Here is a 43,571-nt window from a genome sequence, read left to right as displayed (position 1 = left end):
CGGAGAGGAACTCGCCGGCCGGCGGCGGCGGCTTGTCTCGCGCGCCTACGCAGACGACGCCTCCGCTGGCCACATCCTGGCACGTGTAGTCAAAGCCCCAGCACACGACCGATCCGTCGACTCGCACACCGCACGTGTGGTACTGGCCGGCGCTGACGGAGATGAATGCCTCGGACTGCTGCGTCGACGCTGCGGCGCGAGCAGATCCTGTCAGAGAGGCTGCGGGTGCCTCCTCAGCAGTTTCCACTAGCGGTGTACCGTCGGTCGGCGCAGTCTCAGTCCCAGGATTTTCTGCCGAGACTTGACCCGTTTCGCCGTTGGATGCACTTTCCGCGGGCGCCTCGGACCCACAGGCGACAATCATCACCAGGATGATCGGCAGCGCCAGCAGGGTTAGAAGGCTGTGCCTCCTGAGCCCGATCACGTGCGCCTCCGGTTTCGACCCCTAGGAAACAGCTGAGCGACTGGCGTGCCTGACCGCCAAGGCGCCCCGGCGGGACCGGGACCACCGACAGGGGCACGGCGCCGCACTCTAGCATTCTGTGACTTTCATTACATTGAACCCGCGAATGTATGCCTCCCCGTTCATGCTTCGACAGGCTCAGCACGAATGGGGAGACCGGCGCGGCGTATGCGGGCGCTCCGATTTGGCGTTGGTCGCTCCAGACTGAAGGTTTCCGGCTTTGGCGAATGACCGTTGTTTTAGGGGCGCCCTGGAGATTCAGCAGGGCCAACACGTGAATTGCCGACGGGCAGCCACTAGGACTGCCCCTACGCAAATCGTCCCCTGGATTCCGGCTTCTCGCCTGCGCGGGGACATGCTTCGCGGGAATGACGGGCCAACATGACCCACCGTGAGCGTGCCAGCGCGCCAAGCGACCGGTACGCTACCGGGCAATTCCAGCGTGTCGAGTCCCGTAAGGAGCCCTGCTTGTGAGCAATCGACTCAAGGTGATGGTCACCGGCGCCACCGGCGTGATCGGGCGCACGCTGATGGAGGACCTGGACGGCGTCTTCACGCTCACCGGCACCTCGCGCCAGCCGCAGGTCGATCCGCGGTTTCGGGTGCTCGACTTCGACGACATCGACGCGGTGGCCGAGGCGTTCGCCGGGCAGGACGCGGTGGTGCACATGCACGCCAAGTCGAACCACGACACGGACGAGCTTGGGCCGTATCTGGAGCCCAACGTGGTCGGCGTCTACAACGCCTACGAAGCGGCGCGGCGGGCCGGGGTGAAGCGCTTCGTGTTCGCCAGCTCAAACCACGCGACGGGCTGGTACGAGCTTGTCGGCGAGCGCTGCGACGCGGAGTCCACGCCGCGTCCGGACGGCATGTATGGCGTCGCCAAGGTCTGGGGCGAGGCGGTGGGCCGCTACTATGCTGATCGGTTCGGGCTCGAGGTCGTCTGCCTGCGCATCGGCAGCTATAAGTACCGCCTGAAGCCACCGGAATGGGACTCCGGCGCGCGTATCCTCTCCACCTGGCTGAGCGACCGCGACCTGGTCAACCTGGTGCGCCGATCGGTCGAGGCGCCCGGCATTCGCTGGGGCATCTACTATGGGATTTCGGCCAACGCGCGCGCCTACTGGGACATCACCAATGCCGTCACCGAGCTGGGCTACCGCCCGCGGGACAACGCGGAGGACTATGCGGACGAGGTGCTGGCCAAGGGCGGCGAGTACGACCTCTGGGGCTACACGACCGAGGGCATGGTCTAGCGTGCGCCTGATGACCGCTCGGCGCCCGCCACCTTCACCCTATCCCTCTCCCATCGAGGGAGAGGGGACCGGACCTCATCGACACGACTGGTCTAGGGCGGACGAACGGCGGATGAATCGATGACCACAAACGCGCCGGCAATGCTGCCGACACGGCCCTTTGGCCGGCATTCGGACCGAGTGTCGATCATCGCGCTGGGCGGCGGTCACATTTCGCGGCCCGGAGTGACCGACCAGCAAGCCGAGCGCATGATCCGCACGGCGCTCGACAACGGCGTCACGTTCTTCGACACCTCCTGGGACTATGCCGAAGGCCTCAGCGAGCGCCGCTATGGACGGGTCCTGCCCGACCATCGCGACGACATCTTCCTCATGTCGAAGGTCTGCGACCGCACTCGCGACGGCGCCCTGCAGCAGCTCGACGAGAGCCTGCGTCGGCTGCGCACCGACTACCTGGACCTGTGGCAGTTCCACGAGATCAACTACGACAACGACCCCGAGTGGATATTCGAGCCCGGCGGCGCGGCCGAGGCGGCTGAAATCGCCAAGGCCCAGGGCAAGGTGCGCTACGTGGGCTTCACCGGGCACAAGAGCCCCCACATCTTCAAGGGCATGCTGGCCGCCGACTACGCGTGGGACTCCTGCCAGATGCCGGTGAGCGTATTCGACCACCAGTACCGCAGCTTCATCGCCGAGATTCTTCCCGAGCTGAACCGGCGCGGCATCGCCTGCATCGGGATGAAGTCGCTGGGCGGCAACGGCCAGTTCATCACCGAGGGTGGGCTGACGGCGCAAGAGCTGCGGCGCTATGCGCTGTCGCAGCCGATTGCCTCCCTGGCCTGCGGCGCCGTCTCCCACGCCGACGTGCTGCAGGACCTGGAGATCGCCCGCACGTTTGCGCCGATGACGGAGGACGAGCAGCAGGCGCTGCGCGATCGGGTGCGGCGCCAGGCTACCGACGGACGCCACGAGTGGTTCAAGACGTCGACCTACTTCGACTCGCCCTACCACGCGGATGCCCACGGATTCGGCAACCACCTGAGGATTCCCCGCTTGCCGTGACGGCACCTCGTCACCCGGCCCCCCGTCTCCCCGACGCCCCTCACCCCAACCCTCTCCCCATACGAGAGGGAGTCGGACGCCGGAATGACGGAGGATTACGCCATGGTCTCCATGTGCGAAAGTGAAAGGGCGCGCCTGGCCAACTGGATGCGGCGATGACTGACGAGATCGACCGGCTGGTATGCGCGGTGGTGCACAACGACGACGCCAACCGCGTGAATCAGGCATTGGTCGACGAAGGCTACGGCGTCACCCGCATCACGGCGCAGGGCGGCTTCCTGCGAAGGGGCAACGCGGTCTTTGTGATCGGCGTGGCGCAGTCGGCGGTCGATGCCGTCATTGATCTGCTGAAGCAGAGTGCTCGGCAATCCGCGGGGGCCGACGCCGGCGGCTCGGCCTACGGCATCGTGTTCGTGGTGCGGGCCGGCCAGTTCGCGAGGCTCTGACGTGACCATGACCGCCGGCGCGAATGACCGCCTCGCCATCGCCGTGGTGCAGGACGCGGACGCGATGCGCCTTTCCAACGCGCTCAACGACGCCGGGTTCGCCCACACGCGGATTCCTACGCGCGGCGGGTTCCTACAGCGCGCTAGTGAGGCCATCATGGTGGCCTATTCGCATACCCGCCACGAGACCCTGATGGACCTGATTGCCAGCCAATGCCAGACCCGCAGCGAAATGCAGATCGTTTCGCTGGCAGGGGACACGATGCTGCTGGCCGAGCCGGTTGAGGTCGAGGTCGGCGGAGCCACGGTGTTCACGCTGGAGCTCGAGCGCTTCGTCCGGCTCTAGTCTCCGCGCGGCAAGGCCGGGCGCTTCGCGCATAATGCGCGCGCCGTTCCAGCGCCAAACACCCTGATGACCGACCAGATCATCGACGTTTCGGGCCACTTTGGCGCCGTGCCCTTCACTCGCGCCATGTGGACTCCGGCGGAGGTCGTGGACCGCGCGGCGGTGGTGGGAATCACCCGCACCTATGTGGCGGCGCTCAGCGGGGTATACCACGAGCCGGGACTGGGAAACGCCGACGCCCTGGCCGCGGCGGCGAGGCATGGAGAGCTGACGGCGGCCGCGGTGGTCGATCCGCGCTCCGGCAGCCGCGCGCTGGATCAGGTCGAGGAGTCGATCGACGCCAGCGTGCGGCTGTTTCGCGCGTTTCGCGGCGCACAGGGCGCCTGGCCGCCCGGCGAGGCGACGTTCCAGGCCGCCGCGCGCCGGATCGCCGACGCCGGCCTGGTGCTGATGGCCGACCTGGGCAACCCCATCGGCGAGCTGACGGAATACATGCACGCGCTGGGCGACCTTGACCTGACGATCGTTTTCGCCAACGTGACCTACGCCACGCTGGGCGAGGCGCTCACCGTGATGCGGAGCGATCCGCGAGTCCACCTGGAGAGCCACCGGCTCTGCCGCCCCGACACGCTGGAGCTCATCGCCTCCGAAGTGGGTGCAGACCGGGTGCTGTTCGGGACCTCCGGGCCGCCGTTCAACGCGCTATCGGCGCTGAACCTGGTGCTGCACGCCAACCTGCCCGAGCCGGACCGCCGGCTCATCCTGGCCGGCAACGCGCTGCGGTTGATCGAGGGGCGCGACGTAGCCGAGCGCGCGACGCCCGGTCTGACGCCCAGCCCGTTCGGCGCGCCGGTGCGCGGTCCCGAGACGGTGCCGATCATCGACATTCACGCGCACAACGGCGCCTGGCCCTACGCCGGCGTCACCAGCCACGACGACCACGGCATCGCCACGCTCGAGCGGTTGATGGTCAAGTACAACGTGGAGCAGACGTTCGCCTCGTCGGCGCTGGCCATCACCAATGATTTCCGCCGCGGCAACCGGGAGCTGGTTGAGGGAAGCCGTGGGCGAGGCACCATCCGCCCGCTGGTGACGATCACCCCCCACGACGTCGCCGGATCGTGTGAGGAGATGGATCGGTGGTATCCCGAGCCGCACGTCGTGGGGGCCAAGCTGCACACGCAGCTGTCGCGCGTTCCCATCGGCGATCCGCGCATGGCCGCGCTGTTTGCGGAAGTCGCCGCGCGCGGCAAGCCCGTGGTGAATCACGTGATGGCATTGGGTGGCTTCGATCCGCCGTCCGAAACCCAGCAAGTTGACGGCATCGTCGAGCTGGCGGCACGGCATCCGGGCCTGACCGTCGTGGCCTACCACGGCGGCGGTCTGGACTGGGAGCGGATGCTGGAGCTAGCCGCACCGCTTCCCAATCTTTATGTCGAGTACGCCAGCTCCTGGCCGCAGGACAACCCGGTGCGTGCAGCCGTCGAGCGGCTGGGGCCAGCGCGCGTGATGTTCGGCACGGATATGGACCTGCTCTCGCCATCACTCATGGTGGGGCTGGTGGACAGCGCCGGCCTCGATCCCGCGGCCTACGCCGCCGTGCTGCACGGCAACGCGCGGCGGGTATTTCGGTTGGGGCCGGCGAGGTGATCAAGCGGGCGAATGGAACGCCCGGGTAGCAATTCCGTTCATGGTTCGACAGAGCCTGCCCTGAGCTTGCCGAAGGGCTCACCACGAACGGTCGCAGGCCTACGGCGATCGTGGGAGGCCCAACGTCAATTGCGAGTTGACCAAAACTCAAATAAACTTAGCCTAGCTTAGCTAACAGAGGAGAATCGCCGTGCAAGTCAACATGCACGAGGCCAAGTCGCAGCTTTCCCGACTCGGCGAGCGGGCCTGGGAGGGCGAAGAGGTCGTCATTGCCAAAGCCGGCAAGCCGTATCTGCGGCTGGTGCCCTACCGGCCCCAGAACAAGCCGCGGAGGCTTGGCGAGCTCAAGGGCCAGATCTGGATCGCTCCCGACTTCGATGAGACGCCCGAGGAAGTCATCAAGGCTTTCGAAGGCGACTTGTGAGGCGTCTGTTGATGGACACCCATGTGCTCCTGTGGGCACTTGGGGCCGAGCAAATGCTAGGAAGCGACGTACGTAGAGCCTTGACCGACCCGCGCAACGATGTATTCGTCAGCGCGGCTACCGTCTGGGAAATCGCCAATAAGAGCGCACTCGGGAAGCTGCGAGTCCCGGACCACCTGGCCGGGACGATTGAGGCCGCCGGATTCAGCGAGCTTCCGGTGACCTTCGTTCACGCCGAGCAGGCGGGGAGCCTGCCCAAGCTTCATGGCGACCCGTTCGACCGGATGCTGGTGGCGCAGGCGCAGGTCGAGGGGCTCACCCTGGTCACCGCGGACGCCAACATACTCCGGTACCCCGTCCGCACGATGGCGGCGTAGGCTCGCCCGAGGCGCGAGCAGGCTTAGACTTGGCGTCGTTTCCGCAGTCGTCCGGCGAGCGCCACCTATACTGCCCGGCATCAATTCCGGGGCGGATTGCCATCTCGATGCGATCCATGCGGCGACTTGCCGCTGTCGCCATTGCGTTGGCGCTTGCCGCCGCACTTGCCGCGCCGGTCTACGCGATCGAATGCGACGGAATTGCGCTGCCCGACGGATGCCTGTTCACCATCACCGGCGGCGATACCCCCTACCGCAACGACGGATTTGCCGTCACCAATGCCGACGGCGTCCCCATGTGGGACTTCGTCCAAGAGCTGGACCTCCAGGCCATCGGCTACCCGATCAGCCAGCGCTGGGCCGACGGGCCCTTCACCTTGCAGGCGTTTCAGAAGGTCATCCTCCAATGGGATCCCGGCAAGCAGCGCGTCAACTGGTACAACACCCTCGACGTCCTCGCCGACAAGTATCCGGGTCTCGAGCTTCCCAATGTGCCGGCTCACCAAGTCCTGGCAGCCGACCAGGGCGTCACGAGTTTCGGCGTCATCATGCGCAACCATCTCGCGCTTCTCGACGCCAACCCCAAGATCAAGGCCGCATTCCTCGCCGAGCCCAATTGGCTGAACCTTTACGGTCTCCCTATTGCCTACGAAGAGCGGGAGATCAACGGCAACCCCCAGGGTCTTCAAGTCCTGCGCGCCCAACGAACCGTGTTCGCCATCTGGAACGTATCGGCCCCGGGGACGACCGTTGGCGCCGTCGTGCTTCAAAACGTGCCCGACAAGGTCAAGAAGCTGCCTAACGTCATCATTCCCGATAGCGCCAAGCAGCCGACTGATCCAAGTCAAGATGACGACATCGAGTCTCCCGATACCGTCAAGCAACCAGCTGCTACCAGACAAATTCAAGATATCGATCGCTACTTCGCCAACGCCATCCGTGAGCTATCAAGAGCAAGCCAATCCGGTTTCGCAAATATCTCGAACCAACCGTGGTTTCCAGACCGTATTACTGACAGAGAAAAAGCGTGGATTGTCGGACTCCAATATTTTAGCGATTACACATCATACGAGCGCCCCATAGAACAGTATTACATCGCCACTCGCACCATTTCACTGAGCGATACACGAGACACAAACATATGGATCATCAAAGAGTCACCGTTCAATATCGACGATAGATTGCTCGATCGCATCGAAGATTTTATACAAATCTCCGAGAACTTTCTGGGAATTCCGTTCCCGACAACCGATGTGATTCTTACAGTCACCGGAGACTACAATTACACTGGACATGGAACTCGCGGAGTTCATTTAGGAAATTATATCATATTGCACGAAAGCCTTCTGGATGAATTGGAGCACGAGCTGTCTCATTATTATTTTAACAGAAGTTTTGGCGAATTGTACAATCAATGGCAAGTCGAAGGCGGTGCCGAGTTCCTGTCAGCATTTGTCAATGATCGCGCTGGACGAGAATCCACTGAAAGTGTCCGATCACAGGCATTTCACCAGGTGACGAATGAGTGCTTGAATCATCCTGGAGCGATGACGTTACATCAGCTAGGGGAATCTTTATACCGTGGAGGGACGGGTATCTCATGCAGCCCATACGACTTCGGCAATCTATTCCTATTGGATGCTCTGGCCATCGTTGGCGATACGGCGATGGGCAGGTCATTAGGCGAGATTTATAGTCCTGGTTATGGACATCCCGCGACAGACGAAAAACTCTATTGGAATCTTTTGAGAAACGCTCCGGAAGAGTCCAAAGATGCCGTACGCAAATTGTATCGCCGCCTTCGCGGCGGCCCTTTCACGGCCGAAGCACCGTCCCAAGTGACAGTACCATCGATACACGCGGCGGTCGCCCCGGTCCTCCAAGAGATCCTTCCCTGGGCCGAGAGCCCGCCAGATTCTCATCATGCCGATGCTCTGGGAGCGCTTGTCAGCCTCTGGTGGGTTGACAACGATCTAATGATCAAGGTTGCGAGTTTCCCTTGGATTGTCGACGGGGTGCATTCCAAGGAACTGGCAGCCATCAACGATATTGGCCGAATTGCAGCGACGGATACCGAGCTAGGCAAACTGGCGGCGAGCTTTACCTGGATAATCGACGACATTAAGCACTGGGAATATACGGTGCTTAGTTTTCTGCGCTTTATGGTGGAAGGAAATCGCAATGCAACCGGCATCGCTCTGAACTACTCATGGATGAAAGACACTCTTGCGTATGACGAGTCCGGAGCTATCTTGTTCCTTGGATCTGTCATTTCTACGGAGCGTTGGAGACCTGCGGAAGAGCAAGGCATTGCCGACACAATCGTCGCGCTCCCGTGGGTTTCTGACGGTGTGAGCCGATCCGAGGTGAACGCACTCACACTTTTGGAAGCCGTTGCCGCTCACGGGAGAGATTATTTTACACAGGTGATGTCAGTTCCGTGGATTGCCGACGGTATTTCTTCCGCGGAAGAAACCGCGGCGCTTGACTTTCTGCCCACGCTGGCAGTGATAAATGTTGATTTCGCGAAGGCCATGTTGGGGCTAGCCTGGACAGTAGACGGTTGGAACATTGTCGAATGGCAGGCACTTGCGCGAATCACTGCGATCTTCGATCCAAATCAGGCTGATGTCTCCAATCCAGATCGAGTTACACACTTAGGTCCTGAGTTTGCATTGCAGCTCGTGGCTTTCCCGTGGTTCACGGACGGTATCAATGGCCACGAACTGTCGGCACTCGGCGAGCTACAAGGTGTGGTCGTTGAGGACGTGGCTCTGGGCGGCCGAATCCTTGGTCTTGGCTGGTTCAGGGACGACATCACCAATGTCGAGGCTCGGGCCGTTCATCATTTGCATCGAATCACTCTCCACAACGTGCATCTCGCCCGGCAAGTTCTCACCTTTCCCTGGGTGGCCGACGGGATCACCGAGAGCGACGTCGTCAGGCTGGCGGCCATGGCTCCCTGACAGCTCGCAAGCGCCGCAGGTTCCCCTTACAAACTGCTGCACGTGGATCCCAAGATTTCGGTGACCACGCCGCACCTGAGCAGGAGCCGGAGTCCAGCAATCGAAGGCCCGGCATGGGAAACGCCGCGCCATGGGTGCCCCGAGGGCATCCCCTTGTTGGAGCCGACGGTGGGATTCGAACCCACGACCTGAGCTTTACGAAAGCCCCGCTCTGCCAGCTGAGCTACATCGGCGGACGGAGAAAAGCCTAGCACCGGCACCCCAGCCGCCCCTGCACCAGGTGTTGCACTTCGTCTGTGGACTTGGGGAATCCAGGCCGGTTAACTCCTGCCCCGGGACATCGATCCTGGACCCCGGCCTCCGCCGGGGTGACGGACTGGGAAGACTTGCGACCCCTCGAAGGACGGGCTAGGTCAGACGCCCCAGACGTCCCGCATGACCTGGCGCACGGCCGGCGGCCCTTCGATGGTGGCGACCTCGTCGGCGGCCACTTGCACGTCCAGAGGGGCGTGTGACATGGCGACGCCGCGGCCGGCCCATTGCAACATCTCGATATCGTTGCGGTCGTCGCCCACGGCGACGACCTCGGCGGCGTCGATGCCCAACTCACCCGCCAGCCAGGCCACCGCTTCGCCCTTGGTCCCGCCGGCCGGCAGCGATTCCAGGCCACCCGCCCCGAGGCGCTCGCTCCACCAGGACACCGTCGAGACGGCATTGCCGAGCTCATCATTGATGCGGCGTTCGGCGCCGGCCACGGCTTCACGGTCGCCGAAGGCAAACACCTCGACGGCCGGCGCGGCGACCGCCGTCGCCGGCATTGGTCGAATGATCGGCAGCTTGGTCGACAGGTAGAGCCGCGTCGGGGCATAGGTCCACCACGCGCCGTCACACAGGTACCGCTCGCCGGCGAAGGGCGACTCGACCCAGATTCCGGACATGCCGCAGTCTCGATAGACCCCGAGGACCGCGGCCGCGGCGGCGTGGGTCATGTGCCGGGCTCGCAGCACCTGCCCGTCGCGGACGCGCCGCACGATGCCGCCGTTGTTGAGGATCGCGTAGGCGCCGGCAGGTAGTGCGCGCGTGATCTCGCGGGTGGCATTCGTCCCGCGGCCAGTTGCCACGACGACTGTCACACCCCGCGCCGCGACACCGCCGAGCGACCGGATCACGTCCGAATCTGGGCCCACGCCGGGCCAGGTCAGCGTGCCGTCCACGTCGAGCGCGAGAAGTCGGGGGTGCAGCTTAGTTCTCGTCGAACGCATCGCCGCCGTCGTCCAGGTCGGAAGCCGCATCCTCGAACTCGGCGTCGTCGGGCATTTCCCCGGACTCCATCCGACGGAGCATGGGCTCGAACTCGTCGGGCAAGTCTTCGCCCATCTCTTCGCTCATCTGACGCGTCATGCGGGCCAGGCTGCGCGGATCGCCGGACTCCAGGCCCTCCATGGCGGCGTCCATACCCGAGAAATCGTCGTCGCCCAAGCTGTCATCAGACGCGCTGCCGCGGACGATGGCGACGCGCGACAGCAGGCGCTCCAGGCGATCCGAGCCGCAGTGAGGGCATGGCGGATCATGCACCGCCGCGAAGGTCTTGAAGAGCTTGGTGGAGCGCCGCCGGCAGTCGTGGCAGCGGTAATCGAAGACAGGCACCGGAGGGTGTTAGCCGCGCTGGAACGGCCAGCGCCGGGATGCCGCAAGTGTACGGCGCGCCCCAATTCGCGGATGCCCGCGATGCTAGGCTCGTTGGTGCAATCGGACCGCGCGAGCTCGTTCGAGCGTGCTGCCATGAGGCGTTGGGAGCCCAGCAAAGACTGGCGCCGCCGCCATGGCTTGCGAGCGCACACGGTCACCGCGTTGTGCCGCGCGGCCGGGCTTGTGATCCGTCCCTCGCCACCCGGCGTTCACGTCCTACCGCCCTCGCGTTTCTCCGCAGTCGTCATCAAGCCCCTTGCGCTGGGCGACGTGCTGCGGACGACACCGTTCCTGGACGCCCTGCGCCGGGCCCATCCCGACGCGCGAATCACCTATGCCGTCGGCGACTACGCCCGCCGGACGCTCGCGAACAATCCCCACATCGACGCCATGCTGGACATGGGGCAGCTCGGAACGCCGCGCCGGTACGACGCCCAGGCCTATCTGGGCCTCACCCGACGGCTTCGGCAGGGCCGGTTCGACGTGGCCGTGGTCTTGGACCGCTCGCCGCTCATGGCGCTGTTGCCTTATCTGGCGCGCATTCCCTACCGCATCGGCCTCCACAACAAAGGGCGTGGGTTTGCACATACCACGCGGGTTCCCATCGCCGACGACGAGCACGAAGTCGATGCCTACTTGCGGGTGGCACGGGCGATGGGGATCGATACCCGCGACGTTCGCTGCCACTTTCGCCCCTCTGCCAGCGACAGAGCGGCCGCGGACCGCTTGCACCAGGAGTTTGGCGCCACGCCCGGACACCCGCTGGTAATCATGGCTCCCGGCGGCGGCTTGAATCCGGGCGCGGTGGACGTCTCGAAGCGCTGGACCGCCGCGGGCTATGCGCGCGTGGCTGACGCGCTGATCGAACAGCGGAGCGCGACCGTGGTGCTGGTGGGCCTGCCGTCGGACGCCAGCTCCAACGCCGCCGTGCGGTCCGCCATGCGCGCGTCAGCGATCGACCTGAGCGGCCAGACCGGCTTCGGACAGCTGGCGGCACTCATTGCCCGCGGCGATTTGTTCGTCGGCAACGACTCGACGGCGGCGCAACTCGCCGCATGCGTGGGCACGCCGTCGGTAACCGTCTTCACCACGACCGAGCCGTGGGTCTACGGTCCCTACGCCCCGAATGCGGTTTGGGTCTATCGCGGCAGCCCCACGAGCGGCTTAGTCGACAGCCCGGATATTGCCGAGGTGGAGCAGGCGGCCCTCGACGTGCTGCCGAGGCGGACCGAGGGCGCCGAGGGCTAGACCCTCACGCGTCGGTCGATACCTTGCGACGGGGCGTAGCCCGCGATCCGACGCGATAGCCCGCCGTGCGCTCGGCGGCCACGGACACGCCGTCCACGCGCCACACCGCCACGGGAGGTCCGCCCGTAAGGTCACGACAGAGCTTGCGCAATGGGCATCGGGGGCAGTCTGGCGCTCGTGCGGTGCAGACAGTGGCGCCGAGATCCATGAGCCCCTGCCCGTAGTCGTAGAAGCGCCGGGCCGGCGTCAGCGCCTCGGCAAGCTCCGCGAGCCTGCGCGAATCGCGGTACGTGGAGCCCTTGGACGGCAGCCCGACGGCCCGGGTATAGACCCGCGCGATGTTGGTATCCACCAGCGGCGCGCGCTTGCGGTTGCCGAAGGTGTGCACGGCAGCCGCGGCGTAGGGACCGAGGCCGGGAAGGCGTCGCAGGCCTTCGAGCGAGTCCGGCATGCGGCCCGCGTGGTCCGTGACGATGACCGCCGCCATGGCCTTCAGCCACTTGCCTCGAATGTGATAGCCCAGCGGATCGGTCAGCGCGCTGACCTCGTCGGCAGGCGCGAGATGAAGGTCCTCGATCGTCGGGTAGCGGCGCACGAACTCACGGTATACCGGCGCCACCCGAGACGCCTGGGTTTGCTGGAGCAGCAGCTCGGACACCGCCACGTGATACGCGTCGCGGGTTTCACGCCACGGCAGGTCACGTCGATGCGCGCGGTACCAGCGGATCAGGCGGTCCTGAAACGCCGCCCGAAATCGGTGGTTGATTTCCAGATGGCTAGTCACGGAACGCCTGCCGAACTCGCTTTCCACATGCACTGTCGGGTCGCGGGCCGATGGTACGGTCAAAAGGAATGCGCGCCGCTGGAGCCATCGATTTCCCAGCTCGCCACGCCAATGATCCGTAGCCTGGCGCGCATCGTCACTCCAGTCGCCATCGGCATGCTGACCGTCGCCGCGTGCGGCGACGCGACGCCTGGGCCAGGCTCGGCCACAACCGCCATCGTGGTCGTGGCGCCAACGCCCGAGCCGCCCCCGGCGCCGACGACCACGGCAGTCGCGCCAGACTCGCCGTCACCGCAAGTCACCGGCACGTCGAGCGCCACCACCTCGCCAACGGCGTCGCCCACGGCCGCGACCACACCACCCGCAGTCACGGACACACCGACACCACCGCCGTCACCCGTATCCCCGACTCCTGAGCCGACTGCCCCAACTGACGTCACGCCGGCGGCCGGGGCGACTACTCCGAATCCAGGACCCGCCGAACCCGTCCAGCTGCCCACCGTCGCGACCGACTTGCCCGGAGTCGAGCAGCGCGTCACGTTCCTGCTGTTGGGCATCGACCAGGCAGACTCGTTTGAGGGCAACACGGACGTCATCATGCTGGTCAGCCTGGACCCCGAGAGCGGCTCGGCCTTGGTGCTCTCGATTCCGCGCGATCTTTGTCTGGACGCGTGCGACACGCATTCCTCCCGGGTGAACGAGATCTTCAAGCGCCAGGGCATGCAGCCGCTGCAAGCGACCCTTCACAACATCACCGGCCTTCCCATCGACTACTTCCTGCTGGTGAACTTCTACGGCGTGGAACGCATCATCGATGCGCTGGGCGGCGTGAACGTCTGGTCGCCGCGCGAGTTTGACGAGCGGTTCGTCTACCTGGACACCGACGAGGAGATTCGCCTGGTCCTGGAGCCGGGCTCGAACACGCTCAACGGTCGCGAGGCCGTAGCCTATGGCCGCTCGCGCAAGTACGACCCGGGGGGCGACTTTGCCCGCATTTGCCGCCAGCAGCAGGTGATGCGCGGCCTGCGGGAGCAGGCCTTGTCACCGGCGCTGATCGTGAACATCCCCGCCGTGCTCGAGGAGCTCGGCGGCGCGTTCCGCACCGACTTTCCGCTGGAGCAGCTCCCAGCGCTGGCCGAATTGGCGCTGCGGACCCCCGCGCAGCGGGTGCATTCGTTCGCCGTCCACAGCCGCGGCGGCGAGCTGCTGCAGTGGTTCACCGGCGAGGACGGCGCGTTTCTCCTGCGTCCGGACCTGGTCGCGATTCGCGACTTCGTGGCCGACGCCTTCGCGCGATCGTTGGAAACCCCGACGAACGCCGCCGGCGAGCCCGTCTTCATCGCCGACAACTGCGAGGCCTACTACCCAAGCTAGCCTTCGGCGGCGCCGACTCGCGGAAACTCGCGGGCCTCACCGCTGCGCACGAACTCGGAATCGTGAAAGGCCGGCAACGCCCGCCACGCACCGTCGGGGTACTTGCGATTTCGCAGGGCATCGCCAAGCAGTCGGAGCTGCACCGGCTCTCCCGAATTGGGCCAACTCTCGAAGACGGCATTCTGAAAGTACTGCCGGATCACTCCCGGCTCGGCGCCGGGCGCGATGATCGTGCCGGGCGCGCCGGTGTCCACGCGCGCCTCGGTGCGTGGAGCTCCAAACGCCAACGCACCGCCGAATTGCTCGAAGAAGTCGAGGAATCCCGTCTTGCTGCCGTCGATCGCATAGTTCGACACCCGATGCCCCCAGGTGCCGACGATCACACCCTCCTGGTCCGAGAACACGGTGGGTTCGATCCCAAGATTCGGCGCGCCGCCCAGGCCGCCGCCGATGAGGTCCCACGCGGGGCGGGCGAACACTTTCCGCTTGCCGGAAAAGGTGTCGAGGTTCCAGTCCATCACGCCGCGCTGGAACCACTGTGAAATGACGCCGGGCACCTCGCGCCAAGGATCGGACGTCGGATAGCCCCACCGCCGCAGGCCGCCCGTGGCGCCGAAGTAGGCGGCGAAGCCCGCCGTCAGCAGCTCGCCGTCCAGCCGCACGCGCCAGTCGGTCAGGCTGTGGCGCAGCGGCCCGGACGCCGCGTCGGCCAGCGCGATCCCCACCGCCAGATCCTCGGCTTCCGGCGGTGGCGCCGATTGGCTGAGCGGCGAGTCAAACACTTGCACGCGGCTGTTGAGGCTGTCGGCGACGTAAATGCGGCCGTCGCCATCGACGGCGATGCCCTGCGGAAATCGAAACTCGCTCTCCTCGACGCCTTCGCTGCCAAATCGACCCACGAGCGCGCCGTCGGGCTCGAATACCGCCACCCGGTGATCGGCCTCTTCGGTGACGTACAGCCGCTCCGTCTGATCGAGCGCCAGGCCAACGGGATTGCGAACCGCCGGCGCGGTCACGGCAAATCGCCAGAACTCTCCGGACGAACTGAATACTTGGATCCGATCGCGAAACGTGTCGGCGACGTACACCAGGCCCGAAGGGCCGACGGCGATGCCGTTGGGCGTGCTGAACTCTCCCGGCTCGTCGCCGCGGCTGCCCCACATGGTCACGAACGAGCCGTCCGGCCCAAATTTCTGGACGCGGTCGTTGAAGCCATCGGCGACGTAGACGAAGCCGTCGGCGTCGACCGCGATCCCGCGCGGCGCGTTGAATTGGCCCTCACCGCCACCTTGACCGCCCCATTGGCTGTGAAACTCCCCATCCCGCGTGAAGACCTGAACGCGTCGATTGCCGCCGTCGACCACGTACACCAGACCGTCGGGACCGAGCGCGACGCCCTTGGGACGGGAGATTGACCCGGCGGCGTTTCCCTCGTCGACGAGAACCACCAGCTCGAAGCCGTCCGGAGATATTCGGACCACGCGGCTCGCGCGTGAGTCCGACGCGAAGAGGAATCCGTCGTCATCGACGGCGACGCCCCACGGCGAGGAATCGCGGCCCACGCCCCGGATGGTTGCAAGCGTGACCGCCAAGGGCTCGTCGTCGTCGTCCTGCGCGGACACCGTTCGCGCCGCAAGTCCGGCCAGCGGCGCCAGCGCCAGGCCGGCAAGGAGAGCGCGTCGACCGAAGGGGCGGGGAATCATGGCGTGCACGTGGAGCAGGAACGCTTGGCTGCTGTCAGTCTAGCGGCGGCCCAACGAGCCAACCCAAGCTGATCCGCGCCGCTCACGCTCATGTTCTCTTGATCCCACGGGGTCGCATGCGCGCCAATGTGACGGTCACATGAACAACGGCGCCGGAAGCGATTACATGACGCCGGGGCGCGTATGCTGCCGCCCATGAGACCCCGGCGCCCCGTGGAGCGGCCTCCTGTGCTCGCACGGAAAAAAAGTTGCGCCGAATCGCGCAACGTTTCGCGTTCGAGCCGCGATGTAAGTTCGGCGGGTCCGGACGTCCAAGGCAGCGGTCCTGCGGGAAGCTCGGACTCGCCTCCCTCCCCATGAGCCTGGGCGCCAACGGCATAGGACTCGTTGCCGTTGGCGCCCTGCTTGCTGTCGCGGCGACGGTCTACCTGGGGCTTCTGTCCGCGCGGCGCTTGACTCGACCGACCGCGCGCACTCGTGCCGCGGAGCAACGACGGTTTACGCGCAACGCCATCACGCCCATTGCCGTCAGCCTGGCCGACCGGGCGCTGTTCTGGGTGTTCATGGTCGTCGTGCTCCGGTTCATCGGTCCGGAGGGCAACGGCCACTACGCCTTCGCGACGAATCTGCTGGCCTATTTCGCCGTCGTCGTTGACTTCGGTCTCGGCACCCTGGTCACGCGAGACGTGGCCAGGGATGCGACCGGACTGGAGCGCATCTTCCGGTCGGCTCTAGCCCTGCGCGCGCGTCTGTTGGCCGTCAGCATGCCGGCCATGGTCGGCATCGCGCTCATCTATTGGGCCGCCGGCGCCATTGACGGGCTGGCGTTGCTTACCACGGCGGTGCTGGCGCTCGGACTGCCGCTGACGGCGGTGAACCAAGCCTATGCCGCGATCTATGGCGCGTGGGAGCGCATGGACCGTCGCGCGCTCGTGGTGGCCGGGACTTCGGCCTTGACCGCCGGCCTTGGACTGCTTCTGCTTGCCGTCGGTCTTGGAGTCGTGGGGGTTGCGCTCGCGGGGCTGCTCTCGAGCGGCGTCACGCTGATCGCCATCGGACGGCCGGTCGGATTTAGGCTGCTGCGCCGGGCCTGGCGCGTTCCGCGGGACGACCTGCAAGGCCTGGCGCGGGATGCGCTGCCGCTCATGCTCAACAGCCTGCTGGCCACCGCGTTCATCCAGATCGACATTCTCATCCTGCAGCCCCTGCACGGCACGGCGATCGTGGGGCACTACAACGCGGCGTTCAAATTCCTCAATGGGCTCAACCACTTGCCCTCGGCCATCGTGCTGGCCGCCTTCCCGCTCATGGCCCGCGCGTCCGCCGATCCGGCGGAGTTGGCGCGTTGGTTCGCGCGAGCGTGGCGGATCTTGGCGACGGCTGCAGCGGCCGCCGTGTTGCTCCTCTTCGTCTTCGCCGAGCCGGTTGTCGAAACGCTGCTCGGGCCGGAGTACCTGCCGCAAACCGCCACGGCGCTGGCGATCCTGATCTGGTTCCTGCCACTGAGCTACCTGAACGGGACGTTGCAATACGTGGTGATCGCCTCGGACCGCCAGTGGCGGCTCACCCCGGTCTTTCTGGTCGCCACGCTGATAAACGTGGGGCTGAATCTGGCGCTCGTGCCAATCTGGGGATTTGTGGCGGCCGCGGCAACGACGATCGGGAGCGAGGTCGTCCTACTGGCCGGCCTTGGCTGGATTCTGCGCCGGGATCGGCTGCTCGGTCGCGTGGTCGAGCCTGGCGCGCGTCCGGTAGTGGCTGCCGGAGTGGCCGCAGTGGCGGCTGTGCTGCTGCGCGATCATTCGTGGATTGGCGCGGCGCTGGCGGCGATGGCCGCCTACGTCGGGGTGCTGACCGTGATCGGCGGGCTTCGGCTTGGCGCGATTCGCGACGCGCTGCGGCGGTCCTAGTGCGGCGTCGCGCGTCCTTCTAGCCCGATTCGGCTCCACCCGGCCCACCGAGGGACGGCGACACAAAGACCGTCCGGCCGAGCCATATGCCCTTTTGCCCAACATACGTCCGCAGGGCGAACTCACCTGACACCGGCAGACCCTCGCCCTCGGGTCCCACAAAGCCCATGAAGGTCTGGTAAGTGCCCGGCGGCGCCTCGGCTGGAATCCAAAGCCCGGTTCGGACTTCGTGGACTTCGCCGGGCGACCAGGCCGAGGTGCGTTGGCCGGTGAAATTCTGCGCGTAGAACTCCTTCGAATAGACCGCGCCGGTCGGCCCTTCCACCCACACACGAATCCGCAGGTCGTAGTCAACCGGCGCCGGCATCTCCAGGCGGATGCTGAACCGCATGCCGTCGCCGGCCTCCCGCGGACCCTGGTCCTTGCGATGGCCGGTGAACCACATTTCAGCCATCTCGAAGTCGTCATCGATGTTGACTTGGCCTTTGCGCTTCACGAAATCGTGGACGTGCGTCATGTACAGCTGGAGCACACCGTTGCGGTAGACCTCGGACCGCGCCTGCCACAAATGGCGCGTGAGCCACGTCTCCGTGAGCTTGTCGGGATCCGCCTGCTCGAGCCCGGCCAGCACCACCCAGACGCGGTTGTGGTTCCGCGCCGCCTGCCCCAACTTGCGTTCGACTTCGAGGCGACCCACGGCCGGCGGCACCTCATCGGGGAGGAGCCAGACATCGACCTTGTCGAGGAAGTCGGGGAAGTAGTGCCGCCAAAACCAGCCCTGCCACGGACCGGCGAGCACGACGGCGTCGCGGAACTTGGTCTGATCAATGCCGGGACGCCCGGGCCGCGCGAGATTCTCAATGGTCGTGGTGATCGATCGGTAGTCGCCCCGCACGTAGTCGGTGAAATAGGCGCGACTCGCCGCAACCGGCCCGACCAACACCACTAGTGCGACGCCCGTGGCGGCCAGACCTCGCAGCGGAACCCGCGGCGCGGCGTCGAATGCTACGGCCACGAGCACACCGATCGCGGGAATCGCCGGAAGGAGATAGCGCGGCTGATAGGCCTTGTCGAAGATGAGCAACAGCACGAGAAAGGCGACCACCGACGCGACGAATCCGAGCATGAGCCCTCCACGGCGTCGGATGACGACGGCGGCGACGCCGCCGACGGCGAGTGCCGCGGCGCCGACGGCAAACGCGGTTGAGAGCCGTCCGCTGCGGACCTCCTCCATGCCGACCAGCAGATCGAGCCACGCCATTCGGGCAATCTCGACCAGCAGGCCGCGTGTGAGATCGCCGGTTCCAAAGGCCGGCAGGCTGTCGTGCAGCCCACGCGCCAGGATCAGCCAGGGCAGCAGAATGGCCAGGCTCGCGGCGCCCACGGCGACGAACACCAGCACGCGGCGCCGGCGACGCCGCCAATGCCAGGGCAAGGCCAGCACCATGGCGGCAACCGCGATCGCCACGGTGAAGTCGAAGTAGCTGCCCGCCGCGACGCAGGCGGCCAGCCCCAGCCAATCGCGCCGCCGTCCGGAGCGCATGGCACGCTCGAACAGCCAGAGCGATAGCACGGCGAAGAGGGCCGCGGGCGCATACATCCGCGCTTCGCGGCTGAAGAACACCAGCAGCGGTGACGTGGTGACGACCACGGCGGCGACGACCGCGGGCCAAGCTGCGGCATAGCAACGGGCCAGGCGGTAGGTCGCGGGGATCAGCAGCAGCCCGAACGGGATCGAAAGAGCCCGCGCGATCGGCTCGGACTCGCCAAACCACCCGATCCACACGTGCAGCGCCAGGTAGTAGAGCGGGGGATGCTCAAACGGCGCCGCGGCCAGATCGGCCACGATATCGAGCAAGCCGGCACGCGCGTACCAGATGGCGGCAACCTCGTCGAAGTCGAAGTCGCCCAGCCCGTCCAGGTTCCACAGGCGCAGGCCCGCCCCCAATACCACGAGCATCAGCACCGCGCGCTCCGGCGTCACTAGGGGCGCCATTCGCCGCCTCCAGGTCGAGGCCGCGGCAGCCAAGCCGACGCTACCCGCCGTAGGCATCGAGCGTCTGACGTGCGATGCGGCGCCAGGAGTAGCGGCGGGCCACGGCGCGCGATCCCGCCTCGAGCGTCGATCGGTACTCGGGGTCGTCGCGAACACGAACCAACGCCGCCGCCAGCGACTCGGGATCGCGCACCGGCGTGAACGCCACCTCGCCGGGGCGCACATCCAGCAGGTCGGGCCGCACGGGAGTCGTCGTCACCACGGGCAGGCCATGAGCGGCCGCCACCATGAACGATCCGCGGCGCGTCGAAAGCCCATCGTCATAAGGCAGAGCCGCAACGTCGCAGGCGCGCAACCAGCGCGAGATTTCGGAGGCCTCCAGGTACCCCGGCTCCAGCACGTTCACGCCGGCGAACGTGGACGGTGGCACCAGGGCTGCCGCTCGCCGCGTGCTGACATCCGGACCCGCGCCTCCGATCAGCGCGAGCCGCGCGCCGCAGTTCGCCAGGGTCGGGCTTTGCATCGCGGCCGCCAGCGTCTCCAGCCCCTTTCCCGCCTGCCGAAAGCCAAAGAATCCGACGAGAAAGGCGTCCGCCGGCAAGCCCAGGTCGCGGCGAGCCTCCTCACGCGTTCCCAGCGACGGGGGAGGCTCGATGGTCGGCCCAGCCGGAATGAACTGGGATCGACGCCACTCGCCCGGTATACGGGCGCTGACGCGCGCGCGATCGAGGGCATCGACGTAAATGCAAACGTCTGCCCAGCCGCGCAGTAGATCCACGGCCCGTCGGCGCAATGGGCCGGCGCGGGGAAAGACAAACGGCTCTGCCAGGTCGTGAAACGTGACGACGACCAGGCCGCTAAAGCCCATCAGACGCAGCGCCCAGGGCATGAGTGGCGCTTGCAGTGCCGAGTCAAAGGCCCCGGCCTGGTATTGAATATGCACGATGTCGTTCCGGAATCGCCGCACCAGCCGAAGAACGGTGACGATCTGGCGGAGCCAGGGACATGGCGCCAGGCGATAGACGCGATCGACGGGACTGTCCCGCGACACGGCCTCGGTGGCCACATAGGTGCGCGCGCCCAAATCCTCGAGCGACGAGCGCAAGCGGATCACATGATCGGCAATCCCGCCGCGGCGCGGCGGAAACTCAGCAGTGACGAACAGAATCCGGCGCGTCGGCGCGGGCACTAGCGTCGGCTCCTCGGCGCGATGGCGTCGGCGGGCACTGGCACTAGCGGCGCCAGCCGAACCACTGCCACAGCGTGACGCGCGCGATGCGCCGGGCCTCCACGCGAGGCGAAGGCGCACCGCGACGCAGCAGCAACCGCATGAGCTGCTCGGCCAGCCTCAGAAGATTGACGAGGGCCACGAATAGGCGCAGAAACACGGCGAAGGGGCGCCCCCACATCTTGCCCGCGAACCGATAGCGACTCCGGAAGAAATTGCGCTCACGGGCCACAAGATCGCGTCCCGCCGACGCGCTGCCCACATGCCGCACCCGCGCGGATTCCTCGACGGCGCAGGTCCATCCAGCCGACCGCAGCGCCCGGTGCAGATCGAGCTCCTCGGAATACATGAAATACCCCGCGTCGAATCCGCCTACGTCGCGCAAGGCTCGGGCGCGGAACGCGAGACAGGCGCCGTCGAGCCAATCCGGGGGCGCGTCGAGCGGGGCGGCGTCGCGATAGTAGGACCGCAACACGGCCGATCTTCGCAGCCATCGTTCCAGCATGGTGCCGTCCGCAATCGCGGCGCCGATGGAAGGAAACGCGCGGGCCGGGGACTTGTTCCCGTTGTCGGCGCCCACGTGGATCGGACTCACGCACCCAAGGCTGGAGTCGGCGTCGAGCCGGGCTCGGACGGCCGCGATCGTCCCGCGCTCGACGATCGCGTCGGCATTGAGGACCAGGATGGGATCGCCGCCGGCGAGACCGATGCCGATATTCGCGGCGGCGCCGTAGCCGACATTCCGGTGGGTGACGTGCAGCGTCACAGCCGGGAATTGCTCGCGCACCTTCTCGGCGGTGCCATCGCTTGACCGATTGTCGACCACGATGATTTCGAGCTCGCCATCACCCTCAGCCTGCAGCGCCTCGAGACATGCGCCGATGTGACCCGCCGATTGGTGCGTCACCACAACCGCGGACACCCGCATGGCGTGGTTCAACCCGACGCGGCGCCGCGACGCCAGCGCCGGGCCAGTCCGCGCTGCAGGCGCCACTCGTACTCGGCCATCAGCAGCGCCAGTTGCACGCCCACCCAGCCGTCGCGGTATCCGTTGTATTCGACCAGCCGACGCCGGATTTCACGCAAGGGTTGCGCCACGACTGCGGTGCGTCGGCGTCGCACGCCAGCCCGGTACAGGCTGTTTGCCTCCATCCGCGCGTAGCGCCGCTGCCGGCGGCGAAACTCTCGGATCGTGCGATAGCTGTGGTGGACCAGCGGCGCCTCGATCACCCCGATGCTGCCGTCGACGTCGGGCACTTCATGCACCGCGCGCTCGACCGGGTAGCTCACGCGCCGACGGTCCATCACCCGCAATTGATGGTCGGGCGCCCAGCCGCTGCCGCGCATCCAGTGGCCAAAGATTCGATTCAGACGCGGCACGTCATAGGCCGCATGTGCCTCGCGTCCCGCGCGGCCGCGCACTTCCGCGGCCAGCGTGTCGGACACGCGCTCGTCGGCGTCGACGAAGAACACCCAGTCGTAGGCGGCGCGGGCCAGGGCGTCCTGCCGTTGGGCGGCGAACGTGGTGAAACGACGTTCGACCACGCGAGTTCCAGCCGGGGCGGCTGACGGCGTGCCGTCGGCGCTGAAGGCGTCCATCACCAGGCGCTCGTCGCACCAGGCAAGCGTCTGCAGGCAGGGCTCGATGTTGGCCGCCTCGCCCGCGGCGATCACGACTGCGCTCAGCGGCGCCGGGCGGCTCACGATTCGTCGAGGGCCGCCAGCGCGCCGGCAAGGCCCGTCACCGACCGGCCGGCGGCTTCATCCATGGCCGATCGTGCTCGCAGCCCCCAGCGCATGGCCGCCAGCGCCGCCCTGGCCACCGGCGGCGGCGTGTGCGTGCGGTACCAGCGCACTCGGCTCCGGTAGAGCTGCGCCAGCATGCGGTCCGGCTGTTCGCTGGTGCTGGCGCCGCCGACGTGCCACACCCGCGCTGCCGGCACGTGCGCCACGCGCCAGCCGTAGTCCTTGAGCCGCCGGCAGAGGTCGATCTCCTCGCAATACATCCAGTAGTCCGGCGAGAAGCCGCCGATGAGATCCACGGCCAGTCGCCGCAGCAACATGCAGGCGCCCAGCGGATGATCGATGTCCACGGGGACGCCGTCCGCCGCCACGCGCCCGTTCAGGCGCCCGCGCCGCAGCCACGCCGGCGCGGGCCAGGTGTCAATGGCGGCTTGCGCCACGCCGGGAAAGCGAAACGCCCCCTCCTGACGCGATCCGTCGACATTCCTGAATTCGGGACCGACGCACGCAACGTCGGGCGCCGATTCGGCGTGCCTCACGAGGTGCTCGATGGCGTCGCGGTCAACGAACACGTCGTCGTTCATGACCAGCACGTAGGCCGCGTCCGTGGCGGCGATGCCGTCGTTCGCGGCCGCGCCGTAGCCGGGGTTGTCCGGGCGCGCGAAGGGGTGCACCCACGGCCCGGCGTCGCTGATGGCCGCCAGCGCGGCGCCGTCGGCCGACGTGTCGACGAGCACAATCCGCCCTGGCGGCTGCGAGCTGTGGCGCAGCGCATTGATGCAGCGGCGCGCTCGAGCGCCGCTGCCATGGGCCACTACAACCGCGTCAACCATGGACGGCCTCCCGAAGCCGCCGGGAAGGGCTTAGCGCAACTCGGCGGTGGCGCCCACCTCGGCGAGCTTGGCGACGATCTGGTCGCCCTCGTCTTTCGAGACGCCTTCCTTCACCGGACCCGGCGCCGCGTCGACCACGCCCTTGGCCTCGCGCAGGCCAAGACCCGTAATTTCGCGTACGGCCTTGATGACCTGAATCTTCTGCTGACCGGAAGACTCCAGGTGCACCGTGAACTCGGTCTGCTCCGCCTCGGCCGCCGCGCCGTTGGCGCCATCGGCCGCGGGAGCCGCCGCCATCGCCATCGGCGCTCCGGTGACGTTGTACTTCTCCTTCAGCGCCTCCACGAGTTCGCTGAGCTCCACCACCGTCATGGAGTCGATCGCGCTGAGAATGTCGTCCTTGCTGATCGTGGCCATCCGTCACGCTCCTTCCGCGTGTGGTTGCAGTTGTTCGACGCGTTCCTGCAAGGCGTAAACCAATCCGTGAATCGTGCCGGCCAGGGTGTGCACCAGGCCGGTAATCGGGCTTTCGATTGACCAAACCAACTCCGATTGCAACTGCTCGACCCCGAACAGCGAGGCCAGCCGCGCAATGCGATCGGTGTCCAGCGCCTGCCCCCCGGCCACGCCGCCGCGAATCTCCATCTTGGGATTCGAGGCGGTGAAGCCGCGCAGGGCGCGCGCGGTTCCAATCACATCCTCGCCGCTAAACGCGAACGCAGTCTGGCCGTGGAAAAACGGCTCCAGGTCCCCGGCGTTACTCTGGCGCGCCGCCAAGATCGCCAGCGAGTTCTTCACCACGCGAAACTTGGCGCCGGCCTCGCGCATTTGGCGGCGCAGCTCTTGCATGTCCGACACCGTGAGCTCGCTATAGCCGGCAACAATGCTCAGCGGCGCGTCCGCCAGCGCCGACGCCAACTCGTCGACGATCTCGACCTTTTCGGCCTTGGTGGCCATGCGTGACCACGTCCTTTCCGTGAATGACCTGGTGCCGCAGCGTCGGGCGGCGCACCGTGACACGCGCCGCTCGCGTGGTCATTCGCGCCTCGGCGGGCGTCCCCAAGGGAGCTTATGCCTCGCACCCGCGGTCTTCGGCTGACGGCAAAGGGTTGTGACTGATGTGCTGGGCGCCTCAGGCGGCCAGCGCGGCGGCCTCCTCGTGAATGCGGGATACATCCAGCGGAATTCCCGGGCCCATGGATGTGGTGAGCGTGGCGGAGAGCAGATAGGTGCCCTTGGCGGCGGCGGGTCGAGCCTGGACGATGGCGTCCACGATCGCCGCGATGTTCTCTTTGAGCGCCGCGGCGCCCATCGACACTTTCCCGGTGCGCACGTGCACGTTGGCCAAGCGCTCCACGCGAAACTCGACGCGCCCGGCCTTGAGGTCCTTGACGACGCGGCCCACGTCGTTGGTCACCGTGCCCGCCCGCGCGTTCGGCATGAGCCCGCGCGGACCGAGAATCCGCCCCAAGGGTCCGATGATGCGCATGGTGTCGGGCATGGCGACCGCCGCCTCGAAGTCGAGCCATCCACCCTGGATGCGCTTGGCGAGATCGTCGGTGCCAATCTCGTCGGCCCCCGCTTCGCGCGCTTCCTCGGCGCCGTCGCCGGTGGCGAACGCGATCACCCGGATCGACCGGCCCGTGCCGTGCGGCAGGGACAGCGTGCCGCGCACCTGTTGATCCTGATGGGTGGGGTCCACGCCGAGCCGCATGTGCAGCTCGACGGTCTCATCGAATTTCGCGGGCGGAAACTGCACCAACTGGTCGACGGCGTCGGAAATCGAGAGCCTGGCTTCCGAATCCACCATCTCCGCCGCCTGCCGGTAGCGTTTGCCGTGGCGCGGCATGGCTAGCCCTCCACCAGAACGCCCATGCTGCGGGCGGTGCCTTCAATCACACGCTCGGCGGACTCGACATCGTACGCGTTGAGGTCCGGCATCTTCGTCTCGGCGATTTCCCGCAGCTGGCGCCGGGTGATGGTGCCCACCACCTCCTCGTGCGGAATGGCGGCGCCCTTCTCGACCCCGGCGGCCTTGCGCAGGAGATCGGACACCGGCGGCGTCTTGGTGACGAAGGTGAATGAGCGGTCCTCGTAGACCATGATCTCGACGGGAATCACCGAGCCCATCTGGTCCTTGGTGCGCTCGTTGTACTGCTTCGTGAATTCGACGATGTTGACGCCGTGGCTGCCCAGCGCGGGGCCGACCGGCGGCGCCGGAGTGGCCTGCCCGGCGGCAAGCTGCAACTTCACGATGGATCGGAGTCTGCGCGCCATGTTGTTTCGAGCCTAGCCTCCGGCCCCGGCCACCGGCCCGCCGCTCTGCTTCTCCACCTGGAGAAAGTCCAACTCGACCGGGGTTTCGCGGCCAAAGAAGGATACAAGCACGCGCAAGCGCTCCTTCTCGTCGAGCACTTCGTCCACGGTGCCGAAAAAGTCGGTGAAGGGACCGTCGATGATCTTGACGCGCTCGCCGGCCTGGATGCGAACCTCCGGACGCGGGGTCTCGCCCTCCATCTGCTTGAAAATCACGTCCGCTTCCTCGGGCGGCAGGCGCGTCGGCCGATTGCCCGAGCCGACAAAATTCACCACGCCCGGTGTGTTGCGCACGACCAGCCACGACTCGTCGTCCAGCATCATGCGCACCAGCACGTAGCCGGGATACATCTTGCGCTTCACGCGGCGGCGCTGGCCGTGCTTGACCTCTTCAATTTCCTCGGTCGGCACGATCACGTCGAAGATCTTGTCGGAAGCGTCCATGGAGACCACGCGGTGCTCCAGGTTGTCCTTCACCTTGCCCTCGTAACCCGAGTAGGTGTTGATCACGAACCATCCGGCCTCGTCACGGGCGGCGGTCGTCACAGTCTCGGCGGGTTCAGGCGATGTAGCCACGTCTATCCCCTTCTAGGCCACGACGACGTCGAACAGCTCAGCGAACACAAAGTCGGCCAGCCCGAGCAGCATCGCCATGAGCAGGCTGATGGCCACCACCAGGCCGGTCAGCCGGATGGTCTGCTCGCGGGTAGGCCAGTGCGCCTTGCGCAACTCGGCATAGGCGTCGCGAATGAACGCCCCGCCCGGGAGCCGCGCCAAGCGGCTCGGCGGCGCCGTGCGGCGTCGCGTCCGGCCGCCGCGAGCGGCCGGACGGTTGGATTGTTCTTTAACGAGTCTCACGATGGTTTCGATGTTCGCGGCAGCGCGCGCAGAATTTGCGCAACTCCATGCGATCCGGGTCGTTGCGCCGGTTCTTGCTCGACACATAGCCACGGCTGCCGCAGTCCGTGCATTCGAGCGTTATGACAAGTCGATCACCGCGTCGGGGCATCTGAACGTTCCGAAAGGCCGGGACGACCGATGCGCGTGCCCGGCCTCACCACGCGCACGCCCAAGGCACTGGCCAAGGGATGTCGCATTGTACACCGCCCGGCGGGGAGTTCGGTCGCACGAGAGCGGGCGACTTTGGCATCTGAGCGCCGCCTGGTGACCCAGCAGCGGCGGGCGGCCTCGATGCGTCGATTGACTTCCGGGGTGGATTCCCGCCCCGTATCGAGTACGGGGCAGGCTCTTCGCGGGAATGTCGGACTCAAAGCAGCCCACTACGCGGCATTTCGACCCGGATGCGACAAGCTGGCTGCGGCCCTGGCGACGGGTACCATTTGGCTCGTCGCCGTCACTGCGGCGGTGATCGGGATGGCGCAGTCCTCATGATGGGGCTAGTAGGGGCGATCTTCGCCGCGATCGGCGTCGCCGGAAAACTCGTCGCCCACGGTCTCTGGCGTGCACTCACCGTCGTTGTGTGGGCGCTCGGGATCATCGCTCGCTACCTGAGCCGCATTCTGTGGTGGGCCATTCGTGTTGGAGTGCCGGCGCTTGGACGGGGCGCCCGCGCCGTGGGCCGATTTCTCGGGCCTCGCCTGGTGCTCGCCTTCGCCCTACTTGGCTACGGAACTGCCCGCGCCGGGACCTGGGTGCGGCGAAAGATCACCCGCGCGGACGACTCGCCATCACCCCCAATGGTGTAGGGCAGCGGTCGCCTATATCCCCCCGAACGCTCGCGCCTTGGCCTTGAGCGAGAGGTAGATGGCCTCGAGCGCCGGGGTGGGCACGCCGGCCTCGCGGCCGCGGCGCACCACCGCGCCGGTGAGGTACTCGAGCTCGACGCGGCGCTGGTGGCCGAAGTCGACCTGGAGCGAGGTGGTGTTGTCCGCCGGGGCGGATTGCAGCAGGGCGACCAGGTCGTCGCTGGTCGATTCCGGCAGGTCCATGCCCAGCGCCCGCCCAACGGACGCCGCTTCGTTGAACATCATGCGGTAGACGTCCTCCATGCCCTCGGTTGACAGGATGTCGCCTAACGGCAGCTGGCAGGCGGCGCTCATGCCGCCGTGGACCGACAGCAGCACGATCTTGCTCCACAGGATCCGGGTGATGTCGTCGCTGACTTCGGTCTCGATGCCGCAGCCGCGCAGCGCCTCGGCAATGCTCTCCACGCGGTCGGAGATGCCGCCGCCGGGCTCGCCGATGGCCGCGCGCACCAGCGCGTCCTGGTATTCGATGACTCCCGGCCCGGCAATGTGGGCCGTGAGCCAGGTGGCTCCGCCGATCACGTGCTCCGCGCCGAGCACGGACGACAGCATCGGCACGCTGTCGATGCCGTTCTGCAGCGTCAGCACCGCAGTCTCGTCGCCGACGGCGGGGACCAGTAGCTCAGCGGCCGACTGCGTGTCGTATGCCTTGACCGCGAACACGATGAGATCGAACGTCGACCCGGCATCCGCCGGCCGCTCGACGACGTCGACCTCCAGATATCGGCGCGATCCGTCTTCGCTGAGCATGCACAGCCCGTGCTCCCGAATGGCTTCCAAGTGCGCCCCGCGGGCGACGAACGTCACGTCGTGGCCGGTATCGAACAGCCCGGCGCCGACAAAACCGCCAACTCCGCCGGAACCCATCATCATCACGCGCATGTTGTTCTCCTTCTCGTACAGAAGATTCGGTGTAAGTCGGTCATATGCGGGACTGTTGGGACACAACCGGAGCGACTCCAGGTCTGGGAAGGCTGGCTTCCCGCGATTGGAGACCCATGCAGGATTGGTCGACAGCCCACGCTCATGCGCCGGATCACCCTCACCCTAACCCTCTCCCATCGAGGGAGAGGGGACCGGACCGGCGCGACATTCCCCGCTTGAGGGGGTACGCAAAGCCCTGTAAGGGCGGGACTGAGACTCGCCCCAATCCAACCATCCAGCACGCCGCCAGATTGGACCGGCCTGGATTCCGGCCCCGTATCGAGTACGGGGCAGGCTCTTCGCCGGAATGACGGATGGGGTACGCAAGGTACTCCTACACCGATTCCCGCGCGCCGTCACCCACGATCACCAGCGCTTCGGTTACCGGGCCGCGGGTGTCGCCGTCCACCCGAATCTCGGCCGTGAGGATGCGGCGCACGTCTGAATGCGCCGGCGCGATGGCGGTGAGCGTCAGCTCGCCTCGCGCGCCGGCCTCCAAGTCCAGGGACTCGAATGTATTGCTGGTGCGCCAGCCGTCGGGAACCAGCAGCCGCGCTTCGAGCCGCACCGGCCGTTCCGCGTTGTTGCGGAGCAGCAGACGGTAGCTGCACGACTCGCCCGGTTCGGCGTGGCGCAGATATGGGACCAGCCGCGCCCACCAGAGGTCCACGCCCTCGTCGGCGGGTTCGTCCAGCAGGTCGCGCACGACGCGCTCCTTGCGGGCGATGAAGTCGCGATACTCCGCCGCGCGCCGCGAGTCCCACGGGATTAGCTCGCGATGCCCCGGACAGACCAGGTCCGGCTGCACCAGGTCCATCACGTCCGCGCAGCGACGATGCATCCACAGCTGCAAGCTGTTGCGCAGCACCGTGGTCTGGTAAAGCTGCGCGGTCATCTCGCCGGTGATGCCGGGCGCCAGCTCCAGGAAGATGTTGTCGCCGGTGAAGGCCACTTTCTGCCCATCGATGTGAGTGGCGAGGACTGAGTGAAACTCCGTTTGGCCCGGCGCGTGGTGGACCTCGAACTCGAATTCCTCCCACTGAAACCGCTCGCCGTCGCGCAGCTTGCGTTCGATCGGGATCGGGGTCGGCATCGTGCACGGCGTACTGCACCAGCCGGCCGGGTCCTCCAGCACCTGCGCCACATCGTCCAGCGCCCAGACGCGCGCGCCCTCGTGCCGCACCAGGTAGGGAATGCCGGCCGTGTGGTCGTCGTGGATATGCGTGACCAGCACCATATCCATCTCGCGCACGCCGTATCTCTCGCGCAGTTCGTCGAGGTGGTGCACGACGAAGCGCATCGTGTCGCCGTCCTCACGCTCCTGGGAGACGCCCATGTGCGCGAAATGCGAGTGCCCGTAGTCGATGAAGCACGCTTTGCCGCTCTCGGACAGCAGCACGTAGAAGTTGGAGCAGGTGTGCGGTCCGCCCCATAGCAAATGTCGCGACACCTGGATGAACTTCGGATCGGGCAGGAGGTCGAGCCCGTGTCCCCCGTCGCGGCCCAGAAATCGCATCCCGGCGCCCAGGCGCGCGAGGGCCATGAGCCGCTCTTCCAGCCGCGCGCAGTCTCCAACCGGGTCCTCGATCACGTCGCCGTGCGAAGGCAAGGCCAGATCGGGCGCGTGCCGCCGCAGCGCCTGCAGGGACTCGAGCGTGAACAGCGCGCCCTGCTGATCGGCGTAGCCGTATTCGAGCGCGTGGTACTGGTAGAGCACGCCGCCGGCGCTCAGCAGGTCGCCGGTGAAGGCGACGCGTCGGCCGTCGATTTGACCGATGAGCATGCTGCTGCCGTGGGTGTGGCCCTTTGCCGGGATGATTTCCAGCTCAACGTCGCGCCAGGTGAACGTCTCGTAGTCCACGAGATCGGCGTCGACCGCGACGCTCTCCGCCAGCGAGAAAAACGTGTTGCGGTCGTTGTAGTTGTCGTAGACCCGCTTGTGCTGCCAGAAGAGCTCGACCTGATCGAAGAGATGCCGCTCGTGCTCGGGCACGGCGATCTTGGCGCCGTGGGCCTTGAGGCGTCCCGTGCCCCAGGACTGATCGCGGTGGTGGTGCGTGTGCAGCACCCACTCGACCTGCCGCACGCCGATTTCGCCGAGGTGTTCCACCACGACGCCCGATCCAGCGTCGATGAGCAGGCCGCGGTCGCCGGCAGTCACGCAGTAGACGTTGCAGGTGTCGGCCCAGCGAAAGATGCGCGATGAAATCTGGACCCAGGCCATGGACGCCTCGCGGTGCCGTGCCGGCGACGGTGGGCGCAGCGTACGGGACGGCGGACGCGACACGCGAATAGGCCGAGGCGGCGAGCACAAGAGGTCTGCGCGCCGGGCGTTGCTGTAGTCTGAACGGGCCAGCGAACCAGCACTACCCACCATGCCTGAAACCGGCGCCATTGCCGTCTTCAACGGAATCCGAGAGCCCTTCGACCTGCGAGAATTCCCGGTTCCCGACCCGGAGCCGGGCGCCGCGGTGATTCGCATGCGGCTCGCCAACGTGTGCGGCTCCGACATGCACTACTGGCGCGGCGATACCGACCTGGTCGCGCGCGGATTCAACCTCCCAGGCACGCTCGGGCACGAGGGCACCGGCGAGATCGCCAAGCTGGGCGCCGGATTGACCGTGGACACTAACGGCCAGCCGTTGCGCGAAGGCGACCGCGTGGTCTTCGGGTTCTTCCACCCGTGCCTGCGCTGCGCGAACTGCATGAAGGGGCACACCTACGCCTGCCCGACGCGGCAGACCAACCGGATGACGCTGCTGGACGAGTGGCCCTACTTCCGCGGCACGTTCGCCGACTACTACTACCTGTTCCCGAAGCACGCCATCTTTCGCGTGCCCGATCACCTGGACGACCACCTCATCTCGGGCGTGAACTGCGCCTTGAGCCAGGTGGTCTCGGGGCTCGACCGCGCCGGGCAGACCGTAAACGAAACAGTCGCGATCCAGGGCGCCGGGGGACTGGGCGTCTACGCCGCGGCTGTTGCCCAGGCGCGCGGCGCGGCGCGCGTGATCGTGATCGACGGCGTGCCGGAGCGGCTTGAGCTGGCAAAGGCGTTCGGCGCCGACGAGACGGTCGACATGCGCGAATTCGAGACCCCCGAGGCGCGCGTGGCGCGGGTCCAGGAACTCACCGACGGTCTCGGCGCTGACGTGACGATGGAGTTGGTGGGCCATCCCGCCGTGTTTGCGGAGGGCGTCGCCATGACCGCACCCGGCGGGCGGTACGTCGAAATCGGCAACGTCTGCGTCGGGCACACCGCGAGCTTCGATCCCTCGACCATCGTCTTCAAGAGCATCACGGTGCTAGGCGTGGCTCACTACCGTTGGCGGGACCTGAAGCAGGCGTTGGACTTCGTATCCCACAACGTCGACAAGCTGCCGTTCGACCGGGTGCTCTCGCACACGTATCCCTTGCACGAAATCAACGAGGCGTTCGAGCGCCAGGACGAAGGCCACGTGACCCGCAGCGCGCTCGCTCCGGGGGGCTGATGAGCCGGCCGCCCGAGCAGGACCTGCTCGACCAGGTGTTTCCCGTTGGCACGCTTCGCGACGACGCCGGTGCGCTGGTCCTTGGCGGCGCGAGTTGCGAGGAGTTGGCGGAAGAGTTCGGCACTCCGCTCTACATTTACGACGAGGCGACGCTGCGGGCGGCGTGCCGGGGCTATATCCGCGCGCTGGCGGATAGCTATCCGAATGCGCTGGTGCTCTACGCCGGCAAGGCCTACGTCGATCCGACGCTGTTGCAAGTGGCGGCCTCCGAAGGCCTGGGCATGGACGCCGTCTCTTCCGGCGAGGTCCGCGTGGCGCAGGCCGCCGGGATGCCGTTGGATCGCGTAGTGCTGCACGGCAACAACAAGCTGCCGCGCGAGATTGACCTGGCGCTGGAGCTTGGCGTCGGGCGCATCGTCGTGGACGCGCTGGAGGAGATCGAGATTATCGACGAGTTGGCGCGGCGACGCGGCCTGACGGCTCAGGTGCTCTTGCGGCTCACGCCGGGCGTTGAGGCGCACACGCACGATTACATCCGGACCGGCGCCGTGGACAGCAAGTTCGGACTCGGGCTCGACTCCGGAGCCGCCGAGGAAGCCGTGGCGCGGGCGATGCGCGCGCCGAACCTCGACGTCATGGGCCTGCACGCCCACATCGGCTCGCAGATATTCGACACCGAGCCTTACGCCGACACAGTCACCATCACGCTCGACTTTGCCGAGCGCATGCGCACCGCTCACGGACTCGACCTGCGCGATCTGAGTCCGGGCGGCGGCGGCGGCGTGCGCTACACGCTGGACGACGACCCGCCCGATCCGGCCGATATCGTCCAGGCCATCACGTCGACGGTGCTAGCTCGCGGGCTGGCCCGCCCGCCGCGGCTGCTCATCGAGCCCGGTCGCTCCATCGTGGCGCGCAGTGGCGTCGCACTCTACGCCGTGGGCACCGTCAAGCACATTCCGGGCGTCCGCACCTACGTCTCCGTGGACGGCGGCATGGCCGACAACCCGCGGCCCGCGCTCTACCAGTCGAAGTACGCGGCGCTGCTGGCGAATCGACCCGGCGAGGGTCCACACGAAACCCTGACGCTCGCGGGCCGCTACTGCGAGTCCGGCGACGTGCTGCTGCGGGACACGGCGCTACCGCCGTTGCGCCGCGGCGACCTCATCGCCGTGCCCGCATCCGGCGCCTATCACATGAGCATGGCCAGCACCTACAACATGGTCGGCCGGCCCGCCGTGGTAATGGTCGCGAACGGCCAGGCCCGCCTCACCCGTCGCCGCGAGTCCGACGAGGATTTGCTGGCAGTCTTTCCCTAGCTCGCGCCGGTTAAGTCAGGCGACCGCCCGGTTACCGCAGCGGGTCCACGACCTCGAGAAACGGGAATCGATGGAAATGCGTGTCGCGGGTGCAGATGCGGCTGACGCCGTGCTCACGCATCACGACCGCCGTGTGCAGGTCGTGCATCAGGTTGCCGCGGACGTCCGGCAACTCCGACAGCGTCTGCGACAGAACCGCCTGGTGACGGTCGGTTGGCCGCAGCAACGCGAAGCCCGGCGAGTCCAGCACGACGTTGAGGAATCGCCACGCGTCACTCGGGCGCCACGGTGAGCGAAGCACGCGCGTGTGCGTGCTGACCCGCAGGAACTCGTAGCAGACGTTCCACGTGAGAAAGGTTGGCGTAGGGTCAACTCGCCACTGGTTCAGGTGCTGCCGGCAGGCCGCGTGCGCCTCGGCATCTTCGTCGGCCGCGTAGACAAGGACGTTCGTGTCTACGGCGAGCACTCAGTCCTCGTCCATCGCCGCATATAGCTCGTCGCGGTTGGCGACGTCGACCAGCGCGCCGCCGCTGTTCCAGCGCGGCAGCTCCGGCAGCGCATCCCGCTTCGTGACATACGGCGGCTCTGGTTCGAGCACGCGCATGATGCCGGCCTCAACCAGGGCCGTCATGGTGGTGCCGCGCCGCGCGGCCTCTTCGCGCAGACGGCGCATCACCGTGTCGTCGAGATTCAGCGTGGTCTTCATATGGTCTACCGCGCGTGGTGGCGATATGGCAAACCATACCGCCTATATGGTGATATGGCAAGCCCCGGACGCATCCGGCCGTCGGCGGATCTTGGCAGCCTGTCGCCTGGAGTTGATCAACCTCGCGAGACCGACCCCTCGTCCATATCCGGGAGGAGCGGCGTGAACGCCCGCTACCCCGCGGCGTAGCCTTCGAGAATGTGCGCGGCGCTGGAGCGCCGCAGCTTGGCGAGCGCCTGGGCTTGGAGCTGGCGAATGCGCTCGGCGGTGAGGCCGAGACGGTTGCCGATGTCGACCAGGCGCAGCGGCTCGCGTCCTCCCAGACCGAATCGCAGACGCAGGATCGTGCGCTCGCGCACGTCCAGCGTGGCCAAGGCGCGGTTCAGGTCGGCGCAAAGAAACCTCGCCCGCAACTCGTCGAACGGCTGCGGTGTCGACTCCGCGTCAGGCGGCGTCGGCGACGCGTCATCGTCGACTGCCGCGGTGTCGAGGGAGATCGTGCGCCCCGCGAACCGGCGCAGTCGCGCCAGCTCGGCCGTTGGCAGACCCACTCGGCGCGCCACTTCTCCGTCCTCGGGATCGCGGTGCATCTCGGCGCACAGCTCGTCCCAGATCCGCCGAGAGGTCGCCAGCTTGCGGTGCACGTAGTCGGGCAGTCGCAGCGGCAGGTCGGCCTCGGCCGCCGCTCGCGCGATGGGTTGCTGCACCCACTGCATGGCAAAGCTGCTGAACCTGAAGCCGTGCCGCCAGTCGAAGCGCTCCACGGCGCGCATGAGACCGGTGTTGCCCTCTTGAATGAGATCGAGCAACGGGGCGCGTCCGTCGGCGAAGCGTCGCGCCACCGCCACCACCAAGCGCAAATTGGCGGTAATCATCTGCTGCCGGGCCCCCGGCTCGTTGCGCTCGATGCGCTGCGCCAGCTCCACTTCCTCTCGCGCGGTGAGGCGGGGAAACCGGCGAATCTCACTCAGATAGGCGCGCAGGCTCGACGCCTCATCCAGCTGGGCGGTCGGCCCTATTCCTCCACCCTGGGGGGACATTGGGAGCTTGTCGGCGCTGCCTCTCGGGGCCCGGCGGATCCTCGACGCCGCAAGTATACGCGGGGCCGCAGCGAGACTAAGCCATGCTTGTGAGCTGATCGACGGTGACCTCCTGACGCAGCGGCAGGCCGTTTGCGTGCCGCTCCAGCTCGTCGAGCATGGCGTCGGTCAGGCGGGAGCGCCGCTCGGGAGTCAGTCCGGCGACGTGGGGCGTAAGCAGCACCCGCCGCATCCCCAGCAGCGGGTGATCGGGCGGCAGCGGCTCCTCATCGAAGACGTCCAGGGCGCAATCAAACCGCTCCTTCGCCAGCTCGGCCACCAGGGCGTCGGTGTCGATCAGGGCGGAGCGCGCGTTGTTGACCAACACGGCGTCATCCTTGATCAGCGCCAGCATCTCCGCGCCGATCATGTGATGGGTTTCCGGTAGCACGGGCGCGTGAATGCTGATCACGTCGCTGGTGCGCATCAGATCCCGCAGCTCCAGCTTGCGCACGCCCAGCCGCTGGGCGTCACACTCCGTGAGATAGGGATCGGCGACGACGATCTCGACCTCAAATGGTCGCAGCAGTGGGATCAGACGCCGCCCCACCTTGCTTGCGCCGACGATGCCGTACCGCTTGCCATACAGCTCTCGGTCCACCGTCGGGCCGATGTCGCGCCAGCGGCCGGCGCGCATGGCGGCGTCGAAGTCGCCGGTTCGACGCAGCAGCGCCAGCACCGCGGTCAGCGTGTGCTCAGCGACGCCGCTGGCAATGAAGTCGGCGGCATGGGTGACGCGCACGCCGCGCTCGAAGACCGCCGGCGGCGCCACGCCGCGGATCGTGCCGGCCGCGTAGCAGATGATCTCCAGATCCGGCGCGGCGTCCAGAAGCTGCTCGTCGTAGGTGCACGAGCCCCACGAGGCCAGCACGGCCGTCACGCCGCCGATGCGCTCGCGCACCGCCGCGGCATCCCAGGCCTGGTCGCCGTCGTTTAAGGTCACTGATTCGGCCAGGCGCTCTAGCCGCGCAAGCGCTTCAGGCGTGGCAATGCGCCCGAGCAGCAGTCGCTCAACCGTTACCAGCACCCGCGGCGCGGACATCGAGCAACTCCCCGGTGGCGTTCGCCCTGCGCTGGCATGATAGGCGCGCACCCAGCGGTCCCGGCGGAGGCGCGGCACGCACGATGCAAATCATCCTGTTCACCAAGTTTTTCGAGACGCTCGAACCGCAGGCGTTGGGTGAGTACGTCGCGGACCTGGGCTACGACGGGCTGGATCTGACCGTGCGACCCGGCTATCCGATCAATCCGGACAACGTGCGCACGACCCTGCCGCCCGCCGCGCGAGTGTGGGAAACGCTCGGCCTCTCATGCCCCATGATCACCATGCCGACGGACTTCAACGACCCGACGCATGCGGATGCGATCGCAATCTACGAGGCGGCGGCGGAAGCGGGCGTGCAGGTGATCAAGACGGGCTACTTCATCTTCAAGCCGGGCATGGACTATTGGGATGCCGTGGACCACGGGCGACGGCAGCTGGAAGGCTTCGAGGCGCTGAGCGCGCGCACCGGCGTCAAGTCTCTCCATCACACGCACAGCGGCGCGGTCCTGGGATCCAACTGCGCCGGCCTGATGCACCTGCTCCAAGGTCGCGACCCTGCCCACGTCGGCGCGTACATCGACCCGGGGCACCTGGCGGTGGACGGCGAGGACATCGACATGGCGTTCGCCATGTGCGACGAGTACCTGGCCGCCGTCGCCGCCAAGGACGCCTGCCACCTCCCGGACTCCCGGCCCGACGCCCCGGCGGCCTATGGTCCGGCTTTCGTGTACGTGGGAGAAGGCGCGGCGCCGTGGGGGCGCGTACTGGAGTTGCTGGCCGAACGAGACTTCGACGGTCCGCTGTCGGTGCACACGGAATACACCTCGCGGCAAGACGTGATTGCGACGGTGGGCGGCAAGGACCATTCGGCGGACGCCGACGCCATTCGCGCGCGGGGAGCGGAACAGGACTTGCAGTTCATCAGGTCACGCTGGGCGGCGCTGCAGCAAGCCGGCGAAGGGGCGGCGTCGTGAGTTCGCCCCGCGTGGCGGCGGTGTTTGGCGCCAGCAGCGGTATGGGCCGCGCGTCGGCGCTGGCCCTGGCTTCCGAGGGCATGGACGTCGCCGTGCTGGCGCGACGCGAGGCCGAGCTGGACGCCGTGGCGGCGGAGATTCGCGCGTCTGGCCGCCGCGCCCACGTAGAACCCGTGGACCTTACCGACGGCGCCGCGGCGCGACGGGCGGTGCAGGCGGTCGTCGACGGCCTGGGTGGAATCGACGTGCTGGTGTACGCCGCCGGCTGGAACATCCCCAAGCGCCGGCTCGACGAGCTGAGCGGCGACGACTGGGAGGCCATGCAGCGCGTCAACCTTTGGGGGCTCTACGACGTGGCGCAGGCGGCGCTGCCGGCGCTGCGGGCGTCGCGCGGACGGCTGGTGGTCATCTCGTCCGCCGCCGCGATCATGCCCGACGCGTCGGGCGTGGCCTACCAGGCGGCCAAGAGCGGCGAAGCGGGCTTCACCCTCGGCATGATGCAGGAAGAGGCGGAAAACGGCGTGCGGGCCACGGTCATCTACCCGGGGCTCACGGACACGCCGCTGCTGAACCAACGGCCCACACCGACACCGCCCGATATCGTGGCCCAGGCGCTCCAGCCGGAAGACGTGGCCCGCGCCGTCGTTTTCGTGAGCACGCTGCCGGAGAGGGCCTACGTCCCCGAGCTCAGCCTGCTGCCGGCCGCCGTCCAGCAGCGCTAGGCCGAGACGCCGCCCTCACAGTTTCATTCCGAGCGCAGGCGAGGAATCTAAGGGGCGCGGAGCGCGCGCCAACGTCCTTTGATTCCTCACTTCGTTTCGGAATGACGTGAGGGGTGCCGCGGCTACCGAAACGGGTCGTAGACCAACCCCAGGCTGCGGTCGGATAGCGGCAGGTCAACGCGCACGTTGCCGCGGCGATGCGACTCGTTGAGGGCGATCTCGATCTCCATCGCGTCGCGCACGCGACGCCCGCTGGCGCGCGGCTCGCCGCCGTTCTCCATGCACGTGATCAGGTCGTCGATGCCGTAGATCACCGACCAGTTGCCGGCCAAGCGTGGCTCGGGGAACGGCACCTCGACGCGCTGCGTGCCGGAAATGGTCTCCACGTCTTGCCACAGGCGCAGCTCTTGCCAATCGAACGTCAGCTCGCCGGTTTCGCCGGTGATTCGCACCCACGGCGCGCCGGGACGCAGGCAGACGGGCAGGCCGTTTTGCAGGCGGATGAATCCGGCGCCCTTGAACTCGCGCCCCTCCGCGACGCGGTCGTCATCGTCCGAGATGCCGATCACCCATTCGCCGGGTGAGTCGAGCAGGTAGTTCCACGAGTTGTGCTGCGCCATCACCAAGTTCGTATCCAGGCTCAGCAGGTCGCCTATGGCGCCCTCGTCCAGCAAGCGGCGCGCATTGGCAACGGCCGGGTGGTTCATGCTGACCGCGCCGACCACGAGCGGAACGCCCGCCGCCGCGCAGACATCGACCATGGCGTCGGCGCCCTCGAGGGTTGGCGCCATGGGCTTCTCCGTAATCACGCCCTTGGCGCCGTGCTCAACCGCCGCGCGGGTGGCCTCGGGCCTGAGTGCGGCATTCGAGGGAACACCCACGATGTCCAGGCGCTCACGGGAAATCATCTCTCGGTAATCGTCGTAGAGGGCCACGCCCGCGTAGCGCTCACCAAACGCCTCTCGACGCGGAACCGAGAGCTCGCACGCGGCAACAAGCTCCGTCGCCGGGTGCAGCACCAGCGAGTCGGCGAAGCCGCTCGGCAGGCCTTCCCGGCCCGGGTGCGCCGTGGGCGGCGGGTCGCGGTCGGGCCGCAGCGGCGGCATGGGCGTGTCGCGCCCGGCGCGCCCGTAGTTTGCCTGCTGTCGCGTCGCAACGTCGTACAGCCAGCCCATCCATCCCAGACCGATGAGCCCTGCCCGGTAGGTCGCCATGACATTCGCTCCACCGCTTCAACGCCGAGGGTCATGGTACGCGCGGCGGCATGCCTCGTTGCAGTCACGGGCCGGTTCTGGTACTCACGATGGCAACCGGCCCCTCGTTGCATGAGAGCAGGCCAATGACGCAAGTGATGCAGGGCGCACAGACACCCTCCCGGCGAGCCGTCGCGCAGTGGATCTGGATCGAGGGCGAAGCCAAGCCCTACAACTTCTATCTCTACGCTCGCGGGACGGTCGACGTGGACGGCGCGCCGGCGGCCGCAAAACTGCACGTGACGGCGTCGGACCGCTACATGCTGTATCTCAACGGCGCCTACGTGGGCCGGGGTCCGGCCCGCAGCGATCCCCGATTCAAGACCTACGACACCTACGACGTCGCCGCCGCGCTGCGTCCGGGCCGCAACGTCATCGCCGTGCGGGCCTATCACTTCGGCCAGCCCGTGCAGGGCGAGGGCTGGAACAGCATGAGCGGCAACAGCTTCACCGTGGGCGAGCGCGCCGGGCTGTGGGCGCAAATCGAGGTCACCGACGAAGGCGGCGCCACGCACGTCTGCGGCACCGGTCCCGGCTGGCGGCTGCTGCCCTCGCCGGCCTGGGATAGGAGAACCCCACTGGTCAACTGCGGAATGATCGGGTCGAACGAGATCTACAACGCCGCGGCGGACATTCCCGACTGGACCGGGGTCGAGTTCGACGACAGCGAGTGGACGCGCCCCTGGCTGGTGCCGCTGTCCGAAAAGCCATGGCACCTGCTGGAAGCTCGCGACATTCCCCTGATGCGCGAAACCGATGTGCCGCCCGCACGCGTGTCGCTGGTGGGCGAGCTGATCGACATGGCAAACGCACGGCAATCGGACATTTACCAACTGATCCTGGAGGGGCTGCACTTCCCACTGGAGCACGCAAGGGCGGAGAACGTCGATGCGCTGCTGGACGACGGTCCGGACTCGGCGCAGTTCCAGGGCGTGTTCGTGCCCCGCAAGGGCATCCGCGCGCCCTACGTGATCCTCGACTTCGGGCGCCAGGTGTTCGGGTTCCCGCGCGTGCGGCTGGAGGCTGAGGCCGGCGCCATCCTGGACCTGACCTACGGGCAACAGCTCATCAACGACCGCATCCCCGGCGCGCTGTCCTACGCCGACCGCTACATCACGCGCGACGGCGACCAGAGCTGGGAAGCCGCGGAATACAAGCAGTTCCGCTACCTCTTCATCGCCATCCGCAGCACCTACAGCCCGGTGCGCATCCGCTCGATCTCTCTCAACGAATACGCCTATCCCGCTCCGCTGCGCGGCAGCTTCGAGTGCCCCGATCCGGTGCTCACCACCCTGTGGCAGGCCTGCGTCGACACCACCGATCTGCACCTCGAGGACACGATCGTGTGCGACGCCTACCGCGAGCGGATTCCGTGGAACACCGGTGACGGCAGCCACGGGATGCACGGGGCCTTGATGGCCTACGGCGACATCGCGCTCCACGACCGGTTCCTGCGGCAGTTCATCACCACCGATCGCGGCGACGGCAGGCTGCAAATGGTGTTTCCGCGGGACAACCCGACGAACCATTGCCACCCGCAGTTTCTGCTGCAGTGGTCCACGCGCATCCGCGAGCACTACGAGTACATCGGACGGCGCGCGCTCCTGGAGCAGACCTACCCGAGCGTGCGGCGGCTGAACGACTGGTTCGAGCCGTATCGCGGCGACATGGGCCTCCTGCGCGACATTCCCGAGAACCAATGGATGGACTGGACGCCGGTTGACCTGCGGGGCGCGAATTTCAGCACCAATGCGCTTTATGTCAATTCGTTGGAAGACGGCGCCTGGCTCGCCGCCCAGATGGGGCGCGAGGACGATCGGGCTCGCTGGCAGGGCATCGCGGATGAGGTGCGCGCCACGCTGCGGGAGCATTTCTGGAATCCCGATCTCGGCGTGTTCGAGGACTCCCACCACCGCGGCGAACTCACGGGCGTGACCGGCGAGCTGGCGCAAGGGTTCGCGCTGCTATACGGCATCGCGACCGATGAGCAGGCGGAGCGGATGTGCGAGAGCCTGGCCGGGCGCGGCACGGAGTTGTTTGAGGCGTCGCCGCTCTGGTACCCCTACGTGCTCGAAGGCATGCTCGCGCGGGGCTTCGGGACCGAGGCGCTGCGGATCATACACAACCGCTACGACTGGATGATGTCGGCCCACGAAAACCCGACGCTGTGGGAAGGCTGGGACCCGTTCACCGCCGGCTCGGCGATCAAGACCGATGCGGACTTCGAGCTCCGGCACACTGCCCACAAAGTCCGACCGGCGGGCGTGCGCAGCCTGGTGCACTCGGGCGGCGTCTACGTGGGCTGGGTGCTCTCGACCCGCGTCCTCGGCGTGCGCGCCGCCGCGCCGGGCATGTCGCACCTGCGGGTGCATCCTCGCACGGGAAACCTCGCCTGGGCGCGCGGGACGTTTCCCGTTCCGGGCGGCGACGTGCAGGTGGCGTGGCGCCGCCGCGCCGGCGCCACGCAGGTGACGGTCGAACTGCCCGACGGCCACACGGCGGACGTCGTGCTGGACCGCGCCAGCGACGCACCCTGTGTGCTCGCGCACAACGGACAGCACCTGGAAACGCCGGACACGGGCTCGACGGTCGAGGTCGCCGTCGGCCCCGGCCGTCACACGGTCGTGTTAAGCACCGGCTAATCGTGGCTCCGAACGACGCCCGGCCGCCGACACGGCGACGCGCGGCTCGATGGGTGACAATGGCGCCGTGACTCGGACCTTGCCGAACGCTCACGGCCAGGAGCGCCCGCTGAATCCACGCAGGTCACGCTACTGCCGCCCAACAGGAAGGCACTTGCGTCGCCTGCGAAGTAGAGCCTTGAGAATGGGCCCGATTCCCTCTCCCCGAGGGAGAGGGTTAGGGTGAGGGTCATCCGGCGCTTGAGATCGGCTGGTCAAGGAGCCTTGAAGACACCGCCACAGCTTATTTTGGCCGCCCTGGTCATCGCCACAGCCGCGATCGTCGTGACGGCATGCGACATCGGCGGCGACGAACCGGCGACGCCCACACCCGAGCCCGTTCCCATAGCCACGCCCACGCCGACGGCGCCGCCCGAGCCGACCGCCGTGCCCACGCTCGCACCCGATGAAGCCTATCTGGCATTTCTCCGCAGCATCGTCACCACGCTTCGCGCGATCACGCCGGAGGCCCACGATCTGCTGAACGCTCCGCGCATGGACGACGGGTTCTGGAATATTGAGATTCGGGAGATGGCCCTGGGGCTGTCCAGCATCTTCGATCGCCTCGTCGGGAAAGATCCACCCGACGATTGGGTGCGCTATCACCTGACGCTGGTGTCCGCGCTGGGATCGACGGCGGAGAACGTGGAGTTGGTCGTGACTTCGCTGAACGGACTCGACTTCCAGACCTTCACCACGGCGCTGGGAGTGAGCGTGCAGGCGATCGAACGCCTCCAGGAAACCCTGCAGGAATACGAGACGCTGGACCCCGGCGCCGTGCCGCCCATGCGGACGCCCGCGACGCCGTCGGACGGATGAGCAGTCGTCCTCCGGCGTTCTGCAACCCGGGAATGTAGGTCGCCTAAAGCTGGCGGTCGCGGGTGAGGCAAGCGTCGGCGTCGGTCATCAGCCTCGGATTTCCTTGATGTACTCGTCCACGTCGAAGCCAGTCCCACCCAGGATTCCGTACACGCGATCCACCGGGTGCTGCGCGGCCGTGTCCTTCCCGATCAGCAGACTGTTCTCGGTCGGAACGACCTCAACCACTGTCCCGGGGTGCAGCCCATGGCGATTCCGAAGGGGCTTGGGAATCGTGATTTGTCCGCGCTTGGAGATTCGCATGGTCCGGCCAGTAGGAACGACGCTCGCGACTTCCAGGCCGAATGCCACACGCCGTCTCCTTGTCGAACGGCATTAGGAGCCCAAACACCGCCATTCGTCGTCGATAGAATCGTGTCCCCGCGGTGATCGACTCCCGCGAAGGACCCGCGCGAAAGGCTTGCAACATGCGGCAGGTGGTGAAGCCCGTCGGGGCCACGACGGTCGCGCTTGCCGAGGTTCCGATTCCCGAGGCGGGTCCGGGGCAGGTACGCGTGAGGGCCGTGCGGAGCCTCATCAGCCGCGGCTCGGAAACGGGGCGGCTCACGATCGGTCCCCACGACAAGCGCTACTCGCCCGAGGAAGCCGCCGGGCAGCCGGTGCCATTGGGCTATTCCCTCGCGGGCGTCGTGGACGCGCTTGGACCCGGCGTCGCGCGCCACTGGCTCGGCCGACGCGTGGTCGCCCGCCAGCCGCATGCCGACTACGTGGTGGTCAGTCCGCCGGCTGCGCCGGACGATCAACCGGACGTGTTCCCGATTCCCGACGGCATGTCATTCGAGACGGCCGCCTACTGGATCCTGGCCGCCGCCGCGGCGACCTGGGTCGAGATCGAGCGCGTGCAACCCCGGGATGCCATCGTGATCCTGGGGCAGGGATTGGTTGGAAGTCTGATGCTCCAGGTTCACAAGGCGGCGG

General features: G+C 67.0%; 44 protein-coding genes and 1 tRNA gene. 19 read left to right on the top strand and 26 right to left on the bottom strand.

Annotation, left to right across the window (positions count from 1 at the left end; genetic code table 11):
• The first annotated feature begins 933 nt into the window (after positions 1 to 933).
• The 8 genes from OXG33_09695 to OXG33_09660 all read left to right on the top strand — a co-directional run bounded on the left by OXG33_09695 (position 934) and on the right by OXG33_09660 (position 8,990).
• A complete protein-coding gene (locus tag OXG33_09695; protein ID MCY4114192.1) occupies positions 934 to 1,719 on the top strand; it encodes an NAD(P)-dependent oxidoreductase in 786 nt (261 codons plus the stop codon).
• Positions 1,720 to 1,839: 120 nt separating this feature from the next.
• Positions 1,840 to 2,781: an aldo/keto reductase gene (locus OXG33_09690; GenBank protein ID MCY4114191.1), complete on the top strand. Its 942-nt coding sequence runs from the start codon at positions 1,840 to 1,842 to the stop codon at positions 2,779 to 2,781.
• 155 nt (positions 2,782 to 2,936) lie between these two features.
• Complete coding sequence (locus OXG33_09685) at positions 2,937 to 3,227, top strand: cyclic-di-AMP receptor (GenBank protein ID MCY4114190.1); 291 nt, start codon at positions 2,937 to 2,939, stop codon at positions 3,225 to 3,227.
• Between the two features lie 7 nt (positions 3,228 to 3,234).
• Complete coding sequence (locus OXG33_09680; protein ID MCY4114189.1) at positions 3,235 to 3,573, top strand: cyclic-di-AMP receptor; 339 nt, start codon at positions 3,235 to 3,237, stop codon at positions 3,571 to 3,573.
• A gap of 66 nt (positions 3,574 to 3,639) precedes the next feature.
• Positions 3,640 to 5,223: an amidohydrolase family protein gene (locus OXG33_09675; GenBank protein ID MCY4114188.1), complete on the top strand. Its 1,584-nt coding sequence runs from the start codon at positions 3,640 to 3,642 to the stop codon at positions 5,221 to 5,223.
• A 202-nt stretch (positions 5,224 to 5,425) separates the two neighbouring features.
• Entirely contained in the window at positions 5,426 to 5,647 is a 222-nt protein-coding gene (locus OXG33_09670) for a type II toxin-antitoxin system prevent-host-death family antitoxin (GenBank protein MCY4114187.1), read from the top strand.
• Positions 5,644 to 6,024, top strand: coding sequence for a type II toxin-antitoxin system VapC family toxin (locus OXG33_09665; GenBank protein ID MCY4114186.1), 381 nt, complete (start codon positions 5,644 to 5,646; stop codon positions 6,022 to 6,024). Before OXG33_09670 ends, OXG33_09665 begins: the two co-directional genes overlap by 4 nt.
• A 29-nt stretch (positions 6,025 to 6,053) precedes the next feature.
• Entirely contained in the window at positions 6,054 to 8,990 is a 2,937-nt protein-coding gene (locus OXG33_09660) for a hypothetical protein (protein ID MCY4114185.1), read from the top strand.
• 157 nt (positions 8,991 to 9,147) lie between these two features.
• Here the strand turns inward: OXG33_09660 and OXG33_09655 are convergent.
• The 3 genes from OXG33_09655 to OXG33_09645 all read right to left on the bottom strand — a co-directional run bounded on the left by OXG33_09655 (position 9,148) and on the right by OXG33_09645 (position 10,637).
• Positions 9,148 to 9,223 (bottom strand) — tRNA-Thr (locus tag OXG33_09655).
• A gap of 180 nt (positions 9,224 to 9,403) precedes the next feature.
• Positions 9,404 to 10,282: an HAD family hydrolase gene (locus OXG33_09650; GenBank protein MCY4114184.1), complete on the bottom strand. Its 879-nt coding sequence runs from the start codon at positions 10,280 to 10,282 to the stop codon at positions 9,404 to 9,406.
• Positions 10,233 to 10,637 (bottom strand): zinc ribbon domain-containing protein, encoded by a 405-nt coding sequence (locus OXG33_09645; GenBank protein ID MCY4114183.1) that lies wholly within the window; start codon positions 10,635 to 10,637, stop codon positions 10,233 to 10,235. Before OXG33_09645 ends, OXG33_09650 begins: the two co-directional genes overlap by 50 nt.
• Before the next feature lie 135 nt (positions 10,638 to 10,772).
• Between OXG33_09645 and OXG33_09640 the strand changes: the two genes are divergently transcribed.
• Positions 10,773 to 11,927: a glycosyltransferase family 9 protein gene (locus tag OXG33_09640; protein MCY4114182.1), complete on the top strand. Its 1,155-nt coding sequence runs from the start codon at positions 10,773 to 10,775 to the stop codon at positions 11,925 to 11,927.
• Between the two features lie 4 nt (positions 11,928 to 11,931).
• On the opposite strand, the gene OXG33_09635 is transcribed toward OXG33_09640, so the two are convergent.
• Both OXG33_09635 and OXG33_09630 read right to left on the bottom strand, forming a co-directional pair.
• Entirely contained in the window at positions 11,932 to 12,711 is a 780-nt protein-coding gene (locus OXG33_09635; protein ID MCY4114181.1) for an A/G-specific adenine glycosylase, read from the bottom strand.
• Between the two features lie 59 nt (positions 12,712 to 12,770).
• Positions 12,771 to 13,082 (bottom strand): hypothetical protein, encoded by a 312-nt coding sequence (locus tag OXG33_09630; GenBank protein MCY4114180.1) that lies wholly within the window; start codon positions 13,080 to 13,082, stop codon positions 12,771 to 12,773.
• Between the two features lie 142 nt (positions 13,083 to 13,224).
• Between OXG33_09630 and OXG33_09625 the strand changes: the two genes are divergently transcribed.
• A complete protein-coding gene (locus OXG33_09625) occupies positions 13,225 to 14,085 on the top strand; it encodes an LCP family protein (protein ID MCY4114179.1) in 861 nt (286 codons plus the stop codon).
• Here OXG33_09625 and OXG33_09620 read toward each other — a convergent pair.
• Positions 14,082 to 15,788: an NHL repeat-containing protein gene (locus OXG33_09620; protein ID MCY4114178.1), complete on the bottom strand. Its 1,707-nt coding sequence runs from the start codon at positions 15,786 to 15,788 to the stop codon at positions 14,082 to 14,084. The two genes, OXG33_09625 and OXG33_09620, sit on opposite strands and share 4 nt — an antisense overlap.
• Positions 15,789 to 16,144: 356 nt before the next feature.
• Here OXG33_09620 and OXG33_09615 point away from each other — a divergent pair, with 356 nt between their 5' ends.
• Entirely contained in the window at positions 16,145 to 17,698 is a 1,554-nt protein-coding gene (locus tag OXG33_09615) for a flippase (GenBank protein MCY4114177.1), read from the top strand.
• Positions 17,699 to 17,717: 19 nt separating this feature from the next.
• Here OXG33_09615 and OXG33_09610 read toward each other — a convergent pair whose 3' ends face one another.
• The 12 genes from OXG33_09610 to rpmG form a co-directional block, all read right to left on the bottom strand.
• Complete coding sequence (locus OXG33_09610) at positions 17,718 to 19,694, bottom strand: glycosyltransferase family 39 protein (protein MCY4114176.1); 1,977 nt, start codon at positions 19,692 to 19,694, stop codon at positions 17,718 to 17,720.
• Between the two features lie 40 nt (positions 19,695 to 19,734).
• Positions 19,735 to 20,883 carry a glycosyltransferase family 4 protein gene (locus OXG33_09605; GenBank protein MCY4114175.1) on the bottom strand — a complete coding sequence of 383 codons (1,149 nt, stop codon included), beginning with the start codon at positions 20,881 to 20,883 and terminating at the stop codon, positions 19,735 to 19,737.
• Between the two features lie 43 nt (positions 20,884 to 20,926).
• Entirely contained in the window at positions 20,927 to 21,850 is a 924-nt protein-coding gene (locus tag OXG33_09600; GenBank protein ID MCY4114174.1) for a glycosyltransferase family 2 protein, read from the bottom strand.
• An 8-nt stretch (positions 21,851 to 21,858) separates the two neighbouring features.
• Positions 21,859 to 22,626, bottom strand: a complete 768-nt coding sequence (locus OXG33_09595) for a glycosyltransferase family 2 protein (GenBank protein ID MCY4114173.1) — start codon at positions 22,624 to 22,626, stop codon at positions 21,859 to 21,861.
• Positions 22,623 to 23,498 (bottom strand): glycosyltransferase family 2 protein, encoded by an 876-nt coding sequence (locus OXG33_09590; protein ID MCY4114172.1) that lies wholly within the window; start codon positions 23,496 to 23,498, stop codon positions 22,623 to 22,625. Before OXG33_09590 ends, OXG33_09595 begins: the two co-directional genes overlap by 4 nt.
• A 30-nt stretch (positions 23,499 to 23,528) precedes the next feature.
• Entirely contained in the window at positions 23,529 to 23,915 is a 387-nt protein-coding gene (gene rplL, locus OXG33_09585) for a 50S ribosomal protein L7/L12 (GenBank protein MCY4114171.1), read from the bottom strand.
• A 3-nt stretch (positions 23,916 to 23,918) separates the two neighbouring features.
• Positions 23,919 to 24,455 carry a 50S ribosomal protein L10 gene (rplJ, locus tag OXG33_09580; GenBank protein MCY4114170.1) on the bottom strand — a complete coding sequence of 179 codons (537 nt, stop codon included), beginning with the start codon at positions 24,453 to 24,455 and terminating at the stop codon, positions 23,919 to 23,921.
• Positions 24,456 to 24,630: 175 nt separating this feature from the next.
• On the bottom strand, positions 24,631 to 25,347 hold the full coding sequence (rplA, locus tag OXG33_09575; GenBank protein MCY4114169.1) for a 50S ribosomal protein L1: 717 nt from the start codon (positions 25,345 to 25,347) through the stop codon (positions 24,631 to 24,633).
• A gap of 2 nt (positions 25,348 to 25,349) precedes the next feature.
• Positions 25,350 to 25,775, bottom strand: a complete 426-nt coding sequence (rplK, locus tag OXG33_09570; protein ID MCY4114168.1) for a 50S ribosomal protein L11 — start codon at positions 25,773 to 25,775, stop codon at positions 25,350 to 25,352.
• Between the two features lie 12 nt (positions 25,776 to 25,787).
• Positions 25,788 to 26,390 carry a transcription termination/antitermination protein NusG gene (gene nusG / locus OXG33_09565; protein ID MCY4114167.1) on the bottom strand — a complete coding sequence of 201 codons (603 nt, stop codon included), beginning with the start codon at positions 26,388 to 26,390 and terminating at the stop codon, positions 25,788 to 25,790.
• Between the two features lie 12 nt (positions 26,391 to 26,402).
• Complete coding sequence (gene secE / locus OXG33_09560) at positions 26,403 to 26,672, bottom strand: preprotein translocase subunit SecE (protein MCY4114166.1); 270 nt, start codon at positions 26,670 to 26,672, stop codon at positions 26,403 to 26,405.
• A complete protein-coding gene (rpmG, locus tag OXG33_09555; protein ID MCY4114165.1) occupies positions 26,659 to 26,823 on the bottom strand; it encodes a 50S ribosomal protein L33 in 165 nt (54 codons plus the stop codon). Before rpmG ends, secE begins: the two co-directional genes overlap by 14 nt.
• 379 nt (positions 26,824 to 27,202) lie before the next feature.
• On the opposite strand from rpmG, the gene OXG33_09550 reads away from it, so the two are divergent.
• A complete protein-coding gene (locus OXG33_09550; GenBank protein MCY4114164.1) occupies positions 27,203 to 27,520 on the top strand; it encodes a hypothetical protein in 318 nt (105 codons plus the stop codon).
• Positions 27,521 to 27,532: 12 nt separating this feature from the next.
• Here the strand turns inward: OXG33_09550 and OXG33_09545 are convergent, their stop codons facing one another.
• Both OXG33_09545 and OXG33_09540 read right to left on the bottom strand, forming a co-directional pair.
• Positions 27,533 to 28,462: a 2-dehydropantoate 2-reductase gene (locus tag OXG33_09545; protein ID MCY4114163.1), complete on the bottom strand. Its 930-nt coding sequence runs from the start codon at positions 28,460 to 28,462 to the stop codon at positions 27,533 to 27,535.
• A gap of 376 nt (positions 28,463 to 28,838) precedes the next feature.
• On the bottom strand, positions 28,839 to 30,728 hold the full coding sequence (locus tag OXG33_09540) for an MBL fold metallo-hydrolase (protein ID MCY4114162.1): 1,890 nt from the start codon (positions 30,726 to 30,728) through the stop codon (positions 28,839 to 28,841).
• Between the two features lie 151 nt (positions 30,729 to 30,879).
• On the opposite strand from OXG33_09540, the gene OXG33_09535 reads away from it, so the two are divergent.
• Together OXG33_09535 and lysA are read left to right on the top strand one after the other, a co-directional pair.
• Positions 30,880 to 31,995 carry a zinc-binding dehydrogenase gene (locus OXG33_09535; GenBank protein ID MCY4114161.1) on the top strand — a complete coding sequence of 372 codons (1,116 nt, stop codon included), beginning with the start codon at positions 30,880 to 30,882 and terminating at the stop codon, positions 31,993 to 31,995.
• Positions 31,995 to 33,314: a diaminopimelate decarboxylase gene (lysA, locus tag OXG33_09530; GenBank protein ID MCY4114160.1), complete on the top strand. Its 1,320-nt coding sequence runs from the start codon at positions 31,995 to 31,997 to the stop codon at positions 33,312 to 33,314. Before OXG33_09535 ends, lysA begins: the two co-directional genes overlap by 1 nt.
• Positions 33,315 to 33,345: 31 nt before the next feature.
• On the opposite strand, the gene OXG33_09525 is transcribed toward lysA, so the two are convergent.
• The 4 genes from OXG33_09525 to OXG33_09510 all read right to left on the bottom strand — a co-directional run bounded on the left by OXG33_09525 (position 33,346) and on the right by OXG33_09510 (position 36,141).
• Positions 33,346 to 33,780, bottom strand: a complete 435-nt coding sequence (locus tag OXG33_09525) for a PIN domain-containing protein (GenBank protein MCY4114159.1) — start codon at positions 33,778 to 33,780, stop codon at positions 33,346 to 33,348.
• Complete coding sequence (locus OXG33_09520; protein ID MCY4114158.1) at positions 33,781 to 34,020, bottom strand: hypothetical protein; 240 nt, start codon at positions 34,018 to 34,020, stop codon at positions 33,781 to 33,783.
• A 173-nt stretch (positions 34,021 to 34,193) separates the two neighbouring features.
• Positions 34,194 to 35,060, bottom strand: a complete 867-nt coding sequence (locus OXG33_09515; protein ID MCY4114157.1) for an RNA polymerase sigma factor RpoD/SigA — start codon at positions 35,058 to 35,060, stop codon at positions 34,194 to 34,196.
• Positions 35,061 to 35,136: 76 nt separating this feature from the next.
• Entirely contained in the window at positions 35,137 to 36,141 is a 1,005-nt protein-coding gene (locus OXG33_09510) for a hydroxyacid dehydrogenase (GenBank protein ID MCY4114156.1), read from the bottom strand.
• An 83-nt stretch (positions 36,142 to 36,224) separates the two neighbouring features.
• Here OXG33_09510 and OXG33_09505 point away from each other — a divergent pair, with 83 nt between their 5' ends.
• Both OXG33_09505 and OXG33_09500 read left to right on the top strand, forming a co-directional pair.
• A complete protein-coding gene (locus tag OXG33_09505) occupies positions 36,225 to 37,118 on the top strand; it encodes a sugar phosphate isomerase/epimerase (protein MCY4114155.1) in 894 nt (297 codons plus the stop codon).
• Positions 37,115 to 37,840: an SDR family NAD(P)-dependent oxidoreductase gene (locus OXG33_09500; GenBank protein MCY4114154.1), complete on the top strand. Its 726-nt coding sequence runs from the start codon at positions 37,115 to 37,117 to the stop codon at positions 37,838 to 37,840. The genes OXG33_09505 and OXG33_09500 overlap by 4 nt, the downstream gene beginning before the upstream one ends.
• Before the next feature lie 122 nt (positions 37,841 to 37,962).
• On the opposite strand, the gene OXG33_09495 is transcribed toward OXG33_09500, so the two are convergent.
• Entirely contained in the window at positions 37,963 to 39,054 is a 1,092-nt protein-coding gene (locus OXG33_09495) for a Gfo/Idh/MocA family oxidoreductase (GenBank protein ID MCY4114153.1), read from the bottom strand.
• 125 nt (positions 39,055 to 39,179) lie between these two features.
• On the opposite strand from OXG33_09495, the gene OXG33_09490 reads away from it, so the two are divergent.
• Entirely contained in the window at positions 39,180 to 41,735 is a 2,556-nt protein-coding gene (locus OXG33_09490; protein MCY4114152.1) for an alpha-L-rhamnosidase N-terminal domain-containing protein, read from the top strand.
• Positions 41,736 to 41,999: 264 nt separating this feature from the next.
• Complete coding sequence (locus tag OXG33_09485; protein MCY4114151.1) at positions 42,000 to 42,593, top strand: hypothetical protein; 594 nt, start codon at positions 42,000 to 42,002, stop codon at positions 42,591 to 42,593.
• 87 nt (positions 42,594 to 42,680) lie between these two features.
• Here the strand turns inward: OXG33_09485 and OXG33_09480 are convergent, their stop codons facing one another.
• Positions 42,681 to 42,944 carry an AbrB/MazE/SpoVT family DNA-binding domain-containing protein gene (locus OXG33_09480; protein MCY4114150.1) on the bottom strand — a complete coding sequence of 88 codons (264 nt, stop codon included), beginning with the start codon at positions 42,942 to 42,944 and terminating at the stop codon, positions 42,681 to 42,683.
• 116 nt (positions 42,945 to 43,060) lie between these two features.
• On the opposite strand from OXG33_09480, the gene OXG33_09475 reads away from it, so the two are divergent.
• Positions 43,061 to 43,571: hypothetical protein (locus OXG33_09475; protein MCY4114149.1), on the top strand; the 511-nt coding region annotated here is incomplete at its 3' end.

The sequence above is a fragment of the Chloroflexota bacterium genome, assembly GCA_026708035.1.
Lineage (GTDB): Bacteria > Chloroflexota > UBA11872 > UBA11872 > UBA11872 > JAJECS01.
Note: the sequence above shows the minus strand (reverse complement) of the source record. Positions and strands in the feature narration are given on the sequence as shown.

Bases quoted from the DNA above. Each gene is read 5' to 3' on its own strand.
- OXG33_09520 (MCY4114158.1), bottom strand. From the start codon at position 34,020: ATGAAGACCACGCTGAATCTCGACGACACGGTGATGCGCCGTCTGCGC.
- OXG33_09490 (MCY4114152.1), top strand. From the start codon at position 39,180: ATGACGCAAGTGATGCAGGGCGCACAGACACCCTCCCGGCGAGCCGTC.
- rplA (MCY4114169.1), bottom strand. From the start codon at position 25,347: ATGCCGCGCCACGGCAAACGCTACCGGCAGGCGGCGGAGATGGTGGAT.
- OXG33_09590 (MCY4114172.1), bottom strand. From the start codon at position 23,498: ATGGTTGACGCGGTTGTAGTGGCCCATGGCAGCGGCGCTCGAGCGCGC.
- OXG33_09690 (MCY4114191.1), top strand. From the start codon at position 1,840: ATGACCACAAACGCGCCGGCAATGCTGCCGACACGGCCCTTTGGCCGG.
- OXG33_09615 (MCY4114177.1), top strand. From the start codon at position 16,145: ATGAGCCTGGGCGCCAACGGCATAGGACTCGTTGCCGTTGGCGCCCTG.
- OXG33_09510 (MCY4114156.1), bottom strand. From the start codon at position 36,141: ATGTCCGCGCCGCGGGTGCTGGTAACGGTTGAGCGACTGCTGCTCGGG.
- lysA (MCY4114160.1), top strand. From the start codon at position 31,995: ATGAGCCGGCCGCCCGAGCAGGACCTGCTCGACCAGGTGTTTCCCGTT.
- OXG33_09640 (MCY4114182.1), top strand. From the start codon at position 10,773: ATGAGGCGTTGGGAGCCCAGCAAAGACTGGCGCCGCCGCCATGGCTTG.
- rplL (MCY4114171.1), bottom strand. From the start codon at position 23,915: ATGGCCACGATCAGCAAGGACGACATTCTCAGCGCGATCGACTCCATG.
- OXG33_09495 (MCY4114153.1), bottom strand. From the start codon at position 39,054: ATGGCGACCTACCGGGCAGGGCTCATCGGTCTGGGATGGATGGGCTGG.
- OXG33_09600 (MCY4114174.1), bottom strand. From the start codon at position 21,850: ATGCGGGTGTCCGCGGTTGTGGTGACGCACCAATCGGCGGGTCACATC.
- OXG33_09680 (MCY4114189.1), top strand. From the start codon at position 3,235: ATGACCGCCGGCGCGAATGACCGCCTCGCCATCGCCGTGGTGCAGGAC.
- OXG33_09620 (MCY4114178.1), bottom strand. From the start codon at position 15,788: ATGATTCCCCGCCCCTTCGGTCGACGCGCTCTCCTTGCCGGCCTGGCG.
- OXG33_09650 (MCY4114184.1), bottom strand. From the start codon at position 10,282: ATGCGGCTTCCGACCTGGACGACGGCGGCGATGCGTTCGACGAGAACT.
- rpmG (MCY4114165.1), bottom strand. From the start codon at position 26,823: ATGCCCCGACGCGGTGATCGACTTGTCATAACGCTCGAATGCACGGAC.
- OXG33_09685 (MCY4114190.1), top strand. From the start codon at position 2,937: ATGACTGACGAGATCGACCGGCTGGTATGCGCGGTGGTGCACAACGAC.
- OXG33_09535 (MCY4114161.1), top strand. From the start codon at position 30,880: ATGCCTGAAACCGGCGCCATTGCCGTCTTCAACGGAATCCGAGAGCCC.
- OXG33_09515 (MCY4114157.1), bottom strand. From the start codon at position 35,060: ATGTCCCCCCAGGGTGGAGGAATAGGGCCGACCGCCCAGCTGGATGAG.
- rplK (MCY4114168.1), bottom strand. From the start codon at position 25,775: ATGGCGCGCAGACTCCGATCCATCGTGAAGTTGCAGCTTGCCGCCGGG.
- OXG33_09545 (MCY4114163.1), bottom strand. From the start codon at position 28,462: ATGCGCGTGATGATGATGGGTTCCGGCGGAGTTGGCGGTTTTGTCGGC.
- OXG33_09540 (MCY4114162.1), bottom strand. From the start codon at position 30,728: ATGGCCTGGGTCCAGATTTCATCGCGCATCTTTCGCTGGGCCGACACC.
- OXG33_09550 (MCY4114164.1), top strand. From the start codon at position 27,203: ATGATGGGGCTAGTAGGGGCGATCTTCGCCGCGATCGGCGTCGCCGGA.
- OXG33_09670 (MCY4114187.1), top strand. From the start codon at position 5,426: ATGCACGAGGCCAAGTCGCAGCTTTCCCGACTCGGCGAGCGGGCCTGG.
- OXG33_09610 (MCY4114176.1), bottom strand. From the start codon at position 19,694: ATGGCGCCCCTAGTGACGCCGGAGCGCGCGGTGCTGATGCTCGTGGTA.
- rplJ (MCY4114170.1), bottom strand. From the start codon at position 24,455: ATGGCCACCAAGGCCGAAAAGGTCGAGATCGTCGACGAGTTGGCGTCG.
- OXG33_09675 (MCY4114188.1), top strand. From the start codon at position 3,640: ATGACCGACCAGATCATCGACGTTTCGGGCCACTTTGGCGCCGTGCCC.
- OXG33_09505 (MCY4114155.1), top strand. From the start codon at position 36,225: ATGCAAATCATCCTGTTCACCAAGTTTTTCGAGACGCTCGAACCGCAG.